Raw genomic sequence first — 56446 nt, forward strand, 5'->3', positions numbered from 1 at the left:
TGTCCACGGTGTGGGCGGTGTCCGCGATCGCCGGGCCCGGCCTCGGCGGCCTGCTCGCCGCGTACGCCGACTGGCGGTGGATCTTCCTGGTCAACCTGCCCGTCGGCGCCCTCGCCCTGTGGCTGATCGTGCGTCACCTGCACGAGCCGCGGCGCGAACGGCCCTCCCGCGCGCGGGTCGACTGGGCGGGCGCCCTCGCCGTCTTCGCGTGCGGCGGCGTCCTGCTGACCGCGCTCGTACAGGGCGGCGTGGCCTGGCCCTGGCTGTCCCCGCCCTCCGTCGCCCTGTTCGCGGCCGGCCTCGCCCTCGCCGTCGCCGTCGTCCTGATCGAGCGCCGCGCCGCCGAGCCGATCATCCCCGGCTGGGTGTGGCGGCGCCGCACCATCGCCGCGGTCAACCTCGCCCTCGGCGGCCTGGGCCTGCTGATGGTCGCCCCGTCCGTCTTCCTGCCCACCTACGCCCAGTCCGTGCTCGGCCTCGGCCCGGTCGCCGCCGGCTTCGTCCTGTCCGTGTGGACCCTGACCTGGCCGGCCTCGGCCGCCCTCAGCCAGCACGTGTACCGGCGCATCGGCTTCCGCGACACCGCGCTGCTCGGCATCGGCGCGGCGGCCCTGATCCTGCTGGCCTTCCCGCTGCTGCCCTACCCCGGCGCCGCCTGGCAGCCGATCCTGCTGATGATGACGCTCGGCGCCGCGCTCGGCCTGTTCCAGCTGCCCCTCATCGTCGGCGTGCAGTCCACCGTCGGCTGGGCCGAGCGCGGCACCACCACCGCCTCCGTCCTGTTCTGCCGCCAGACCGGTCAGACCCTCGGCGCCTCCCTCTTCGGCGCGGTCGCCAACGGCGTGCTCGCCTCCCGCCTCGGCGGCGCGGGCGACCTCGACTCCGTCACGCGCGCGTGGGACGCGGGCCGGGCACCCGAGGCGGTACGGCACGCCGTCGCCGACGCGGTCCACGCCGTGTACGTCGGCGCGGCCTGCGCGGCGGCGCTGGCGTTCGTGGTGCTGCTCCTTCTCGCGCCGCGCCGCTTCCCCGTCCTCACCGACTGACGGTCCGGCACCGCGGGCACGCGCACGGCGGGAACCGGCCCACGATGTCGTACGGGATCTCGTCCCGCGACGGCTGGTACGTCACCCTCGGTCCCCACGTGCGGCCACCGTCCCGTGAGACCCGCAGGGTGATGTACGGGGCGATGAACCCCTCGTCCTGCGCGCCCGCCTGCTGCGTTTCCTCCGCCACGACCTCACCCTTCACTTTCCGTGCCGATTCCCGCACAGCGTGACGTCACCGCGGGTAGCCTCGGAAGGTGACCGAGCGTGACAACGGGGTTCGCACGAGGGGGAGTTGCGCGGCATGGCCATCGAGGACAACCCGAGGTCGCGGGAGCAGTACGGCCAGGAGCTGCGGCGCAGGCGCGAGGCGGCGGGGCTCACTCAGGAGGAACTGAGCCAGCGTGCGGTGATGTCCCGCACGCACATCGCCCACATCGAGGCGGGGCGCAGACGGCCCGACGTGGAGGACGCGCGCCGGCTGGATCAGGTGCTGGGGACGGACGCGTTCTTCGAGCGGTTCCTGCCGGCGCTGGACGGACGCAAGGTCGCCGAGCACTTCGCGGAGGCGGCTGAGCTCGAGCAACAGGCCGTCGTCATCAAGGAGTACGCGAGCACGCTGGTCCCCGGCTTCCTGCAGACGCCGCGGTACGCACGCGAAGTGCTCGGCTCGGGCTATCCCCCGAAGAGCGACGAGGAACGTGACAGGCTGCTTGTCACACGGCTCGAACGCGCCCGCATCCTGGACGACTTCGACTCACCCAAGGTGACGCTCCTCCTGGGGGAGGCGGTGCTCCGCCAGGTCATCGGCGGCCCGGAGATCATGTGCGAGCAGCTTCTGCACATCGCGGAGTTGGGCGACAGCCGCCGCATCCGGGTGCACGTCCTTCCGTTCCGGGCGGGGACGCACGCCCTGCTGGAGGGGCCGGTGAAGATCATGCGGTTCGACGAACTGCCGCCCGTCGCGTACGTCGAGGGCCTGAAGTCGGGGCGGGTGTGGGAGCTTCCGGCCGTGGTCGGCCAGCTCGACGACGTCTACGATCATGCGCTGGGCGACGCGTTGTCGCACCGGAAGTCCCTGGCCCTGCTCCGGTCGGTCGCGGAGGATTACGAGCATGACGCACAGCGAGCACAGGATTCCTGACGCCTCCGCGCTGACCGGCTGGCGCAGCTCCAGCTACAGCGGGGAGAGCGGCGGCAACTGCCTCGAAGTCACCGCCGCCGCCCTCCCCTCCGTCCCCGTGCGGGACAGCAAGAACCCGGTCGGGCCGGCGCTGCTGTTCTCCGCGCCGGCCTGGTCCGCGTTCGTCGGGTACGTCGGTCAGGCGCCGAGGTAGACCCCGGGGGCCTGCTTCGCCGCGCCGATGACATGGTTGGTGAAGGAGCCGTCGCCGTTCAGCACGACGATGGTGTCGCCGTCCTGCACGGCCGTGGCGGGGCCCCCGGAGACGTACCGCACCGTGCCCGCGTGGCCGTTGCGCACCAGCTGGACGCCCCACTGGCCGTTCTTCTTGGACAGCTTGGCGAGGACGCCGTTGGGCAGCTTGTAGGTGCCGGTCTTCAGCTGCCGGTTGACGTTGCCGATCCAGCTGTACGCCTGCCCGGTCGGGGTGAGGGCGAAGTAGAGGCCGTTGTGCTGGCCGCCGGCGATGACGCCCTTGGCGTGCAGGACGCCCAGGGAGACCTGGCGGTGGACGTTCTCGGCGCGGTAGTCGCGGACACCGATGCGGTAGATCCGCAGGAAGGTGCCGTCGGGGGCCTTCACCGTGCGCACCAGCGTGCCGACCTCGCCCTTCTCCGGCATCCGGTGCTTCTCGACGCCGCTCTTGGTCGCGATCTCCAGCATGGGCTGCGCGGTGTTGACGCCGGTGAGGCGGTAGGTGCGGCCGCCCAGGACCGCGCTGGTGTGGCGGCGGTCGAGCTTGGCGAGGACCCGGCCGGCCCAGCCGTCGGTCTGCTGCCACTTGGTGGAGACCGCGCGCAGCCAGACCTCGGGGCCGCCGTCGGAGGGGACGTTGCGCAGGACGGCGAGGGTGCCCGGGGCGGCGTACAGCTTGTAGCCGTCGTAGCGGGCGTCGCCGGTCGTGGCGGCGGTGCGCGCGGCTGAGGCGGGGACGGCGTGGGAGCCGGTGACCGCGACGGCGGTGGTGGCGGGAACGGCGACCGCGCCCAGGAGGGCCACGGTGGCGACGGCGGTGCGGAAGGCGGTGCGCATGACGACTCCTGAACTGGATGGCTGGGCCACCAAGTTACGGATCACCCGGCCCCGGACGCGTCTGCTCCGTGTCACAGTCTCGTGACAGGGCGTACACGCAAGCGCATACCGACCACTCAGTTTGGCCAAAAGGCAGCGCTCCGCACTACGCGCGGGTAGCGTGCGTCCCCCGCTCGACCCCACCCCCCTTGCGGTCCGACCGCTTCGGACCCGAGCCACGCAAGGAGCACCGGGATGTCCGTCCCCCGTCCCCACCGTCCCCTGGGGCACCACAGCGACCTGCGGGTGCTGCGCAGCGCCTATCGCTGGCAGCGCCGCACGGCCACGCTGACCGCCCTCGGCTACTTCACGCTGTTCCTGCTGCTGTCGGCGTTCGCGCCGGCGTTCATGACGCGCCCCCTCGCCGGCGGGCTGCCCGCCGGGCTGCTGCTGGCCCTGGTCCAGCTGCCCGTGACCTGGCTGGCGGTGGCGGTGTACGAGCACACCGCGCGCCGCCACGTCGATCCGATCGCGGACCGCATCCGCCGCCAGGCCGAGGTCGACGCCAAGCGGGAGGCCGTGCGATGACGGAGTTCAGCGGCAACGCCCAGACGATGGCCCTGATGGCGTTCACGGCCGTCGCCACGCTCACGCTGCTGCTGTGCGTGATGACCGGCCCCGACCGCGACGACCTCGACGAGTTCTACACCGGCTACGGCTCGCTCTCCCCGCTGCGCAACGGCCTGGCGATCGCCGGTGACTACATCTCCGCGGCGACCGTCCTCGGCACCGGCGGGGTCATCGCCCTGTGCGGCTACGACGGCATCGTGCTGGCCCTCAGCACGGCCCTGTCGCTGATGCTGCTGATGTTCCTGCTGGCCGAACCGCTGCGCAACGCGGGCCGGTTCACGATGGGCGACGCGCTCGCGCGGCGGATGCCCGGCCGGGCGGTGCGGGTGACGGCGAGCCTGGTGACGCTGGCCGCGCTGCTGCCGCTGATGCTGGTCCAGCTCGCCGGCACCGGCCAGCTGCTGGCGTTCATCCTCGGCTTCTCCGGCGACTCCCTGAAGACGGGAGTCATCGTCGGACTGGGCACGCTGATGATCAGCTACGCGGCGATCGGCGGGATGAAGGGCACCGCCCTGATCCAGATCCTGAAGATCGTGATGCTGCTCGGCTCCGGCGCCGTGGTCGCCGTACTGATGCTGGACCGCTTCGACTGGGACCTGGGCGCGCTGTTCGACACGGCGGCGGCCAAGAGCGGGGTGGGGCCGGCCTTCCTGCAGTCCGGGCTGCAGTTCGCGGGCGCGGCGAGCCCCCGCATCGACATGATCTCCGCGCAGCTCACGGTCGTGCTCGGCGGGGCGTGCCTGCCGCACATCACCATGCGCATGTACACCGCCTCCAGCGCCCGGCAGGTGCGCCGCTCGATGTCCTGGGCGGTGTCCTGCGTGGTCCTGTTCGTACTGGTCATGACGATCGTCGGGGTCGGCGCGACGGCGCTGCTGGGCCGGGCGGCGATCGCCGGGGCCGACCCGCGCGGGAATACGGCCTACCTGCTGGGCTCACGGGCGGTGTTCGGCGCCGATGTGTCGAACGCGGAGACGCTGCTGTTCACGACGGTCACCACGGCGATCTTCCTGACGGTGCTCGCCTCGGTCGCCGGCATGATCCTCGCCTGCGCCAACTCCCTCGCGCACGACGTGTTCGCCACGCGCGTGCGGGAGATGTCGCCGCACCGGGAGATGCTGCTGGCCCGGCTGTCCGCGCTCGGTGTGGGCGTGCTGGCGATCGTGCTGGCCGCCGAGGTCCAGCACCGCAGCCTGCAGCCGCTGGTCACGCTGTCCTTCTGCATCGGCGCGTCCGCGCTCGCCCCGGCCCTCGTCTACAGCCTGTTCTGGCGCCGGTACACGCGCGCGGGGCTGCTGGCCACGCTGATCGGCGGCACGGTCTCCGTCCTGCTGCTGATGCCCGGCACCAACCTGGTCTCCGGCTCGCCCGTCGCCGCCTTTCCCGAGGCCGACTTCAACTGGTTCCCGTTCACCACGACCGGCCTGGTCACCATCCCCCTCGGCTTCGCCCTCGGCTGGGCCGGCACCCTGCTCTCCGGCCGCCGCACGGCGGAGGAGCAGCGCCACCAGTACGAGGCGGTCGAGGGCTGGATCCTGGCCGGCGCGGTACGCCGGGACGGGTGAGCGCCGTCCCTCCCCGGGGGCCGTCCCCCGGGAGGGACGGCCCCGCTCACCGGCGCCCGGCGGACGGCCCGCCCCGCGCTGCGGGCGAGCCTCAGGCGTGCGCCCCGGCCGGCGACTGCACCCGGTGGTCCGTCAGGTGGCCCGCCAGATGGTCGGCCAGGTGCGGCAGCCAGTCCGGGCGGGCGTTGCCCAGCAGGTGGTCGCCGTGCGGCACGTTCAGGTACGTGGCGTGCGGGGCCGACCGGGCCAGCGGTTCGCCGTTCACCACGCCGGGGATGACGTCCTGCCCGCCGTCCACGACCAGCAGCGGCGCCGCGATGCGCGGGGCCAGGGCCGTCAGGTCCACCTCGGCGGCGAAGGCGCGGGCGGCGTCCGCCCCGCCGCAGCGCCGGACCAGGATGTCACGCACCGGACCGGGCAGGTCCGCCCAGTCGAGGCGGAAGGGGCCGCTGACCGTGGCGGCCGCCGCCACGCGCGCGTCCAGCGCCGCGGCCCGGGCCGCGAAGTATCCGCCCAGGCTCAGCCCGACGACACCGAAGCGGTCCAGGCCGAGCGCGTCGGCCACCCGGCCGACGACCTGCTCGTAGCGCGCGGTGAGCGTACTGCCGGACGCTAGCGCCCCCTGGCCGGGGCCGTCCATCGCGAACACGGCCAGGTCCCTGGCCAGCAGCGCCGAGGTCACGTCGAGGAACTCCTCCTTCGCGGAGTCCAGGCCCGGGACGACGATCACCGTGGCGGGCGCGTCGGCGGGGCCGCGCAGCCAGCCGGTGAAGCCCTCGCCGGTCACCCGCCGCGCCCCCGGCTCCAGCAGTCCGAGCGCCCGGCCCAGCGCCCGGTCCGCCTCGGCCGCCGCGCGGTGCGCTCCCGGCCCGTGCGCGAGGGTGGCGACGTGGAACCACCGGGCCGCCGCCAACAGGTACTCACCCGCCGAACGGGAGGACCCGGCGCTCTCCGCGCGCTCCAGGTGGCCCCGCGCCGCGCTTGCGCAGGCCGTCTCCCAGTCGGCGACGGAGCCGAGGCCCTCGGTGAGGCGCTGGTACTCGTGGGGGTCGACGCCCACGCCCAGCGCCCGGCTCCTCTGCGCGGCGGCGAACTCGGCGGCGTCCATGGCGTTCCTTTCGTCGTCGGCCGCGGTCGCGGCGCTCCGGTCCTCCTGGGTGGTCACCGGGTGCCTCCCGTGGTGAGGACGGCCTTGCCGCGGATGCGGCGTTCTCTCAGGTCGACCAGCGTGTCGGCGGTGCGCGCCCAGTCCTCGGTCCGGCCGATCTCCGGGTGCAGCCGCCCCCGGTCCACGAGCCGCACCAGGGCGTCCAGGTCACGGCCGTAGGCCGCACCGGCGTAGTGGAAGTGACGGATCGTCACCCGTTCCGGTCCGCCGAGCAGGTGGAAGAAGTCCAGGGTCGCCGGGGTGCGGCTCGCCTGCCCGAACCAGACGACCGTGCCGCCCGGACGCGTCAGGGACACGGCGGCCGGCAGGTTCGGCCCGCCCGTGGACTCCAGCACGAGGTCGAAGGGGCCCTCGGCGGCCGTGACGTCGTGCACCACCCTCGCGCCCAGCGCCGCCAGCCGCTCCCCGCGCCACGGGGTCGCCGTCACCGCGGTCACCTCCGCCCCGCCGCCGACGGCGAGTTCGGTGACGTAGTGACCGACGCCGCCGGAGGCGCCGGTCAGCAGGACGCGCAGCCCGGCCGGCGAACCGGCCGTCCGCAGCAGGCGCAGGGCGGTGATCCCGGCGAGCGGCAGCGCCGCGGCCCGGACGCTGTCGACGCCGTCGGGGAGCACCGCCAGGGAATGCGTGGGCACGGCGGCGTACTCGGCCCAGCCGCCGTGCGGCGGGTGCCCGACCACGCGGGTGCCGACGCCGGGTCCGGAGCCGTCGGCCGCCGGCTGGACCACCAGACCGGCGACGTCCTTGCCGGGCAGCCACCCCGGCTCGGGCCGTTCGAGGAGGAACGTCTCACCCCGGTTCGGCGCGAACGCCTCCACCTTGACCAGGGCCTCACCGGGCCCGGGAACGGGCTGGGGAACCTCGGCGAACGCGACCGGACGCGCCATGTCCCCCGTGGGAATCAGTTGTCGCATGCCGCCATGCAATCCCCGGGCCCGCCCCGCGCTCCAACAACGATCACGCACGACCGACAACCGATGGTTGTCGCCTAGGGTGAACGTCGTGGATCTTGACGTGGCCCAGTTGCGCGCCTTCGTGCGTGCCGCCGAGGAACTGCACTTCGGGCGGGCGGCCGCCGCGCTGTCCCTCTCCCAGCAGGCCCTGTCCAAGCGAATCGCCCGGCTGGAGTCCCTGCTCGGCACCCGGCTGCTGCGGCGCGGCGGCGGCACCGTCGGCCTCACCGAGGCGGGGCGGCGCTTCCTGCAGCCGGCCCGTCAGGCCGTCGCCGCGGCCGACGCCGCCGTCGCGGCCGTCACCGGCACCGGCCGGCCGCTGCGCGTGGACGTCTGGGGGCACCTGTACGCGCCCATGCGGACCCTCGCCGAAGTCGCCCACGAGGCCGGCGAGCTGACCCTCGGCCACGGCCGCGACCTGCCGTCGGTGACCCAGGCCCTGCTGCGCGGCGACATCGACGCCGCCTTCGGCCGGGTCCACCCGCCGCTGCACCCCGGACTGGCCCACCGTCTGGTCCGCCTCGAACCGGTGGACGCCGTCCTCGCCGCCGGCCATCCGCTCGCGGCCCGGCCGGCGTTGCGCCCGCACGAGTTGCGCGGCAGCGTGCTGTGGGCACCCGGCGCGCTGGACCGGCTCGACTTCCTCCACCAGTTCGCCGAACGGTTCCGCATCCCCGACCGGGCCGCCGGCGTCAACCTGGGCCTGAGCCACTTCCTGCGGGAGGTCGCCGACGACCCGCGCCGCTTCACGCTGCTGCCCGCCGACGTGCCCCTGCCCGAGGTTCCCGGGCTGCGCACGGTCCCGCTGGTCGAGCCCACACCGCTGTACGCCTGGTCCCTGCTGTGGCGCACCGGAGACCGCCACCCGGGGCTGGACCGCCTGACCGCCGCGTGCGCGGCCCGCGCCGGGCGCAGCCGCTGGCTGGAGTACACCCCGACCCGCGACTGGCTCCCGGAACCCCCCGCACCCGCCGGCCCGGACGGCCACCAGGTGGCGGGGGCCGAGTGAGCGGACCCGCGCCGGACCCGAACTAGGCGGGCTCGCCCGTGGCGGGCGGGGCCGGCGGGGTGGGCGGGGTCGCCGGTGCCGCGTCCGCGGAGGGCGTGGAGGTGCGGTACCAGCCCTCGGCGGCCTTGCGGCGCTGCATCGACGTCAGTTGGAGGGCGAAGTACACGGCGGCGGCCGCGGCGGCGAGGTTCAACAGGTCGGCGATCATGTACTGGGTGATCGCGCCCTTGATCTCCCCCAGCCCCTCGGCGGAGCGGTAGCGCGCGTCGGAGACCCGGCCGAAGACGGTGCTGACCGCGAACAGCGTCCACCACAGGGTCACCGGCCAGGTCCGCGCCCGGTACGGCCCGTCCTCCGGCAGCTGGGTCGCCGCGCTCCACATGTCCGAGGCCACCTGGTACGGCAGCCACAGGTTGCCCAGCGGAATCAGCCAGGCGGCGATCGCCCAGCCGGACCCGTGGCGGAAGCGGTCCGGGCCGAGCGGCTCGGTCGCCCGCCGCATCCGGAAGAACCAGACGACGAAGGCGACCGCGCACAGCAGGTAGGCGCCGAACTGCACCTGCCCGGCCGTGTCGTACAGGTCGGCCGCGTCCGTCAGCTCCCGCTGCGCGGCGAAGAGGAACCCGTCGTCGCCGTCGATCGCCGAGCGCAGCCGCACGCCCGCGAACAGGCTGAACAGATCGCCCAGCGCGGCGACACCCAGTCCCGCGAGCGCGACGGTCAGCGGGCCGCGCGGGAACGGGCGCGCCCCGTCGGGCAGGAGCGGGTACGGCTGGTGAGCGGTGGTCATGATGGTGCAGGCCCCCCGGGCGAGATGTCGGGACACCGGCCGGGCCCGGCGCCGGCGCGACGGCCGGGCACGGTCGCCGGCACGACGGCCGGGCAGCGGTGCCGACGCGACGGCCGCGCAACGGCACGGCCGGGGAACGATACCCGCATCCATGCGCCTGGTGCATGACAATTACGCAGGTGGGGCGGCCTGCCCACCCTCCCCGCGCCGGCCTACTCCACGAGACGGCCCGTCAGCGCGGTGAGGCTGTTGCGCATGCGGTCCATGTGGGCGCACACCTCGTCCCAGCGCTCGCCGTGCTCCCGCAGGATCTGCTCCGTCTCACCGGCGACCTGCTCCTCGTACAGCCGGGCCCCGGCGAGCAGTTCGGCCGCGGCGACCCGCGCCTGGTCCTGCCGGCGGCGGCCGGACTGCTCGGCGTCGGCGTACGCCTGCCGCGCCTCCTCCAGCGCCGCCTCGGCGCGCGCCACCAGGTCGGCGTGCTGGGCGTCCAGGGCCTCCGCCCGCTCGACGGCCTCCCGGTCGGCCCGCGCCAGACGCGCGGCGTGCTCCTTCTCCTGCGCGGCGAGCATCCCGGCGGTGCGGTGGCGCACCTCGCGCAGTCCGCCCAGCGCCTGCACCCGGGCGTCCTTGATGGCGCGGCGGGCGGCGACCCGGATCTCGTCGGCCTCGGCGCGGGCCGCGAGCAGGTGCTCACGGGCCCGCTCGTCGGCCTCCTCACGCACAGCCTCCGCTTCCTCCCGCGCCGCCCGGCACACCTCCTCGGCCTCCGCCTCGGCCCGCGCGACCTCTTCCCGCGCCGCGCGCCGGGCCCGCTCCCGCACGGCCTCCGCCTCCTGGACGGCGAGGTCGTACAGGGCCCGGGCGCCCTCCCCGAGCGCGTCGTAGGTCTGCGGCTGCAGCCGGGCGACCGTCTCCCGCAGCCGCTGCGCCTCGCCGTCCATCTCCTTGGCCAGCACGGTGAGCCGCGCCGCCCGCTCCCACGCCGCGTCCCGGTCCTCGGCGACCACCGCGACGTAGGCGTCGACCTGTTCGGGCCGGTACCCGCGCCCTCTGACGGTCACGAAGCCGTACGGCGACGACGATGTGCTGCTCATCCGATACCCCTCTCCCGTCGCTCTCCCGCCGAACGGTCGCGAAAAATGATGATGTGGCGCACATCTTGAGGTATCACGCAGAAATGTTCATAACGCGACACTCCGGACATACGTCACGGCCGCGGGAGGAAAGAGAGCGGAAAGTGAAACGGGCCGGCCCCGATCTCCCGATCGGAACCGGCCCGTTCAGCCGGGGGGGCAGCGGGCGATGACGCCCCGTCAGCCCTGCGTGGTGTGTGGGTTTCGAACGGTCAGAGCAGGCCGTCCCACATCTGCTCCAGCAGCACCGACCACCAGCTCTCCGGCGACCCCAGCGCCGCCGGGTCCAGCGCCGCGAGCTGCGCCTGGAAGTCCACGGTCCAGCGGCCGGCCTGCTCCTGGTTCAGCCCGAACCGCAGCCGCCACATCCGCCCGAGCAGCGCCAGACAGCGCTGGAACTCCGGCAGCCCGGTGTTCACGAACTGCGGCGGCACCGGCGCCCCGCCCGGCCCGGCCTCCACGGGCACGGCCACAATGTGCGCGGTGCCGTACTGCACGCACAGCGCCTTGCCGAAGTCGGTGCCCATCACCAGGTACGAGCCCGCGTCCGGCGTCGGCTGCACCCCGCGCTCGGCCGCCAGCTCCGCCAGCGTCGGCACCGGCCGCCCCGGCTGGGCCTGCGCCCAGAAGAACGGGCCCATGTCCACCGGCAGACCGGCCACCACCAGGGTGTGCGCCACGATCGGCGGCACCCCCTGCCGCGACACCGCCTGCTGCTCGAACCGGAAAATGCCCGGCCCGAACGCCCCCGCCAGCTCCTGCGCGACGCCCTCCGGCGGGAGAGGCGGCACCGGCTGCACCGGCGGCAGCGGCGCCCGCACCGGCGCCGGGCGCGCCGGACCGTCGGCGACCTGATGCAACTCGCCCTGGTGGGCGAGCAGTTGCTGCATGCCCTGCTGCCGGCTCGCGTGATCCGTGCCGTACGGCGCGATCGACGTGATCCGCGCCTGCGGCCACTGCTCCCGGATCATCCGCGCGCAGTACGCGCCCGGCAGCTCGCACGACTCCAGCTCCGTGTGCAGCTCCAGCACCTGGTCCGGCGGCACGTTCATGGCGCGCAGCTCGTGGAAGATCTGCCACTCCGGGTGCGGGGTGCCCGGCGCCGAACGCCGGATCAGCTGCTGCTCCGACCCGTCCTGCGCCCGGTAGCGCAACACGGCCTGATAGCCCGGGCCGACGGTCGGCTGCCCGGGGGCCGCCTGCGGGAAGCCGGCCCCCGGGGGCATACCGGGCACGGGCGCGCCGGCGGGCGGCGGCATGGCACCGGGGGGCATGCCACCGGGCGGTACCGCACCCGGGGGTACGGCACCGGGGGGCACCGCGCCGGGCGGGGCGGGCGGGGCCATGCCGGGGACGCCCGGGACGGGCGGCGGCGGAGGCGGGGGCGCACCGGGGCCACCGACCGGGGGCGCGGCCAGCATGGTCTCCGCGTGATGCACGGCACCGCGCGCGCCCCCCGCCGAGGGGTGCGCGCCGGGGGTGCCGGGCGGGGTGGGGGCTCCGGGAGCGCCGGGAGCACCGGGACTGCCCGGAACGCCGGGGGCGCCCGGAGGCTTCGGAGCACCCGGGGCTCCCGGGGCTCCCGGGTCGGCGAACATCGTCGCCGCGTGGTGGACACCGCCGGGCGGCGTGCCGCCGGGGGCGCCGGGGGCGGCAGGAGGCTGCGGCGCACCGGGTCCGCCGGGCGTACCGGGGGCGGCGGGAGGCCGCGGCGCGCCGGGGGCTCCGGGGGCGCCCGGAGGCTTCGGGGCACCCGGGGCTCCCGGGTCGGCGAACATCGTCGCCGCATGGTGGACCCCACCGGGCGGCGTCCCGCCGGGCGCGCCGGGGGCGGGCGGGGCCGGCTGCGCGCCCTCGGGGCCGTCGGGGCCGAGGGCGGACACCAGCTGCGTCGGGACGTACCCGCCCTGCGCCGCGGGCGCGGACGGCGGAGGCGTACCCGGAGTGCCGGGAGCACCCGGCGGAGGCGGCGGAGTCGCACCGCGCCCACGCCGCGGAGGCGGCGCGGCCTTGCTGGTCGCCGCGTCGGCGATGTCCCCGGCGTGCGAGGCCCCCGGCCGCTCGGGCGCACCCTGGGTGCCGGACGGCGGGGTGGCGGGAGCGGCGGGAGCCCCAGGCGTACCGGGTGCCTGCGGGGCGCCCGGAACACCGGGCCCCTGCGGATACCCGTACGACGAGGCACCGGGCGGCGGAGGCGGCGTACCCGGACCCCCCGGGCCCTGCGGGTAGCCGTACGACGAAGCACCCGGCGGCGGAGGCGGCGGCGTACCGGGACCTCCCGGGCCCTGCGGGTAGCCGTACGACGGCGGCGGCGGGGTGGCCGGGCCGCCCTGCGCCGCCGTGCCCGGTTCGGTGATCGCCGGGGCGATCGCCGTGCGCGGGAGCTGGCTGCCGCCCGACATCAGTGCCGTCTTGGCGTCCGGCAGCGACACCGGCGGCACGTCCCCGGCCTCGCTCAGCGGCGGCGCGAACACCGTCTGCGGCAACGGCACCGAACGGTCCTCACCGGCGTCCGCGTTGGTGTCCGTACCGGCCCACGGCGTCGCCCCCACGGGCGCACCCGGCACCTGGACCGGCCCCGGTGCACCCGGCGCACCCGGCGCCCCGGCGGCCGACGGCGCGCCCGGCGCGTCGGCCGACTCCCGCGCACCCGGCACCGGCACCCCGCCCTGCGTCTGGGGCAGCGGACCGGCACCCCCGCCCGCACCACCGGACGTACCGGAGGCGCCGGACGCGGCGGCCGCGCCGGACGCACCGGCCCTGTCCGTCACGGCCGCCGCGGAATCGGCGGCCCCGCCGGGCGTGTCCGCCCCGGCCGACCCCGCCGAACCCACCGAACCCGCCGAACCCGCCGGCTCCTCCGTCCGCTCCGGCCCGTCCGCACCGTCCCGGCGGCGGTCCGGGATGCCCAGCTTGTCCGCCGCCTCCTGCAACCACTCCGGCGGTGTCAGCAGGAACGACGTCTGGTTCAGATCCACCCGCGCCGCGGGCGCCGGCGCCGGCTCCGCGGCCTCCGCACGCCCGTACTCCTCCTCGTAGCGGCGGATCACCTCACCCACCGGCAGCGCCGGCCACAACGTGGCCTCCCCGCTGTCCCGGGCGATCACCAGCCGCTGCCCGCCCCCGTCCGAACGCGGGCCCTCCGACCGGTCCTCCCCCCACACCACGAAACCGAGCTCGAACTCCCGCACCCGCACCTCACGGTGCTGGTACGCGGGCACGTCCCCGTTGATCCACTCCTCCGCGCGCTCCTGCGCCTGCGCGAACGTCACCATCGCGAAATCACTCCCCCGCGGAAGAAACCGGAACGGCACGCGCGAACCCGCCGTCCACCATCAGATTCGCCACGGTCTCCAACTCCGGCGGAGACCCCGCGAGTCGCGACAGGAACGCGTCGAAGTCCTCCCCGCACGGCAGCAGCAACCGCTCCACCCGCTCCGCAGGCGTCCACGAGGGATCCACGTCCCGCGCGTCGTCGTACGCGCAGAACCACACCGAACCGATCCGCTCGCCCTTCACCTTCACGGCCAGCAGACCGCCCTGGACGAAACCCACGCCCAGATAGTCCTTCGTCAGATGGTCCCGCAGGCACTTGTTCACATACACCAGGTCGTTGACCGCCGCCTCGTCCCGCACCGTGAAGAACGGCTGGTCCACCAGCAGCCCCAACTCCGCGTCCAGCGCCGTCCCCACCGGCGCGCAACCGCCCGCCGCCTTCAGGAACGAGCGGTACGCGCCCGGCAGCCGGTACCCGAGGTCCTCCTCGACCCCCTGCACCTGCTGCTCCGTCACCGCCACACCCGACTTCGGCAGCCCGAAGTGCGCCGGCCGCGTCTCCTGCAACGGCCGCGTGCCCCGCTTGTCCTGGTCCACGACCGCCGTCGCGATCCCGCCGTGATGCCGCAGCAGCGCCTTCACCTCGACCGGCACCAGCTCCAGCCGCCGCGACCCCACCACGTGGTGCCACGTCCAGCCGTGCGGCGTCGCCACACTCGGCACCGTGTCCCACAACTCGTGCCCGCTCGCCGCCAGCGCCGCGTTCGCCGACACGTAGTCCGTCAGCCGCAACTCGTCGACACCGAACCCCTCCGGCGGCTCCGCGATCTCCGCGGCCGCCCGCGCGTAGGGCGAGAAGTCGGGGTAGCCCCGCTCGTCCACCCGCACCCCTCTGGGATGACGGGCGGCCCGAACCGGATCCGGGAAGTGCACGACCTGCCCGGCATAAGCCGCGTTCGGCGGCGTGGCCTGTCCCCCAGCCTGGCGGCTGGGCGGTGCCCCCAGCCCGAGCCGACCTGTCGTCATGGCGGTTGCCCCCTGCGGCACTCTGGACGACCCGCGGGACCGCCCTCGGCGCCCCACGGCCCGTATCCGACTGTCTCAACGGTCCTGGGCACGCTGACCGCGCCCATCGCGGTGCCGACAGCCTATGCGGTACGCCGACCCCGGTCACCGGCACCGGCCCCGCACCCCCGGCCACCCCCACGCTCCCCGTGACCTGCCGTCACGCACCTGTCACCGCACCGTCACAGCCCCACCCCGCGCGGGCGTGTCACCCGGCCCCAGCTTCCGCACCCACCACACCATTTGGCACTCTGAGTCCTTCGGGGGATGCTCGGGAGGGTATGACGATCATGAACGCCACGCAGACGGGACCGCACACCGGCGCCGCCGCCTCCGGCGACCCCCGCATCGGCTGGAGCAGCACCGACGCCCCCCAGCCCCCCACCCTGCGCCACCGCCGCGACGGCATACTCCCCACCGTCGCCGCCGCCCTCTCCGTGCGCGGCGCCACCCTCACCGGCACCGCCGCCCGCAGCGACCAGCCGCCCGCGCTGCACCCCCTCGTCCAGGACTTCCTCGACACGCTCACCAGCGGCCAGCGCGACCGCTTCACCGGACGCTGCGCCGAAACCATCCTCATCTCGCGGCACCTCACCACCGCCGACGCCGCCCGCAGCAAACGCGCCGCCCGCAGACCCATGACCAACGGCGAAGCCCGCAAAGCCCTCAAACACGCCAAACTCACCGCCCGGCGCATCCGCGAGGACGGCGACCCCCTGCACGGCACCTTCGCCGCGCCCTGCCGCGCCTGCACCGCCCTCAGCGCCCACTTCGGCGTCCGCATCGTCGACCCCACCACCACCGACGACTGACCCCGCACCCTCAGACACGATCGACGAACCAGGGCAGATGCACACCGACCGCGCCTCCAGCACCCGCTTCCCCGTCCCCGTCGACGCCGCCCTGCGCGACGCCGGCTGGCAACCCGGACGCTGGGACATCAAGCAAGCCGAGATCTGGGCCGACACCCTGCGCGAGCACACCTCACCCGCCGGCCACCGCCACACCGTCTTCCCCGCCGCCGTCGAAGCCTGGGCCGAATTCGGCGGCCTCACCCTCACCCCCACCGGCCCCGGCCGCCAGATCGCCCCCGCCGCCCTCCACCTCGACCCCCTGCACGGCCTCCACCTCGCCCGCACCCTCGGCGACCTCGGCCGCGCCCTCGACACCGAGGTCAGCCCCCTCGGCGCAGAAACCGACACCCACGCCCTCATCGCCATCGACACCGAAGGCCGCGTCTACGCCCTCGACCACACCGGCGACTGGTACCTCGGCCCCGACATCGACCAGGCCCTCACCGCCCTCGTCACCGGCACCCAGCCCACCCGCCTCACCACGGCCTGACCGCCCTGCGGCCGCCGGGCACCGCCCTACCGGGTCGGAAGCACCGCCGACACCCGGAAACCCCCCGCGTCCGTCGGCCCCGACACGAACACACCCCCGAGCGCCAGCACCCGCTCCTTCATCCCCACCAGCCCGTTGCCCCCCGACGGCAACCGCGCCGACGACGCCGAGCCCCCCTCCGGCGGCGGCTCGTTCTCCACCTGCATCGCGATCTCCGACCCCCGGTACGCCAGCCGCACATACGTCTTCGCGCCCGCCGCGTGCTTGTGGACGTTCGTCAACGCCTCCTGCACCACCCGGTACGCCGTCGCCTCCACCTCCGCACCACACGCCCGCGCCTCCCCGTCGACGGACAGATCCACGACCATCCCCGCCGCCGCCGACTGCCCCACCAGCTCCTCGATCTCCGCCAGACACGGGCCCTCGGCCACCGCGTCCTCGCCGGCCGCCCGTGAAGCGGCCGCCGCGGCCGCCACCCCCACCGCCGCCAACGGCACCGACGCCGGCCGCGGACCAGCCCCCTCCGAGCTGCGCAGCACCCCCAGCATCTCCCGCAACTCCGTCAACGCCTGCCGCCCCATGTCCCCCACCAGCGCGGCGTTCTTCACCGCCTTCTCCGGATCCTTCCGCGCCACCGCCTGCAACGCCGCCGCATGCACCACCATCAGGCTCACCCGATGAGCCACCACGTCATGCATCTCCCGCGCGATCCGCGTCCGCTCCTCGTTGCGGGCCCACTCCGCGCGCTCCTCCGCACGCTCCGCCAGCAACTGAAGCTCCCGCTCCAGCGAATCCGCGCGCTCCCGCAAGCTCTCCATCAGCCGCCGCCGCGCCCCCACGTACAGCCCCAGCAGCACCGGCGGAGCGGTCATCCCCAGCGCCATCGAGATCGACGCGAACGGAACGAACCAGTCCCCCACGTCCCCGCTGTCCGCGGCCTGCCGCAACCGCACGAACGTCACGATCAGCATCGCCACCAGCGACATCCCCGCGAGCGAGGCGATCACCCGGCGCGGCAGCTCCGAGGCCGCGAGCGTGTACAGACCGACCACGCCCATCAGGAACCCCATCTGGGCGGGCGTGACGGCGACCGACACCAGCACCACGGCGATCGGCCACCGCCGCCGCACCAGCAGCACGGCGCCGGCCAGGAACCCGAACACCACCCCCACCGAGACCGGAATCCCCGCGTCCCGCGCGAACGGAATCCCCTCCACCGCACACTCGACGGCGGACACCGCCGCCAGCCCCCAGTCCAGCACCGCGGAACGCCACCGCGCCCACCACCACGGCCCGGTCCCGGCCGCAGCGTGCGCTTCCCCCGTCGTGGTCATGCCCCCAGCCTACGATCGCCCGCCGGCCCTTTTCCGGCGAGTTTCCACTACAGGCAGAGATCCCTCGAACAGGCGAACGCGCTCCCGTTTCCCTACCGAACCCATCATTCCGCCCGGACGGTATGGACATGGCACATACCCATGGCAAGTACGCCGACTTCGAGGGCCTCCGGGAACAGGCGATGGCTCTGCGCCGCGCCGGCCTCAGCCGGCGCCACATTCGTGACCGGCTTCGCGTCGACAACAACGACATCCTCAACCGGCTCCTGGAAGGCGAGCCCCCACCGGAGTGGACCAAGCGCCCGAACGCCAAGGACGACCTCAGGGTGAAGGCTCGCGAGTTACGCCTCCAGGGCTGGACGTACGATCAGATCCAAGTCGAGCTGGGCTGCTCGAAGAGCTCGATCTCGCTGTGGGTGCGGGATCTACCCAAGCCGGAGCGTCGCGACCCGACGGAACAGGCGAGGCTGGCCGCACGAAAGCGCTGGGAGCACGAGCTGGCAGTGCGGGACGAACAACGGCAGCGAGCCAAGGCAGCCGCCGCACAAGAAATCGGCGCCATGACAAGCCGCGAGCTGTTCATGACCGGAGTCGCCCTGTACTGGGCGGAAGGCGCCAAGGACAAGCCATACGCCCGGCGAGAGAACGTCCAGTTCGTAAACAGCGATCCCGGTGTGATCCAGATCTTCATGGCCTGGCTCGACCTACTGGGCGTGGAGCCGGAGCGCCTGCGCTACAGGGTCATGATCCATGCCACGGGGGATGTCGAGGGCGCCAAGCAATACTGGGCCGATCTTGTCGGCGTGGACGCATCCGCGTTCCAGCGGACAACCATCAAGAAACACAACCCCAGGACAATCCGCAAGAACGTGGGGGAGAACTACCGGGGCTGTCTCGTGATCAGCGTCCGGCAGTGCGCTGACCTGTACCGCCGGATCGAAGGGTGGTGGAACGGCATGGTCAGTGCCGTCTCAGGGATCACGGCGTCCCCTCACTCGGGTAAGGTCTGATGCAGCCATCCGCCATGGGGTAACTGGTAGCCCGCGGGCCTTTGAAGCCCTGTAGTGCTGGTTCGAATCCAGCTGGCGGAGCTGCTCGGTTCGGGTCCTGACCCACGTGGTCAGGACCCGCACTCATTTCTCTCACGTGCCGCCCCGGTATCCTGCGGATGTCCACCCCCACCCCGTCACCAGCCGAAGGGCACCCCCGTGAGCGTCATCCGCCCGGCAGCCGTCGTCGTACTCGCAGCGGGTGAGGGCACCCGTATGAAGTCGGCCACACCCAAGGTGCTGCACGAGATCTGCGGCCGCAGCCTCGTCGGCCATGTGCTGGCCTCCGCGCGTGAGTTGGACCCCGAGAACCTGGTCGTCGTGGTCGGGCACGCGCGCGAGAAGGTCACCGCGCACCTGAACGCGATCGACCCCGGCGTCCGCACCGCCGTGCAGGAGCAGCAGAACGGGACCGGGCACGCCGTGCGCAGGGCGCTGGAGGAGCTGGGTGGCGGCGTCGACGGGACCGTCGTGGTGGTGTGCGGGGACACCCCGCTGCTGACCGGTGAGACGCTGACGCGGCTGGCGGCGACGCATGCCGCCGACGGCAACGCGGTGACCGTGCTGACGGCGGAAGTGCCGGACGCGACGGGGTACGGCCGGATCGTGCGGGACGACTCCGGTGCGGTGACCGCGATCGTGGAGCACAAGGACGCCTCCGAGACGCAGCGGGAGATCCGGGAGATCAATTCCGGGGTGTTCGCGTTCGACGGCGCGCTGCTGGCGGACGCGCTGAAGCAGGTGCGGACGGACAACTCGCAGGGCGAGGAGTACCTGACCGACGTGCTGGGGATCCTGCGGGAGGCCGGGCACCGGGTCGGTGCGTCGGTGGCCGCGGATCACCGGGAGATCGCGGGGATCAACAACCGGGTGCAGTTGTCGCAGGCCCGGCGGATCCTGAACGAGCGGCTGCTGACGGCCGCCATGCTCTCCGGGGTCACCGTGATCGACCCGGCGACCACCTGGGTGGATGTGACGGTCACCTTCGAGCAGGACGTCGTGGTGCATCCGGGGACGCAGCTGACCGGTGCCACTCGCTTGGCGGAGGGTGCCGAGGTGGGTCCGAACAGCCGGCTGCACGACACGCAGGTGGGGGCCGGGGCCCGGGTGGACAACACGGTGTCGGACGGGGCCGTGGTGGGCCCGGAGGCGTCCGTGGGGCCGTTCGCCTATCTGCGGCCGGGTACGCGGCTGGGGGCCAAGGGCAAGATCGGGACCTACGTCGAGACGAAGAACGCCGAGATCGGTGAGGGGACGAAGGTTCCGCACCTGAGCTACGTCGGTGACGCGACGATCGGTGAGTACACCAACATCGGTGCGGCGAGCGTGTTCGTGAACTACGACGGTGAGAAGAAGCACCACACGACCGTCGGGTCGCACTGCCGTACCGGTTCGGACAACATGTTTGTGGCGCCTGTCACGGTCGGGGACGGTGCCTACACGGCTGCCGGCTCTGTGATCACCAAGGATGTGCCGCCCGGTTCGCTGGCCGTGGCCCGTGGTCAGCAGCGGAATATCGAGGGTTGGGTGGCGCGCAAGCGTCCTGGGAGCGCGGCGGCGAAGGCGGCCGAGGCGGCGTCCCGGGATTCGGGCAACGAGGACTGACCGGAAACAGGTGCGTCGAAGACGGCGTACCGTGATAAGTGCACACACCCGCACCCCACCAGCTGAGACGGCCTGTCGCCGCGCGCCGGCGGCGAGGTCTCTCGACACCGAGCTGAGAACACCTCTGAGGAGATCAGTGCTGTGACCGGGATCAAGACGACCGGCGAGAAGAAGATGATGTTCTTCTCCGGCCGCGCCCACCCCGAGCTTGCCGAGGAGGTCGCCCAGCAGCTGGGTGTCGGGGTCGTCCCGACGAAGGCCTTCGACTTCGCCAATGGTGAGATCTACGTCCGTTACCAGGAGTCCGCTCGTGGTGCGGACTGCTTCCTGATCCAGAGCCACACGGCTCCGATCAACAAGTGGATCATGGAGCAGCTGATCATGATCGACGCGCTGAAGCGTGCGTCGGCCCGCTCCATCACGGTCATCGTGCCGTTCTACGGTTACGCGCGGCAGGACAAGAAGCACCGTGGTCGTGAACCGATCTCGGCGCGTCTGATCGCGGACCTGATGAAGACGGCGGGTGCGGACCGCATCCTGACCGTCGATCTGCACACGGACCAGATCCAGGGCTTCTTCGACGGCCCGGTGGACCACCTGTTCGCGCTGCCGCTGCTGGCGGACTACGTGGGCGCGAAGGTGGACCGGGAGAAGCTGACGGTGGTCTCGCCGGACGCCGGCCGGGTGCGGGTGGCGGACCGGTGGTGCGACCGTCTGGGCGCTCCGCTGGCGATCGTGCACAAGCGGCGTGACAAGGACGTGGCGAACCAGGTGACCGTCCACGAGGTCGTGGGTGAGGTCAAGGGCCGGGTCTGTGTCCTGGTGGACGACATGATCGACACCGGTGGCACGATCTGTGCGGCGGCGGACGCGCTGTTCGCGCACGGTGCGGAGGACGTCATCGTGACGGCGACGCACGGTGTGCTGTCGGGTCCGGCGGCGGACCGGCTGAAGAACTCGCGGGTGAGCGAGTTCGTGTTCACGAACACGCTGCCGACGCCGGGTGAGCTGAACCGCGAGCTGGACAAGATCACGGTGCTGTCGATCGCTCCGACGATCGCGTCGGCGGTGCGTGAGGTGTTCGAGGACGGTTCGGTGACGAGCCTGTTCGACGAGCAGTAAGGGTTCTGCAGCCGGTGGGCTGCTGATCGTTTTGGGAACGGCCTCCCTTGCCGAGTAGACTGCTGCAGTTGCTCGGCGAGGGAGGCCGTACCCGTGTGGTGCGGCGGTCCGTAATCGACGCGCTCTTCGTAGCAGGCCGTTCGTTGGCCGGGTAACCCCGTCCGTTTTCCGCTTCCTACGAGGAGTGATCCACATGTCCGAGGTGAAGCTCGCCGCCGCCACGCGCACCGAGTTCGGCAAGGGTGCCGCGCGTCGTGTCCGCCGCGACAACAAGGTTCCCGGTGTTCTGTACGGTCACGGCATCGAGCCGCTGCACCTGACGCTGCCGGGCCACGACCTGCTGCTGGCGCTGCGTACGCCGAACGTCCTGATCGCCCTGGACATCGACGGTCAGCGCACCGAGCTGGCGATCCCGAAGGCCGTGCAGCGCGACCCGCTGAAGGGCTTCCTGGAGCACGTCGACCTGCTGCTGGTCAAGCGCGGCGAGAAGGTCACGGTCGAGATCCCGGTCCAGACCGAGGGCGAGCTGGCCCCGGGTGGCAACCTGCTCGAGCACGTGCTGAACGCCCTGCCGGTCGAGGCCGAGGCCACGCACATCCCCGAGGCCGTCACGGTGTCCGTGGAGGGCCTGGAGGCCGGTGCCTCCATCCACGCCAAGGACATCACGCTGCCGAGCGGCGTGACCCTGGCCGTCGAGGAGGACGCGGTCGTCCTGCAGGTCCTGGCCGCGCAGGCCGAGGAGGCCGCCGAGGGCGAGGAGACCGAGGGCGAAGAGGCCGCCGAGGCCTGATCCTCGCCGCCGTCGTCAACTGACCAGCCGCCGCTTCCCTCGCCGGGAGCGGCGGCTGGCGCGTATCAAGGAGACATGGACGTGACCACCCCTGCCAGTGCCCCCTGGCTGATCGTCGGGCTCGGCAACCCGGGCCCCGAGTACGCCATGAACCGGCACAACGTCGGCTTCATGGTGGCGGACCTGCTGGCCGAGCGGATCGGGGGGAAGTTCAAGCGGGCCGGCAAGGCGCAGGCGCAGGTCGTGGAGGGGCGGATCGGTCCGCCCGGTCCGGCGAACCGGCGGGTGGTGCTGGTGAAGCCGATGTCGTACATGAACCTGTCGGGCGGTCCGGTGAACGCGCTGCGGGAGTTCTACAAGGTGCCGTTGGCGAACGTGGTCGCGGTGCACGACGAGCTGGACATCGACTACGGGACGCTGCGGCTGAAGCTGGGCGGCGGGGACAACGGCCACAACGGGCTGAAGTCGATCACGAAGGCGCTGGGGCGCGAGTACCACCGGGTGCGGTGCGGGATCGGGCGGCCGCCGGGGCGTATGCAGGTGGCGGACTTCGTGCTGAAGGACTTCTCCTCAACGGAGCGCAAGGAGCTGGACTGGTTCGTGGACCGGGCGGCGGACTCCGTGGAGTGTCTGGTGACGGAGGGCCTGGAGCGGGCGCAGAGCGCGTACAACTCCTGACTTGTCGCTTACGTGAGTTGACCGGGTGCGCGGGGATGGCGAATGATCCCGGCCATGCCTGCTGCCACTGCCACGAGGTCCCGTCAGGCGTCCGCCGCCGCGCTGCGGTTCGGGCGGCTGGCCGTGATGGGTGCGGTGACGGCGCTGATCCTGGTGGCGGGGGTGTGGGCGTCGTGGGGGACGGCCCAGCACGTGATGCTCACCAAGGGGCGTGAGCGGGGGACGGTCGTGGTGACGCGGTGCGCGGAGGACGTGTGCACGGGGCCGTTCACGCCGGGGTCGGCGGGATCGGTGGCGCGGCGCAGCGTGGTGATCGAGGACGCTCTGGCGGTGCGGGTGGGCCGTACCTACGCGGTGGTGGTGAAGCCGGGCAGCGACGAGGTGGTCCGGTCGGGGCCGGCGGGGGTGCTGTTCGCGTGGGTGCCGCTGGGCGGTGCGCTGCTGCTGGCGTCGGTGGTGGTGGCCGGGGGGCTGCGGCTGACGCGGGCGGCGTGGGTGCTGGCGGGCTCCGGGTTCGCGCTGCTGACGGCGGCGTTCGTGTCGGTGTGACGAGTCGCCCGGCGGCGGGGTTCGTATCGGTGACGAGTCGCCCGGGCGGCGAGGTTCGTGCCGGTGCGACGGGTCCGCGGCGGGGTTCTTGCCGGTAGGACGGCCGGGTCGGCGGCTGGTTCGTGACGGTGTGACGGGTTTCGGCGTTCTCCACTTCGTGGAGGGTGTGAGTGTTGCCGCTTCGTGATTGACCTGGTCATCCGCGGGGCCGGAAGCTGAGCCGCCCCCTCCACATCTTCCCTTCCGCTTCTTGAAGATGGACTGCCCCATGCGAACCCCCCCTCGCGTCGGCGCCGTGTGCGCCCTCGCAGCCGCCGCCTTCCTCGCGGCCCCCTCCGCTCACGCGACCGCGCCCGGCGACAACGGCACGGTGAAGATCCACGACGCCTCGACCGGCGAGGAGCTGCGCCGCAACGAGCCGCACGTGTGCACGTTCTACCTGGACGCCTTCGGTTTCGACGGCGGTCAGCAGGTGTCCTGGCACATCGAGTCCTGGGCGCCCACGGCCGGCGTGAAGGGCGAGACGGTGAAGTCCGGCGCGATCACCCTGGACGGCGCGGGTCACGGCCGTACGGAGGATCTGTCGCTGCCGGACGGGCACTACAAGCTGTTCTGGAACTTCGCCGGTGAGCACAGCAAGGCGGCGAAGCACAAGGTGTTCTGGACGGACTGCGAGAAGTCCGAGGGCGGCGGGGCGCCGTCGGCGTCCGCGTCGGCGTCGGTCTCGGCTTCCGCTTCGGCGTCCGCGTCCGCTTCGGCCGCTCCGTCGGCGTCCGCGTCGGCGTCGGCCTCCGCCGGTGAGGGCGGTGCCGTGCCGTCGGCGTCGGCGTCGCCGTCGGCGCAGGGCGGTGCGGCCGGCGGCGACCTGGCCGAGACCGGGAGCAGTGCCCCGGTGGGCCTGCTGTCGGGTGTGGCGGCGGCGCTGGTCGCGGGCGGCGGGTTCCTGGTGCTGCGGCGCCGCAAGGCGGCCCGTGGCTGACGGCCGCTGACACAGGACGGACGGTGCCCCCGAGCAACGAGGCTCGGGGGCACCGTCGTAGGCCCGGAAACGGGGTGGGTCAGCCGGTGTTGCGCAGGCCGGCCGCGACTCCGTTGACGGTGAGCAGCAGGGCGCGGGAGAGCAGCGGGTCGGGCTGCTCGCCGGACGCGACGGCGTCGCGCTGCCGCTTGAGCAGGGCGACCTGGAGGTAGCTGATCGGGTCGAGGTAGGCGTCGCGGATGGCGAAGGTCTGCTTCAGCACGGGCTGGGCGTCGAGGAGTTCACGCTCGCCGGTGACCTTCAGGACCTCGGCGACGGTGAGGTCGTGTTCGGCCTTGATGGTGTCGAAGATGTGCCGGAGGTTCTCCGGGACGAGGGTGTCGACGTAGTGCTGGGCGATGCGCAGGTCGGTCTTCGCGAGCGTCATCTCGACGTTGGAGATGAAGTTGCGGAAGAAGTGCCACTGCTCGTGCATCTCGTCCAGGACGGTGTCGAGGCCGGCCTCGCGCAGGGCCTTGAGGCCCGAGCCGACGCCGAACCAGCCGGGGACGATCTGCCGGGACTGGGTCCAGCCGAACACCCAGGGGATGGCGCGCAGGCCGTCGAGCGAGACGCCGGAGCCGGGGCGGCGCGAGGGGCGGGAGCCCAGGTGCAGGTCGGCGAGCTGGTCCACGGGCGTCGACGCGAGGAAGTACGTCGGCAGGTCGGGGTCCTCGACCAGGCGGCGGTAGGCGGCGTGGGCGGCGTCGGAGACGACGTCCATGGCGGCGTCCCAGCGGGCGAGGGCCTCGGTGGACTGGCGGGGCGCGGTGTGCAGAGCGGAGGCCTGCAGGGTGGCGGCGACCGTCAGTTCGAGGTTCTCGCGGGCCAGCGACGGGATGAGGTACTTGTCGGAGATGACCTCGCCCTGCTCGGTGACCTTGATCTCGCCTTCCAGGGTGCCCCAGGGCTGGGCGAGGATCGCGTCGTGGGAGGGGCCGCCGCCGCGGCCGACGGTGCCGCCGCGGCCGTGGAAGAGGCGCAGCCGTACGCCGTAGCGGTGGGCGACGTCGCGCAGGCGGCGCTGGGCGCGGTGGATCTCCCACTGGCTGGTGGTGATGCCGCCGAACTTGGAGGAGTCGGAGTAGCCGAGCATGACCTCCTGGACGTCGCCGCGCAGGGAGACCAGGCGCCGGTAGGAGGGGTCGGAGAGCATCTCCTCCAGGATGGTGTCGGCGGCGCGCAGTTCGTCGGTGGTCTCCAGCAGCGGCACGATGCCGATCTTCGCCCAGCCGGCGTGCAGGTCGAGCAGGCCGGCCTCGCGGGCGAGGACGGTGGCGGCGAAGACGTCGTCGGCGCCCTGGCACATGGAGATGATGTAGGACTCGATGACCTCGGGTCCGAAGACCTCCAGGGCGCGCTTGATCGTCTGGAAGACGCCGAGGGTCTTCTCGGCGGCCGCGTCGACGGGCGCGGGGGTGGGGGCGAGCGGCCGGCGGGAGCGCAGTTCCTTGGCGAGGAGCTTGGTGCGGTAGTCGCGCGGCATGTCGGCGTAGCGCCAGGACTCCTCGCCGAGGCGGTCGAAGAGCTGACCGAGGGCGTGGTGATGGGCGTCGGCGTGTTCGCGGACGTCCATGGTGGCGAGCTGGAGGCCGAAGGCGGCGAGGGTGCGGATGGTGCGGGCGAGGCGGCCGTCGGCGAACAGGCCGCCGCGGTGCTCGCGCAGGGAGTTCTGGATGAGGCGCAGGTCGGCGAGGAGTTCGCTGGTGCCGAGGTAGTCGCGGCCGGCCTCGTGGGGGGTGCCGGTGGCCAGGCGCTGCTTGGTGTTCTCCAGCTTCTGGCGGATGCAGGTGGCCTTGAGCCGGTAGGGCTCCTCGGCGTTGAGGCGCTTGTAGCGGGGGCTGATCTCGGGGAGGTGGTCGAGGTCGGCCTTGAGGGAGTCGAGGAGTTCCTCGGTGGCGCCGGTGTAGCGGATGGAGTTGGACAGCAGGCCGCGCAGCTCGTCGATCATGTCGAGGGCGTCGTTGATGCCGTGCTCGTGCTGGAGGATCAGCACGTCCCAGGTGACCTGGGGGGTCACGTTGGGGTTGCCGTCGCGGTCGCCGCCGATCCAGGTGCCGAAGGTGACGGGGCGGGTGTCGTCGGGGAGCTTGACGCCGACGCGCTCCAGTTCGGCGGTGAGGTCCTCCAGGACGTCGCCGACGGCGCCGGCGTGGAGTTCGTCGAGGTAGTAGATGGCGTTGCGGGCCTCGTCGGCGGGCTCGGGACGCACCACGCGCAGTTCGTCGGTCTGCCAGACGAGGTCGATGTTCTCGGCCAGCCGGGTGTCGTGGCGGCGGCGGTCGGAGTCGAGGACCGGCTCGTCCAGGAGGGCGGCGATGCGGCGCAGCTTGTTGAGGACGGAGCGGCGGGCGGCCTCGGTGGGGTGGGCCGTGAACACGGGGCGGACGTTGAGGTGCTCGACGGTCTCGCGCAGGTGTTCGGGGTCGGCGTCCTTGAGCCGGTCGGCCGTGCGGGAGAGCAGGCCTCCCTCGGCGGCGCGCTTGGCGCGCAGTTCGCGGCCTCGGTGGACCTGTTCGGTGACGTTGGCCAGGTGGAAGTAGGTGGAGAAGGCGCGGACCAGCTTGGCCGCGGTCTCCAGTTCCGTGCCGCGCAGCAGTTCGGCGGCGGCTTCGCCGTCCTCGCGGGTGAGGCGGCGGACCTTTTCCACCAGTTCCAGCAGTTCGGGGCCTTCCTGGCGGACGAGCGTCTCACCGAGGAGATCGCCCAGCCGGCGGATGTCGGCGCGCAGCTCACTGCTCGTGGTTGTGGTCTGGTCGTCGGCACTGCTCACAGGTGCGGCTCCTTGCAGTGTTGAAGCTCGTCTGGGAGGGAACCCGGACGGGCGTCTCGCGCGGCGGGGACCGCTTACGGGCCGGACGTCCGGGAAAAACTTCAGAGCGGACCGCGCTGTCCGACCGACACCAGGATAGGTGGCGGCCGGATGGTGCAGGCCGTGGGGCTCTTGCCGCCGGGCGACACGCTGCCATACTTACGATGCCGTAGGTTACGGAACCGTAGGAAGTGAGCCGTTCCCGCAGCTCGGCATCGCCCAGACCCTCGACCCCCAGGGGACGCGTATGACCACTAGCTCCTCCGATGTGATCGCAGACGCTCGTAAGGCGCCCGACGACACGCCCGTAACGCCCGCCACGCTCGGCGGCGAGCAGAAGCGTTCGATCGAGCAGATCGCGCTGCTGCTGTTCATCACGGTTCCGTTCCTCGCGCTGGTGGCGGCCGTGCCGCTGGCCTGGGGCTGGGGCCTCAGCTGGCTGGACCTCGGTCTGCTGGTCTTCTTCTACTACCTGGGCTGCCACGGCATCACGATCGGTTTCCACCGTCACTTCACGCACGGTTCGTTCAAGGCCAAGCGCCCGTTGAAGATCGCGCTCGCGATCGCCGGGTCGATGGCCGTGGAGGGCCCGCTGGTGCGCTGGGTGGCGGATCACCGCAGGCACCACAAGTTCTCCGACGCGGAGGGTGACCCGCACTCGCCGTGGCGGTACGGCGAGACGCTGCCCGCGCTGATGAAGGGCCTGTGGTGGGCGCACATCGGCTGGATGTTCGACGAGGAGCAGACGCCGCAGGACAAGTACGCACCGGACCTGATCAAGGACCCGGCGATGCGGGCGATCTCCCGGACGTTCGTGCTGTGGACGGCCGTGTCGCTGCTGCTGCCGCCGCTGATCGGCGGGCTCGCCACGATGTCCTGGTGGGGCGCGTTCACCGCGTTCTTCTGGGGTTCACTCGTCCGGGTGGCTCTGCTGCACCATGTGACCTGGTCGATCAACTCGATCTGCCACGCGGTCGGCAAGCGCCCCTTCAAGTCGCGGGACCGTTCGGGCAACGTGTGGTGGCTGGCGATCCTGTCCTGCGGCGAGTCCTGGCACAACCTGCACCACGCCGACCCGACCGCGGCGCGGCACGGGGTGATGCGCGGCCAGATCGACTCCTCGGCGCGGATCATCCGCTGGTTCGAGCTGCTGGGCTGGGCGTACGACGTGCGCTGGCCGTCACGCTCCCGTATCGATTCGCGCCGCAACGGCGGTGAGGACGGCTCCCGGCGGCGGAAGGTGACAGCCGAGGCGGCATGATTGACGCCGTGGCGACCGACTCCAGCAGTACCAGCAGCGACAAGCCGCGGCGCCCGCGCCGCACCCGGATGACCGGCGCCGAGCGCCGCCAGCAGCTGCTGGAGATCGGTCGGACCCTGTTCGCCGCGAAGGGCTTCGAGGGCACGTCGGTGGAGGAGATCGCGGCCAAGGCCGGGGTGTCCAAGCCGGTGGTGTACGAGCACTTCGGCGGCAAGGAGGGTCTGTACGCGGTCGTCGTGGACCGGGAGATGCGGCAGTTGCTGGACATGGTGACCGGTTCGCTGACCGCGGGGCATCCGCGGGAGCTGCTGGAGCAGGCGGCGTTCGCCCTGCTGGACTACATCGAGGAGTCCACGGACGGGTTCCGCATCCTGGTGCGCGACTCGCCCATTCCGCAGTCGACGGGGTCCTTCGCCTCGCTGATCTCCGACATCGCCACGCAGGTGGAGGACATCCTCGGCAAGGAGTTCAAGTCCCGCGGCTTCGACCCGAAGCTGGCGCCGCTGTACGCGCAGGCGCTGGTGGGCATGGTGGCGCTGACCGGGCAGTGGTGGCTGGACGTGCGCCGCCCGAAGAAGGCGGAGGTCGCCGCCCATCTGGTGAACCTGGCCTGGCACGGCCTGGACGGGCTGGAGCCCAAGCCCCGGCTGATAGGTCACCGCAAGAACTGACGTCGTCCGACGGACCCCGGCGCGCGCTCACGCCGGCCGGCGGTCACCGTAGGGACCCCCTGAACCGCGCGAAGGCCCCCCGGATGATCCGGGGGGCCTTCGCACACGTGCGCTGCCCGAAGACGTCAGCGCTCCAAGACGTCAGCGCTGGAAGACGTCAGTGCTTGAAGACGTCCTTGGTCTTCTCCTTGGCCTGGCGGGCGTCGCCCTTCATCTGGTCGGCCTCGCCCTCGGCGGTCATGCGCTCGTTGCCGACCGCACGGCCCACCGCTTCCTTGGCCTTGCCCTTGAGCTCTTCCTTCTTGCCCTTGGCCTTCTGCTCGCCTGCCACGGTTGATCACTCCCAGTCATGTCTGCGGGGGGTCTCATCACGTCGGGTGACCCGTCGGGCGCGGATCAAACACACGGTTCGAGGAACTCCAGCCGGTTGCCGACCGGGTCCTCGGCGTAGAAGCGGCGGTGACCTGGGAGGTTGTCGTCCCAGACGACCTGTGCGCCGCCGGCGGTCAGCTGGGCGGCGTAGGCCTCGATGCCCGTGACGCGCAGGCCGGGGTGCGCCTTGCGCGCCGGCCGGAAGTCCTCCTCCACGCCGAGGTGCAGCTGCACGCCGCCGGCCTGGAACCAGCAGCCGCCGCGGGCCGCGAGCACGGGCGGCTTGGGGATCTCGGTCATGCCGAGGACGCCGGTGTAGAAGGCGCGCAGGGCGTCCTCGCTGCCGGGCGGGGCGGCGAGCTGGACGTGGTCGAGCGCGGTGATCATCGTCAGGCCTCCTTGACGGCGACGGCGAACAGGCGGCGGAAGGGCAGGACCGTGCCGTAGTCCTGGCGCGGGTAGGCCTCGCGGAGCAGGTCGCGGTACTCGGCGAGGAAGGCGTCGCGGGCCTGCGGGTCGTCGGCGAGGGCGGTGAGCGCGGGGCGCAGCCCGGTGCCTTTGACCCAGTCGAGGACGGGGTCGTCGCCGGGCAGGACGTGGAAGTACGTCGTCGTCCAGACGTCGGCGGCGCAGCCGAGGCGGGCGAGCTGGTCGAGGTAGACGTCCGGGGTGTGCACGGAGCCGGTCTCGCGCAGCACGCCGGCGAGGCGGCCGCGCCAGCGCTCGGTGGCGGCGAGGTCGCGCATCAGGGCGTGCAGCGGGGCGTCGAGGTTGTCGGGGACCTGGAAGGCGAAGGTGCCGCCGGGGCGCAGGGCGGCGATCCAGTCGGCGAACCGGTCGGCGTGGCCCGGGACCCACTGCAGGGTGGCGTTGGAGACGATCACGTCGTACGGCTCGCCGGGTGTCCAGGTGCGGACGTCGGCGTGGGCGAAGTCGAGGCGGCCTCCCCCGGCGGTCGGGCCCTCGTGGCCGGTGTGGGCGGCGTCGAGCATCGCGGGCGAGTTGTCGTAGCCGGTGATGTGCGCGGTGGGCCAGCGCTCGGCGAGCAGGGCGGTGACGTTGCCGGGGCCGCAGCCGAGGTCGGCGACGCGGGGGCGGCCGGCGGGCGGGGCGGGGATGCGGGCGAGCAGGTCGATGAAGGGGCGCGCGCGGTGCCCGGCGTGGCGCAGGTACTGGTCCGGATCCCAGGTCGGCTTGGTCATGGCTCCACTGTCCCCACCCATTTATCTTGATGTCAAGAGACACGACATCAAGAGACTTAATGTCGACACAACCACTACACTGATCGTCATGGAGGACGAGGTCGATCGGCTGGTCGCAGCGTGGCGCCGGGAACGTCCGGACCTCGACGTGGAACCGCTCGAGGTGCTCAGCCGGGTGAGCAGACTGGCCCGGCACCTGGACCGGGCGCGCCGTCTTGCCTTCGCCGAGCACAGTCTGGAGCCCTGGGAGTTCGACGTGCTGACGGCCCTGCGGCGCGCGGGAGCCCCCTACCAGCTCTCCCCCGGGCAGCTGCTCACCCAGACCCTGGTGACGTCCGGGACCATGACCAACCGCATCGACCGCCTGGCCAAGAAGGGCCTGGTGGAGCGCCTGCCCGACCCCAGCGACCGCCGGGGCGTGCTGGTCCGTCTCACCGACGAGGGCCGCGACCGCGCCGACCAGGCGCTGTCCGGGCTGCTGGACCAGGAGCGGGCGATCCTCGCGGAGCTGTCCCGCGCCCAGCGCGGCGAACTGGCCGGGCTGCTACGCCAGCTGACCGCCCCGTTCGACAACATCCCCGGCTGAGGGCACGGCCAGGTCGGCCGGCCCGACCCCGGCGCGGCGGGCCAGCGCGACCGCCGCGAGCGTGGAGTGCACACCCAGCTTGCCCAGCACGTTCTGCATGTGGGTGCGCACGGTGTGCGGGGAGAGGAACAGCCGCTCGGCGACCGCCTTGCGGCCGAGCCCGGCGACCATGCAGCGCAGCACCTCCCGCTCGCGCGGGGTGAGGGACTCCACCAGCCGCTCGCTCTCCGTGCGGTGCTTGCGCGCGGCCGTCAGCTCGCGCAGGACGCCGGTGAGCAGGGCGGGCGGCAGATGCGTCTCGTCGCGCAGCACGCCGCGGATCACCGTCAGCAGCCGGGACAGGGAGCAGTCCTTGGCGACCCAGCCGCAGGCCCCGGCCTGCAGGGCGAGCGCCGCGCGGCGCGGGTCGTCCTTCTCGGCGAGCACCACGATCCGCACCTGCGGCTGCGCCGAGCGCACTCCGGCGACCAGGGAGATCCCGTCGACGACGCCGTCCTCCCCGCCGTCCGGTACGGGCGGCGCGGGCCGCAGGCCCGGCGGCATCGCGCCCAGGTCGGCGTCCACGAGGACCACGTCGAAGCGGCGGCCCTCGCCGGCCGCCCGGTCCAGGGAGCGCAGCGCGGCCGGGCCGCTGCCGGCCGCGGCCACCTCGACGTCCGGCTCGGCGGCCAGCGCCGCGGCGAGCGACTCGGCGAAGATGCGGTGGTCGTCGACGACCAGGACTCGGATGCGCACCACGGATGACCCCCACTGGTCCTCGCCACGACGACCGGCGCGGGTACGACGCTCCGGCGGAACGCGAACAGGCCCGGCCGCCGCCGTGCCGAACCGCTTCCCCCCGTACGCGAGCGCCGTACCCGACTGTCTCGCCCCCTGATCGGCACCGGCCCCCACCGGTGCTGTTCACAGGGTAGGGCCGCAGCCGGGGACGGCAAGGAGAATTGCAGAACTGACGGCATCACGGCGTCTAGGGTGAGCCGCATGTTTCGTATTGAGGCAGAAGTAGACAAAGAGCGACGCGATCTGCTCCGCTCGCGCCTCCGCGACACGAACACCGCGGCCTCCCCCGTGCTGCGCGCCCTGCGCGGCACCCCGGACGAGCGGGACGTCCCCCTGCACCTGTGGGCCATGGAGGACACCGGCGACCTCGCCGGCGGTCTGGTCGGCCACACCTGGGCCGGCTGGCTGCACGTCGACTACCTGTGGGTGGACCGGACGCACCGGAGCCGGGGGCTCGGCTCCCGGCTGCTCGCCCGCGCCGAGCACCTGGCCCGCACCGAGCGCGCGTGCGCCGCGGCCCGGCTGGAGACCTGGGACTTCCAGGCGCCGGACTTCTACCGCAAGCAGGGCTACGAGGTGGTGTGCGTGATCCCCGACTACCCGCCGGGGATCACGGAGTACACGCTGGTCAAGCGGCTCGGCTGAGCCGCCGGGCGCCGGCCGAGGGGATGGCCTCGAAGACGCGGGGGGCGGTGAAGGCCGCCGCGGCGAAGGCCTCCTCGACCGCCTTGGTGATCGTGTCCACGTCCGCGATGTCGGCGAGGACGATCGCCGAGCCGCCGAAGCCGCCGCCGGTCATCCGGGCGCCGAGGGCGCCGGAGGCCATCGCGGTGTCGACGACCAGGTCCAGTTCGGGGCAGGAGATGCGGAAGTCGTCGCGCAGGGAGGCGTGGCCCTCCACCAGGAGGGGGCCGATGGCGCGGGTGTCACCGGACTCCAGCAGCGACACCACCCGCTCCACCCGGTGGTTCTCGGTGACGATGTGGCGGACCAGGCGGCGGACCTCCTCCTCGTCGCCGAGGCGGGCCAGCGCCTCGTCCAGGCCGTCGAAGGGCACGTCGCGCAGGGCGTCGACGCCGAGCAGGTCCGCGCCCTTCTCGCAGCCGGCGCGGCGCTTGCCGTACTCGCCCTCGCTGTGCGCGTGCTTGACCTGGGTGTCGACGACCAGCAGGCGCATGCCCTCGGCGGCCAGGTCGAAGGGGATCTGCCGCTGGGACAGGTCGCGGGTGTCCAGGAAGAGGGCGTGCCCGGCCTCGCAGCAGGCCGACGCCGTCTGGTCCATGATGCCGACCGGGGCGCCGACGTAGACGTTCTCGGCGCGCTGGCACAGACGGGCCAGCTGCCAGCCGCGCAGCCCGAGGCCGAACAGGTCGTTCAGGGCGAGCGCGACGACGACCTCCAGGGCCGCCGAGGAGGACAGGCCCGCGCCCGCCGGGACCGTGGAGGCGAGGTGCACGTCCGCGCCGGTCACCGGGTGGCCGGCCTCTCGCAGCACCCAGACGACACCGGCCGGGTAGGCCGTCCACGCCGTGTCGGACTGCGGAGCCAGCTCGTCCACGCGCAGCTCGGCGACGCCGCCCTCCAGGTCGGCCGAGTGCAGCCGCAGCAGGCCGTCGTCGCGGCGGGAGACCGCCGCGACCGCGGTGTGCGGCAGGGCGAACGGCATGACGAAGCCGTCGTTGTAGTCGGTGTGCTCGCCGATGAGGTTGACGCGGCCCGGTGCCGCCCACACCCCTTCCGGATCGGCTCCGTACAGCTGCTTGAACCGCTCGGCCACTTCGCCGGCGACGGCCTCGCTCATCCCTGACCCTGACCTTTCGTACCTTCTGCTCGAAAGTGCGTTACTTTGCGCGGCGCTGCGCGAACTCCCACGCGTCCGCGACGATGCCGGCGAGGTCCGCGCGGCGCGGCTGCCAGCCGAGGCGCTCGCGGGCGGTGTCCGCGGAGGCGACCAGGACGGCCGGGTCGCCGCCCCGGCGCGGGGCGACCACCTCGGGGATCGGGTGGCCGGTGACCTTGCGGACGGTCTCGATGACCTCGCGGACGGAGAAGCCGTTGCCGTTGCCGAGGTTGCAGATCAGGTGCTCGCCGGGCTGTGCGGCCGTCAGCGCCAGCAGGTGGGCCTCGGCGAGGTCCGCGACGTGGATGTAGTCGCGCACGCAGGTCCCGTCCGGCGTCGGGTAGTCGTCGCCGTAGACGGAGATCGCGTCGCGGCGGCCCTGGGCGACCTGGAGGACCAGCGGGATGAGGTGCGACTCGGGGTCGTGGCGCTCGCCGTACGCGCCGTAGGCGCCGGCGACGTTGAAGTAGCGCAGGGAGACCGCGCCCAGGCCGTGCGCCTGCGCCTCGCTGGTGATCATGAAGTCGACGGCGAGCTTGGTGGCGCCGTAGGGGTTGGTGGGCTTGGTCGGGGCGGTCTCCACGATCGGGACCTGCTCCGGCTCGCCGTAGGTGGCGGCGGTGGAGGAGAAGACGAGCTTCTTCACGCCCGCCGCGCGCATCGCGCCGAGCAGGGCCATGGTGCCGCCGACGTTGTTGTCCCAGTACTTCTCCGGCTTCACCACCGACTCGCCGACCTGCGAGAACGCGGCGAAGTGCAGGACGCCGTCGAAGGAGGAGTCCAGCCACTTGGCGGCGTCGCGGATGTCGCCCTCGAGGAACGCGGCGCCCGCGGGGACGCCCTCCCGGAACCCCGTGGAGAGGTTGTCGAGGACGACGACCTCGTGGCCGGCCTCCAGCAGATGCTGGGCCACCACACTGCCGACGTACCCCGCACCGCCCGTCACCAGGTACTTACCGCTCATGAACTCGCTACCTCTCGCAGTCGCTCGGCCGCGCGCTCCGGAGGCACGTCGTTGATGAACACGCTCATGCCGGATTCGGAGCCCGCGAGGTACTTCAGCTTGCCGGACGTACGGCGAATGGTGAAAAGCTCCAGGTGGAGCGCGAAGTCGTCACGGGTGACGCCGTCGAACTCCGCCAGCCGGCCGAACGGCGCCTGGTGCCAGGCGGCGATGTACGGCGTCGGGGGCTCTCCACTGCCGAAGATCCGGTCGAAGCGCCTCAAGAGTTCCAGATAGACCTCGGGGAACTCTGTGCGGGCCCCCTCGTCCAGCGCCAGCAGATCGGGCACGCGCCGCTTCGGGTACAGGTGCACCTCGTACGGCCAGTGCGCCGCGTACGGCACGAACGCGACCCAGTGCTCCCCCTCCAGGACGACCCGATCGCCGGACAGCTCGCGCTCCAGGACGGCGTCGAAGAGGTTCTCCCCGCCGCTCGCCTCCTTGTGCGCGGCCACCTGGCGCAGCATCAGCGCGGTGCGCGGGGTGGTGAAGGGGTAGGCGTAGATCTGCCCGTGCGGGTGGCCGAGGGTCACACCGATCTCGGCGCCGCGGTTCTCGAAACAGAAGACCTGCTCGACGGAGGGCAGATGGGACAGCTCCGAGGTGCGGTCGGTCCAGGCGTCCAGGACCAGTCGTGCCTGATCGGCCGTCAGGTCGGCGAAGGAGGCCTGGTGGTCGGAGGTGAAGCAGACGACCTCGCAGCGGCCGGAGTCGCCGGCGAGGGAGGGGAAGCGGTTCTCGAAGACGACGACGTCGTAGGAGGAGTCCGGGATCTCGCTGAGCCGCCCGCCCTGCGACGGGCACAGCGGGCACTCGTCGGCCGGCGGGTGGTAGGTGCGGCCCTGGCGGTGCGAGGCGATCGCGACGGCGTCGCCGAGCAGCTCGTCGTGGCGGATCTCGGAGGTCGTCACGGTCCGCTCCAGCGGACGCCGGTCGACCGCGTCCCGCACCGTGTCGTCGCGCAGGTCGTAGTAGATCAGCTCACGACCGTCGGCCAGCCGGGTCGAGGTCTTCTTCACGCCGGACTCCCTCTGTCCGCACCCAAGCGCCTGCTAGGGGACCGAAGTACTGCTCTGACTCAACACAATCAAACATAACACGCCACAACTCACCAGCCTGAGGCACATCACAATCCAACAAAGGTCATCAACAGAAGTGTTCATTTTCTGAACGCGGAGGCGTAGGTTCCGCTGAGGATCAGTTCGCGCAACGAAGCGAGTGCTTATGCAGACCCCCACCTATCTGGCCGCGGAGCTACGGCTCCCCACGAACTGGCTCGACTACACGATCCTCGCGATCTACTTCGTGGTCGTGCTCGGCATCGGCTTCGCCGCCCGCCGGTCGGTGAAGACGAGCCTGGACTTCTTCCTGTCCGGACGGTCCCTGCCCGCATGGGTGACGGGACTCGCCTTCATCGCGGCCAACCTCGGCGCCACCGAGATCCTCGGCATGGCGGCCAACAGCGCGCAGTACGGCGTGTACACCACCCACTGGTACTGGATCGGCGCCATCCCCGCCATGGTCTTCCTCGGCCTGGTGATGATGCCCTTCTACTACGGCAGCAAGGTCCGCTCGGTCCCCGAGTTCCTGCTGCTGCGGTTCGACAAGTGGGCACATCTGCTGAGTTCGATCCTGTTCGCCCTGGCCGCCATCCTGATCGCCGGTGTGAACCTCTACGCCCTGGCGATCGTCGTCGAGGCGCTGCTCGGCTGGCCGCAGTGGGTCGCCATCGTCGTCGCCGGCTTCTTCGTCCTCGCCTACATCACCCTCGGCGGCCTGTCCTCGGCGATCTACAACGAGGTGCTGCAGTTCTTCGTGATCCTCGCCGCCCTCATCCCGATCACCGTGCTCGGCCTGAAGAAGGTCGGCGGCTGGGACGGCCTGTCCGACTCCCTCACCAAGAGCCACGGCGGTGACTTCCTCACCTCCTGGGGCGGCACCGGCATCGGCCACGCCAACCCGCTGGGCGCGAACTGGCTGACCATCGTGCTGGGCCTCGGCTTCGTCCTCTCCTTCGGCTACTGGACGACCAACTTCGCCGAGGTGCAGCGCGCCCTGTCCGCGAAGAACCTCTCCGCCGCCCAGCGCACGCCGCTGATCGCCGCGTTCCCGAAGATCTTCATCGTCTTCCTGGTGATGATCCCGGGCCTGGTCGCCGCGGTCCTGGTGCCGAAGATCGGCACCTCCGGCTCCGACCTGCAGTACAACGACGCCATCCCGTACCTGATGGAGCAGCTGCTGCCCAACGGCGTCCTCGGCATCGCCGTCACCGGTCTGCTCGCCGCGTTCATGGCCGGCATGGCGGCCAACGTGTCGTCCTTCAACACCGTGTTCACCACCGACATCTGGGCCAAGTACGTGGTGAAGGACCGCGAGGACTCCTACTACGTGCGCTTCGGCCGGCTGATCACCGCGATCGGTGTGCTCGCGTCCATCGGCACGGCGTTCCTGGCCTCGTCGTTCTCCAACATCATGGCCTACCTGCAGACCCTGTTCTCCTTCTTCAACGTGCCGATGTTCGTCGTCTTCATCATCGGCATGTTCTGGAAGCGGGCCTCGGTCAAGTCCGGCTTCTGGGGCCTGCTCGCCGGCACGACGGTCGCCATGCTGAACTACTTCTGGATCTACAAGCAGGGCGTCATCGACATCCCCTCCGACCAGGGCGCCAACTTCGTCTCCGCGATCGCCGGCTTCGTCGCGGGCGCGGTGGTCATGGTCGGGGTGTCCCTGTTCACCAAGCCCAAGCCGGCCGAGGAACTGCAGGGGCTGGTCTACGGCACCCGGTCGCCCGGCATGGCCGAGCCGCCCGCGGCCGGGGACGACGCGTGGTACCGCCGGCCGGCGCTGCTCGGCTGGGGCGCGATCGTACTGGCCGCCGCCTGCTACATCCCGTTCTCGTTCTGAGCCCGCGGAGGAGTGAGAGAGCATGACTGACAATTCCGGGCGTCCCGAGCGCCACGAGTACTCCGAGCGGGACGTGCAGCGCGAAGTCACCGAGCTGGAGGGCAAGTCGGCGACCGCGGCGCGGCTGTTCGACATCCGGCGCATCATCGGCGGGCTGTTCGTGGTCTACGGCGTGATCGTCACGATCACGGGGCTGACGGACTCCGACGCGACGATCGCGAAGGCGCAGGGCGTGAACATCAACCTGTGGACGGGCGTGGGGATGCTGCTCCTGGGCCTGTTCTTCCTGGCCTGGCTGAAGCTCCGTCCCACGGCACCGCCGGTACCGACGAAGGACGAGTCGGAGTGACTCCGTAGGGGGCGCGGGTGGATTGCCGGCTGCGGGCCCGTCGTGGCCGATCGCGCAGTTCCCCGCGCCCCCAGGGCGTTGCAGTCCCGCTCGCTCCAGCCGCGGGCAGTCGTGCAGCCCACCCCACGGCGTTCACTCACCGGGGTCGAGACGCCCCGCCGGGTCCAGCAGTCCGGTCCGCGCGGCCAGCGCCGCCGCTTCCAGTCGCGACCCCACCCCCAGCTTCATCAGCACCCGCTGCACATGCGTCCGGGCCGTGGACGGCGCGATCCCCATCCCCGCCGCGATCACCCGCGTGTCCTCCCCGTCGGCAACCCGTACCAGCACCTCCAGCTCCCGCTGCGTCAGCAGCGACCGCAGCCGCTGCCCCTCGTCGTCCGGCTGCGCCGCCGGATGCAGCAGCTCCCCGAACGCCTGCTGCAGCAGCGCCGGCGCCACCGCCGCCTCCCCGGTCCGCGCCTTCATGATCGCCCGCTCGACGCCCTCGATGCGCTCGTCGTGCCGTACGTAGCCGCACGCCCCGGCCGCGAACGCGGCCGCGATCCCGCGCGGGCTCGGCACCGGGCCCAGCACCACCACCGCCACCTGCGGCCGCTCCCGCCGGATCCGCGCCACCGGGTCGAACACCCCGGGCTCGGCCGGCGCGGCCGTCCCCAGCAGGCACACCTCCGGCGCGCGCGAGATCACCAGCTCCGCCGCCCCCGCGGCGGGGGCCGCCGCGGCGAGCACCCGGTGCCCCCGCAACTTCAGCGCCGAGGCCAGCGCCTCGGCGTGCAGTCGGTGGTCGTCGACCACCATCAGCCGCGCTCCCAAGAGAACCCCCCAGTTCCCCCCGTTCCATGCCCCCGGAAGCTACACGCTTGTTCGACGTCGCGCTCCCCCAACGGGGCGAGAAGTGCCCCGGATCGCCGAAATTCCTCACTTTGGGGAACGGATGAGCGGTACGCGAACGGCCCCGCCCCCTGAGCAGGGACGGGGCCGCACCGCGCGGGTCACCCGGGGGTCACTGCGGACCGAAGGCGATCGCCAGGTAGTTCCGGTCGCCCGCGGTGGGCTTGCGGGCGAAGACGTCGGCCATGTAGAGCCGGCCGTTCGCGAAGATCAGCTCCGCGTGGTCCGGCAGCATGCTGGTCTCCACGTCGCGCACCGACTCCGTGGCCGGGTTCTCCAGCAGGGTCGTCGCCTTGAAGGTGGTGCCGTCGATGCTGACGACCTGCCCGCCCTTGTCGTACGGCGGCCGCTTGTAGGCGATGACGTTGGAGCCGTCCATGCGCAGTGGCGTGTACGTGTAGCCGTCGCCGGCGTCCGCGCGCTGACCGGTCTGCTTGCCGGTGGTCAGGTCGAAGGCGACGATCTCGTTGGTGCGGCCGTGGTCGCCGGTGCCGTCGTGCTCCTCGGTGGAGACGTACAGCTTGCCGTTGCCGACGACGAGCCCGTGGCAGTTCTCGACCTCGTCGAGGGTGTCGCAGGTCTCCGCGTAGCCGTCGCCGGACAGGGAGATGCGCGCCTTGAGCTGCCCGGTGGCGTTGTCGATGGAGAAGATGTCGGACACGCCGCTGCCGTTGCCGGTGTCACCGACGTCGGCGCCGACGACGAGCGGGTTCGTGGAGACGACGGCCGCGTCGTCGATGCCCGCGGACATCTTGTAGTCGGAGAACACCTTCCCGGACTTCGGGTCGATGGTCTGGATGTGGATCGTCGGGTTGTCGTACGACCCGCACTTGCGCACCGCGACCAGCTTCTCGCCGCCGCCGTACCCGGCGTCCTCGCAGGTGTCGGCGGCCTTCGGGGCCCACAGCGACTTGCCGGTGACGGCGTCCCAGGCGGCGCCGCCGTCCAGGCCGCCCGCGGCGACGGTGCCGCCGCTGAGGGTGACGTTGTCGAAGGTGGCGAGCTCGTCGCTGTTCTTCGCCGTCTGCGTCCACAGCTTGCGGCCGGTCGTCAGGTCGAGGGCGGCGACCTGGCTGCAGCCGTGCGACGGCTTGTCCTTGGTCGGCATCGCCGGTTCGAAGACGATGGCCGCCTTGCCGTCGGCGGAGGCGTGCTTGCTGGCCGTGCACACCGGGCCCGGCAGCGGGATCGACCACAGCTTGCTGCCCTTGACCGGGTCGTAGCCGACGATCTCGGCGACGCCCGCCTTGGCGTACACCTTGTCGGTGAGCCAGGAGCCGTTCACGCTGACGCTGTCGTCGTCGGCGACCGCCGGCATGGGCACCTGGAACAGCACGCGCGAGGCCGGGTTGTCCGGCACCTTCTCGCTGCCGCCACCGCCGCCGGCCGAGCCGCCGCTGCCGCCGCCGGTGGGGCCGGCGGAGCTGGCGGTGTCGTCCTTGCCCTTGGAGTTCGAGTACCAGACACCGCTGCCGATGATCAGCGCGCACGCCACGACGGCCGCGACGATGATCGCGATCTGCGGGTTGACCTTGCGCCCGCCGCCCGGCGATGCCTGCGGCTGCATGGGGGTGGTGGCGGGCTGCGGGTAGCCGTACCCGGGCTGCTGACCGTACGGCGGCTGCGGCTGACCCGGGTAGCCGTACCCGGGCGGCGCCGGCGGCTGCTGCGGGGGCTGCCCGGCCTGCGGGTAGCCGTACCCCGGCTGCGGCTGCGACGGCTGCTGCCCGGGCATCGGCGGCGGAGGCGTCTGCGGCGCGCCCTGCGGGGGCTGCGGCGTCTGGGGAGCGGCCTGCGGCGGCTGCTGCGGTTGCGGCGCGGCCTGCGGCGGCTGCTGCGGGTAGCCGTACCCCGGGGCGGGCTGCGGGGACTTGTTCAGGTTCGGCGCCGCGCCCGGAGCCGGCGGGCCGGCCGGGGCCGCGGGCGGGGTCTGCGGGGCCGCCGGCGGCTGGGCGGGCTGCGGCGTGCCGTAGCCGCCCGGCTGCTGCGGAGGCTGCGGGGGCTGGTTCGGGGGCGGGGGCGGCTGGGTCATGGCGTGGGTACCTCGGGTCGGACGACGGCGTCGTCGGCGGGGCGGACGGACGGGCGGAGAAGCGCAGGGGGGCGGGCGGGGCCCGGCGACGGGCCCCGCACCCGGCTCACTTGCCGAAGGCGAGCATCAGCTTCTCCTTCGTGTCGGCGTCGCCGCCCAGTCGCGTGGTCGCGATGTAGAAGCGTCCGTCGACCCAGTCGTAGATCTTGGAGAAGAAGCCGTTCTCGATCTCCGCGGTGGCCGCGGGCAGCTGCAGCAGCTTGGCCGGCTGGTGCGCGGTGCCGGCCGTCGGCACGGCCACCACCTGGCCGCCCGCATCGTAGGACGGCTGCACGTAGGCGACGAGCTGGTTGCCGTCGACCCGCATCGGCAGCATCGACTCGTCCGCCGGGGACTTCACCCGCCACTTCTCCTTGCCGTTGGCGAGGCTGACGGCGACGACCTCGTTGGCGCCGGTGGTGGCGTCGGTGGGCAGGTAGAGCGTGTCGCCGCCGACGGCGGTGCCGGCACAGCCGCGCAGGTCGCGCTGGAAGATGCTCCAGCCGCACTGGAAGTCGAACTTCTCGTTGACGTTGACGTGGGTGCGCAGCTTGCCGTCGGCCTGCAGGACCACCATGTCCCAGACCTTCTTGTCCTCATTGGTGAGGTAGACGACCAGCGGGTCCATGGAGAAGACCTTCTTGACCTCCCAGCCCTTCTCCAGCGGCTGGGTCCACAGCACCGCCCCCGTCTTGGGGTTGAGGCCCTGGAGCTCCTCGTGCTCGTTGGAGGTCATCGCGCCGCAACTGGCCACCTGGATCAGCTTGTTCGCGCTGCCGGCGAAGGCGGAGGGGAAGCAGGCGGAGCCGTAGCGCTTCTTGTCGTACAGCTTGTGGCCGGTGTGCACGTCGAGGGCCACGCCGGACTGGGAGCGCCCGACCATCAGCGTGTCACCGGCGATCGTCAGCTCGACGTTGAGGGCGCTGTCGAACAGGGCGCCGTCGTCGATCGCGCCGGTCCAGCCCTTCTGGCCGGTGGCGAGGTCGATCTCCTGGAGCTGGTTGCACTTGGCGCGTTCGCTGGTGCCGTCCATGTACGCGATGACGATCTTGTTGTCGGCCGTCTTCTCCCGGGTGGCCGCGCAGATCTTCGACGCGAAGGTGAGGGGGGTCCAGGCGGGCTTGCCGTCGCTGATGTTGTAGCCGAAGACCTGCTTGTAGGCGGCCTTGACGGCGACCTTGTCGGTGATCCACAGGCCGGGCGCGTCCGCGCCGCCCTTGGGCGCGTCGGGGGCCGACTGGTACCACAGCACCTTCGCCTCGCCGGGCTGGCGGCCGGCGTTGAGGTCCTCGGGGTCGTCGCCGCCGCGGTCGCCGGTGGGGCTCTCGGAGCCGGTCGGCTTCGGGTCGTCGCTCTGCTGGGAGACCGGCTTCTTCTGCGGGTCGTCGTCCCCTCCGCTGACCGCCCACACGGTGCCGCCGATGACGAGCAGCGCGGCGACGGCGGCGCCGATGACGGCGAGCGGCTTGCCCTTGAAGGGGCCGCGGCCGCCGGGCGGGGTGCCCGGGGCGCCGGGCGCGCCGGGGTACGGCGGCTGGGGCGGGTAGCCGTAGCCGGGCTGCGGCTGGCCGTAGGGGCCGGGTTGCTGCGGCGGGCCGTACGGCCCGGGCTGCTGGCCGTAGGGGCCGGGCGCGGGCGGTGTGCCCGGGGCGCCGGGGGCCCCGTAGGGACCGCTCGGCTGGCCGTAGGGGCCGGGCTGCTGCGGGTAGCCGTACCCCGGCTGCGGCGGGCCGGCGGGTGGGGTCTGCGGCGGGGGCGGGGTCTGCGGGGCGCCGGCCGGCGGCCCCTGCGGGGGCGGCGGACTCTGCGGGGCCCCGAACCCGCCGCCGGGCTGCGGCGGCTGGTCCTGCGGCGGTCCGAACCCGCCTTGCTGCGGCGGCTGATTGGGCGGCTGAGTCATCAGCGTCTCCCCCTACCTCACTGATTTTCACCCACGCCCTGAGGTACGCGATGGACCCAGAGTCGTTCGACAGACAGTTCTCAGACGGCCCTTTCTATCACCCGCCGCCGACAGTCCACCGAGCTGCGCCGGGGCCTGTTCCCAACGGAGAACCGGCCCGTGATGCCCTCGTTACGCGCCTTCACGCCCCCTTCACGCGACATGCGCGCGGAACGCATGCGGCCCCTGACCGGGCGCCGGAACGGGCGGGCGCGCGAACGTCAGGGGCCCCGAACGGTCAGGGGCCCCGAACGACCGGCGGGTGAACGGTCAGGCGTCCTCGGCCAGTTCCAGCCAGCGCAGTTCCAGCTCCTCGCGCTGCCCCGCCAGCTCCCGCAGTTCCGCGTCGAGTTCGGCCACCTTCGCGAAGTCCGTGGCGTTCTCGGCGATCTGCGCGTGCAGCTTGGCCTCCCGCTCGGAGACCTTGTCCAGCTGCCGCTCGATCTTCTGCAGTTCCTTCTTGGCGGCGCGCTGGTCGGCGGCGCTCTTCTCGGTGCCGGCCGGCTTGGGCGCGGCGGCGGCGGTCTGCGCGGCGACCGCCTCCTCCATGCGCCGGCGCCGCTCCAGGTACTCGTCGATGCCGCGCGGCAGCATCCGCAGCGTGCCGTCGCCGAGCAGCGCGAACACCCGGTCCGTGGTGCGCTCGACGAAGAACCGGTCGTGGGAGATGACGATCATCGAGCCGGGCCAGCCGTCGAGCAGGTCCTCCAGCTGGGTGAGGGTCTCGATGTCGAGGTCGTTGGTGGGCTCGTCGAGGAAGAGGACGTTCGGCTCGTCCATCAGCAGCCGCAGCAGCTGCAGCCGGCGCCGCTCACCGCCGGAGAGGTCACCGACGGGCGTCCACTGCTTCTCCTTGTTGAAGCCGAACGTCTCGCACAGCTGACCGGCGGTCATCTCGCGGCCCTTGCCGAGGTCGACGCGCTCGCGGACCTCCTGCACGGCCTCCAGCACCCGCGTGGTCGGGTTCAGCTCGGCGACCTCCTGGGAGAGGTAGGCGAGCTTGACGGTCTTGCCGACGGCGATCCGGCCGCCCGCGGGCTGTGCCTCGCCCTCGGTGCGGGCAGCGGCGGCCATGGCCCGCAGCAGCGAGGTCTTCCCGGCGCCGTTGACGCCGACGAGACCGATGCGGTCACCCGGGCCGAGCTGCCACGTCACGTGCTTCAGCAGCACCTTCGGCCCGGCCTGCACGGTGACGTCCTCGAGATCGAACACGGTCTTGCCGAGCCGCGAGGAGGCGAACTTCATCAGCTCGGAGCTGTCCCGGGGCGGCGGCACGTCCGCGATCAGCTCGTTGGCGGCCTCGACGCGGAAGCGCGGCTTGGACGTCCGCGCGGGGGCGCCGCGCCGCAGCCAGGCCAGCTCCTTGCGGATCAGGTTCTGCCGCTTGGCCTCCTCGGTGGCCGCGATCCGCTCGCGCTCGGCCCGCGCGAAGACGTAGTCGGAGTAGCCGCCCTCGTACTCGTACACGTCACCGCGCTGCACGTCCCACATGCGGGTGCAGACCTGGTCGAGGAACCACCGGTCGTGGGTGACGCACACCAGCGCCGAGCGCCGGTTGCGCAGGTGCTCGGCGAGCCAGGCGATGCCCTCCACGTCGAGGTGGTTGGTGGGCTCGTCCAGGACGATCAGGTCCTGCTCCTCGATGAGCAGCTTGGCCAGCGCGATACGGCGCCGCTCCCCACCGGAGAGCGGCCCGATGACGGTGTCGAGGCCCTTGGGGAAGCCCGGCAGGTCCAGCCCGCCGAACAGCCCGGTCAGCACGTCCCTGACCTTCGAGTTGCCCGCCCACTCGTGATCGGCCATGTCGCCGATGACCTCGTGCCGGACGGTCGCCTCCGGGTCGAGGGAGTCGTGCTGGGTGAGCACGCCGAGGCGCAGCCCGCCGGAGTGCGTGACCCGGCCGGTGTCGGTCTCCTCCAGCTTGGCGAGCATCCGGATCAGGGTGGTCTTGCCGTCGCCGTTGCGGCCGACGACCCCGATCCGGTCCCCCTCGGACACGCCGAGCGACACACCGTCCAGCAGCGCACGGGTGCCGTACACCTTGCTGACGTTCTCGACATTGACCAGGTTGACGGCCATTTCACTCCTGCCCGGGGGATCGATCAGCCTTCAAGGGTAGGCCCTGCGGGGACGGCGGCGTCGCGCACGGGTGCGCTCACGCTGCGTGACGACGTCGCGAACCGTCGTCGGCCTTCGCGCCCCCGGGAACGTCCGCGAGCGGGCGGCGGGTCAGATCGCCGTCGCCCCGGGCGCCGCGCCCGACGCCACCCGCACGCTCCGGCAGGTGCCGGACGCCCGCAGCGCCTCCGCCACCTCGTCCGCGGAGGCGGCGTCACGTACCAGGAACGCGGTGGTCGGCCCGGAGCCCGACACCAGGGCGGTGAGGGCTCCCGCCGACCGGCCCGCCGCCAGCGTGGCCGTCAGGTCCGGGTAGAGGGACAGGGCGGCCGGCTGGAGGTCGTTGGTGGCCGCTGCCGCCAGGGCGTCCGGGTCGCCCTTGGCGAGGGCGTCCAGGACATCGTTGGAGGCCGTCGGCTCGGGGATGTCACGGCCCGCCGTCAGGCGGTCGAACTCGCGGAACACCGCCGGTGTCGACAGGCCGCGCTCGGCCATCGCGAAGACCCAGTGGGAGGTGCCGCCGACCTCCAGCGGCGTCAGCCGCTCGCCCCGGCCGACGCCCAGCGCCGCCCCGCCGACCAGGCTGAACGGCACGTCGCTGCCCAGCTCGGCGCAGATGTCCAGCAGCTCCTCGCGGGTGGCGCCGGTGTTCCACAGCGTCTCGCAGGCCAGCAGGGCGCCCGCGCCGTCCGCGCTGCCGCCCGCCATGCCCCCGGCGACCGGGATGTCCTTGGCGATGTGGAGGTGCACGGCCGGCTCGATCCCCGCACGCCGGGCGAGGGCGATCGCCGCGCGGGCGGCGAGGTTCGTCTCGTCCAGCGGCACCTGGCCGGCGTCCGGGCCTTCGCAGGTGACCCGCAGCTCCTCGGCCGGGGTCACCGTGACCTCGTCGTACAGGCCGACCGCGAGAAAGACGTTGGCCAGGTCGTGGAAGCCGTCCGGGCGGGCCGCGCCGACGGCGAGCTGGACGTTGACCTTGGCGGGGACGCGGACCGTCACGCTCACTCGGCGCCCCCCTTGTGCTCGGCGATCCTCGCGAACTCCTCCACGGTCAGCGCCTCCCCGCGCGCCTGCGGGGACACGCCCGCCGCGACCAGCGCCGCCTCGGCGGCCGCCGCCGATCCGGCCCATCCGGCGAGCGCCGCGCGCAGTGTCTTGCGGCGCTGCGCGAAGGCCGCGTCGACCACGGCGAACACCTCCGCCTTGGACGCCGTCGTCTTGATCGGCTCGGTGCGCCGCACCAGGGAGACCAGGCCGCTGTCGACGTTCGGCGCGGGCCAGAAGACGTTCCGCCCGATGGCGCCGGCCCGCTTCACCTCGGCGTACCAGTTCGCCTTCACGGACGGCACGCCGTACACCTTCGAGCCGGGGCCCGCGGCGAGCCGGTCGGCGACCTCGGCCTGGACCATGACGAGGGTGCGCTCGATGCTCGGGAAGGTGTCGAGCATGTGCAGCAGCACGGGGACGGCCACGTTGTACGGCAGGTTCGCGACGAGCGCGGTAGGCGGCGGGCCGGGCAGCTCGGTGACGTGCATGGCGTCGGAGTGCACCAGCGCGAACCGCTCGGCGCGCTCGGGCATGCGCGCGGCGATCGTCGCCGGCAGCGCGGCCGCGAGGACGTCGTCGATCTCGACGGCGGTGACCCGGTCGGCGACCTCCAGCAGCGCGAGGGTGAGGGAGCCGAGCCCCGGGCCGACCTCGACGACGACGTCGTCGGGGCGGACCTCGGCGGTGCGGACGATCCGGCGGACGGTGTTGGCGTCGATGACGAAGTTCTGTCCGCGCTGCTTGGTGGGACGCACGCCGAGCGCTGCCGCAAGCTCACGAACATCGGCGGGCCCGAGCAGCGCGTCGGGGCTGGGGCTACTCACGGGACAAGGGTACGGGTCCCGCCACCCCGCCCCGACACCCCACGTCAGCGGCCCCCCGTACCGGGGCCCCACGGCGAGGGCAGCGCTCCGGCGGCCCGCGATGCGGCGGGCCGTGAAGCCTTCCGGGTGCGGCCCTGGGTGGGCCCGGAGGCGGGCCGGGGCGTGGGTCAGCCGTGGAGGCGGGGGCCGCAGTGGGGCCAGGGGCTGGTGCCCCGGCGCAGGTAGAGCTTCTTCGCGCGGTACGTCTGTTCCGCGGCCGGGGCGTCCTGGGGGCGGCCGGTGCCGCCGAGGGCGTGCCAGGTGTGGGTGTCGAACTGGTACAGCCCGCCGTACGTCCCCGACGGGTCCACCGCGTCCGGCCGGCCGCCCGACTCGCAGACCGCGAGCGACTGCCAGTTCAGCCGGTCGGTGCCGCGCACGGACGTCGGCAACGGTTTCGTGCCCACCCGCACGATCTGCGTGCGCGGCTCGCGCACCACCTCGCTGCGCTCCCGCCGCGGTCTGAGCCGGACGCCGTTGACGGTCCGCAGGGTGTACGTCACCCGGCGCAGGCCGGGGCGGCCGGGCTGGTCGACGACCTCCGTCCCGCGGAAGAGGGACGGGTCCGCGGTGCGCCGCTCCAGGAACGGGATGGCCTCCTCCCGCACCTCCCGGCTGCCCCGGATCCGCAGCACGGTGACGGTCTGCCCGTCCCGCGGGAAGCTGCCCGGCGCCACCGAGGTGGTGTCCTGCCCGCGCAGCGTGAACCCGGCCTCCTCGACGGCCTCCCGCACGGTCGCGGCGTTGGTGCGGACGGTGCGGGCCTGACCGTCCGCCATCACGGTCACGGCGCGTTCGGTGCGCACGTCGAGGGCGAGCCCGGCGCGGCCGATGCGCTGGGAGCGCGAGGCGGACAGGTACGCGCCCTCCGCGCGCACCCCGAGCTGTGCGAGCGCCGCCTCCACGGTGCGGGCCGTCGTCCACACCTCGCGGGGCCGGCCGTCCAGGGTGAGCCGGACGGGGCGCGCGTAGCGGACGGCGACCTCGTCCCCGTCCTCCAGCGGCGCGTCGCGGCCCGGGGCGACGACGTCGTGGGCGCCCACGTCGACGCCCTCCTGCTCCAGCAGCTCCGTCACGTCGTCGGCGAAGGTGTGCAGGGTGCGGGTGCGCCCGCCGTCGACGGTCAGCTCGACCGCCTTGTCCTTGGCGACGAAGGCGGTGGTGCCGCCGGCGAGGAACGCGACGACCAGTGCCTGCGGCAGCAGCCGGCGCACGGGGCTGTCCGCGCGCTCGGCGGCCCGGGCCCGGCGCCGGCGCACGGCCCGCCGGTTCGCCACGCCCCCGGTGCCGGTGCCCGTGCCGATGCCGGTGCCTGCGGCCAAGGGGGCCGCGACGGCCGGGGCGGGGACGGCCGCGGCGGCGCCGCCCGGCTCCGGCCCCGCGACGGCGCCGTACACCTCGCCGTACACCTCCCCGTACCCGAGCGTCTCCGCCGTGTACGGGTCGAAGCCCTCCGGCCATCCCGGCCGCGGTGCCGTGTCCTGCCACGGCGGTGCGGCCTCCGGCTCCCGCCACCCGGGCTCCGGTTCCGGCGGTGGCTGATACGGCGAGTACTGCGGGTACGCGTACGGGGAGTTGTTCACGCCGCCACTCCAGGGTCCGAAGGGGTCCGGATCGGGCCCAGAACCTAGCGGAGCGGCGGTCACTCTCCAAAGCGGCGCGGCTACCGAGGGTGGCGAACAGATGCTCAGTAGCCGAAGGCGCGGGCCGTGTTCTCCCCCAGCGCCGCCGCGAGCGTGTCCTCGTCGATCCCGCGGACGGCGGCCATCGCGCGCACGGTGACGGGCACCAGGTAGGGCGCGTTGGGCCGCCCCCGGTAGGGCACCGGCGTCAGGAAGGGCGCGTCCGTCTCGACGAGGAGCAGCTCCAGCGGGGCGAACTTGACGGCGTCGCGCAGGTTCTGGGCGTTCTTGAAGGTGACGTTCCCGGCGAAGGACATGAAGTAGCCGGCGCTCGCGCAGATCTCCGCCATCTCGGCGTCCCCGGAGTAGCAGTGGAACACCGTCCGCTCGGGGGCGCCCTCCTCCTTCAGCACGCGCAGCACGTCGGCGTGGGCGTCGCGGTCGTGGATGACGAGGGTCTTGCCGTGGCGCTTGGCGATCTCGATGTGGGCGCGGAAGGAGCGCTCCTGGGCGTCCTTGCCCTCCGGGCCGGTGCGGAAGTAGTCGAGGCCGGTCTCGCCGACGCCCTTGACCTGCGGGAGGGCGGCGAGCCGGTCGATCTCGGCGAGCGCCTCGTCGAGGGCCGCGTCCCCGCCGGCCCGGCGCGCGCCCTGCCGGGACCAGCCCTCGGGGTCGCCGTGGACGATGCGCGGGGCCTCGTTCGGGTGAAGGGCGACGGTGGCGTGGACGGCGTCGTGGCGGGCCGCCGTCTCGGCCGCCCAGCGCGAGCCGTTCAGGTCGCAGCCGACCTGGACGACCGTGGTGACGCCCACCGACGCGGCCTTCGCCAGCGCCTCCTCCACCGTGCCGGACTGCATGTCGAGGTGGGTGTGGGAGTCGGCGACGGGAACCCTCAGGGGCTCCGGGAGGGGCGGCGCGGCGTTCTTGTCGCGGGGGTCGGCCGGGTCGGGGGCGTTGGCAGGCATGCCCCGATCCTACGAAAGGGGCATGCCGCGCGGCCGTGCCGCTCAGCCGTCCTTGCGGTGGAGGTGGAGGGCGTGCAGGAGGTCGGAGAGGTGCCAGTGGCGGCGCTCGGCGGAGACGACGGGGGCGGCCGGGGCGGACGCCTGCGGGCGGCGCGGCGTCTGGGGGACCTGCGGCACCTCCAGGGGGCCGGCCGGCGGCACCCGGTGCTGGTCGTGCGAGACGCCCCGTATGGAGGCGACGCTCCCGGGCCGCATGATGCGGATCACGTGGCTGTCGCAGTTCTGGCACCGGGGCCGCTGCAGCGGTGAGGGAACGACGCGGCCGTCGGCGACGTACCGCACGAACTCCTGACCGTCGGCGTCCTTGTGGTGCTCTATCTCGTACGCCTGCTCCCAGCCGAGGCCGCAGCTCATGCAGGCGAAGGAATACGACTCGTGGACGACGGCCGTGGCGCCGCCGCGCAGGCCCGTCGGGCCGGTGAACTCACTCATGCCAGCTCCTGTTGTCCGCTGGATGGGGGCGATGGCTCCCTTCATCAAGTGGACGCTTCCCTGGCCTGAAACGCACGGGCCCTGTCGAGTGTTGGACCCGATTTGGAGCTTCCTTGCCGAAAGTGACCCGTTCGGTCCGTTTCGGCTTTGCCATCGGCGACGGGCGTTTACCCGGCCATGGGGCGCACGCTCAGCCGAGATGCGCCCTGCTCAGAGGGGGTGTAAGCGGGTGTACGCCCCCGCGCACCGGTCGCGCGCGGGGCTCGTCGAGACGTGCCCGCCCGCCTCAGCCGGCGGCGTTCTTCGCCGCCACCACCGCGTCGAACACGTGTCGCTTGGGCAGCCCGGCCTCCGCCGCCACCGCCGCGATGGCCTCCTTGCGGCGCTCCCCGGCCTCCTCGCGCACGCGCACCCGGCGCACCAGCTCCTCCGCGCTCACCTCCTGCGCGCCCCGCTCGGGCGCCCCCTCCACGACCACCGTGATCTCACCGCGCACGCCCTCGGCCGCCCACGCCGCCAGCTCGCCGAGCGGACCGCGCTTGACCTCCTCGTACGTCTTGGTCAGCTCCCGGCACACCGCCGCGCGCCGCTCGGCGCCGAACACCTCGGCCATCGCGGCGAGGGTGTCGTCGAGCCGGTGCGGGGCCTCGAAGTAGACGAGCGTGCGCCGCTCCCCGGCGACCTCCCGCAGCCGCGACAGCCGCTCGCCCGCCTTGCGGGGCAGGAAGCCCTCGAAGCAGAAGCGGTCCACCGGCAGCCCGGACAGCGCGAGCGCGGTCAGCACGGCGGACGGCCCGGGCACGGCGGTGACCTTGACGTCCCGCTCGACGGCCGCCGCGACCAGCCGGTAGCCGGGGTCGGACACCGACGGCATGCCCGCGTCGGTGACGAGCAGCACCCGTGCGCCGCCCACCAGCTCCTCCACCAGCTCCGGCGTGCGGGCGGACTCGTTGCCCTCGAAGTACGACACCACGCGGCCCTTGGGCGTCACGCCGAGCGCCTGGGTCAGCCGGCGCAGCCGCCGGGTGTCCTCGGCGGCGACGACGTCCGCCCCGGCCAGTTCCTCGGCGAGCCGCGGCGGCGCGTCCGCGATGTCGCCGATGGGGGTGCCCGCCAAAACAAGGGTTCCAGTCACGCCCCCATCCTCCCAGGACGCGCCGCGAGGAGGGGCATCCCGGCCATGCACGGGACTCACACAGCGCCGTTCCCTACGATGGCGCGGTGACCAGTACCGCGTCCTCCACGGACACCCGGCAGGGAACGGCTCCGCACGACGAGGGGCCGTCCTGGCAGCAGCGGCTGCGCCGTTTCGGCTATGCGGGCGGCCCCGCCGCCGACGTACGGGACCGGCTCGTGCCGCCGTACGCCGCGCCGAGCCCGCGGCTGTGGCACCTGCTGGGCGTGCCGCCGGTGATGGCCGACCGGCTCGCCCGCTGGTCCGGGTGGGGTGGCCCGCTGCTGGTGACGCTGCTGGCGGGCGTGATCCGGTTCTGGAACCTGGGCAGCCCGAAGGCGGTGATATTCGACGAGACGTACTACGCCAAGGACGCCTGGGCGCTCGTCCACCGCGGCTTCGAGGTCAACTGGGACAAGAACGCCAACGACCTGATCCTGTCCGCGAACGGCCATGTCCACATCCCCACGGACGCGGCGTACGTGGTGCACCCGCCGGTGGGCAAGTACGTCATCGGCCTGGGCGAGCTGCTGTTCGGCTTCGACCCGTTCGGCTGGCGGTTCATGACGGCGCTGCTCGGCACGCTCAGCGTGCTGATGCTGTGCCGGATCGGCCGCCGGCTCTTCCGCTCCACCTTCCTCGGCTGTCTCGCGGGCGCGCTGATGGCGGTGGACGGGCTGCACTTCGTGATGAGCCGCACCTCGCTGCTGGACGGGGTGCTGATGTTCTTCGTGCTGGCCGCGTTCGGTTGTCTGGTGGTCGACCGGGACAAGGCGCGCGAGCGGCTCGCGGCGGCGCTGCCCGCGGACGCCGACGGCCGGGTGCGCCCGCACGCGCACACCGCGGACACCGCGCGCCTGGGCCTGCGGCCGTGGCGCTGGCTGGCGGGCCTGATGCTGGGCCTGGCGATCGGCACCAAGTGGAACGGCCTGTACGTGCTGGTGGCGTTCTGCGTGATGGCGGTGGCGTGGGACGTCGGCTCGCGCAAGGTGGCGGGCGCCCGGCACCCGTACACGGCGGTGCTCAAGCACGACGTGGGGCTCGCGTTCGTCGCGACCGTGCCGGTGGCGCTGGTCACCTACCTCGCGTCCTGGACCGGCTGGATCCTGTCCCCGGCGGACGGCCGCGGCGGCTACTACCGCAACTGGGCCGCCACCGACGGCAAGGGCGGCAGCTGGACCTGGCTGTTCCCGGACTGGTGGCGCAGCCTGTGGCACTACGAGCACGAGGTGTACGAGTTCCACCTGAACCTGCACTCGCCGCACACCTACCAGTCCAACCCCTGGAGCTGGATCGTCCTGGGCCGCCCGGTGTCGTACTTCTACGAGTCCCCGGCGCCCGGCAAGGACGGCTGCCCGGTGGGCGCGGGCGAGAAGTGCGCGCGCGAGGTGCTGGCCATCGGCACCCCGCTGCTGTGGTGGCTGGCCTGCTTCGCGATCGTCTACGTGCTGTGGCGCTGGTTCTTCCGCCGCGACTGGCGCGCGGGCGCGATCGCCTGCGGCATCGCGGCCGGCTATCTGCCGTGGTTCCTGTACCAGGAGCGCACGATCTTCCTCTTCTACGCCGTGGTCTTCGTGCCGTTCCTGTGCCTGGCGGTGGCGATGATGCTGGGCGCGATCGTCGGCTCACCGGGCGCGAGCGACACCCGCCGGGTGGCCGGCGCGACGAGCGCGGGCGTCCTGGTCCTGCTGATCGCCTGGAACTTCATCTACTTCTGGCCCCTGTTCACGGGCACGGCGATCCCCATCGACCAGTGGCGCTCCCGGATGTGGCTGGATACGTGGGTATGACACGGATTGACTGAGCGCTTCGCGTCTCTCTTCGGCCAACTTCCGGACACAGCGGCCCCATCGGCCTCGCCGTGCGCCTACAGTGCGAGACGACACAGTCTTTGAACGCGTTCAACAACGTGGTCGAAGGCCTCAGGGGAGGACACGGGGAGGGACGCGTCATGCGTACGGGGGTCAAGGCCGGCATCGTCACGGTGGTGCTCGGCACCATGGTGGGCGGCGCGGGCTACGGGGCGTACAACATCCTCTCGGCGCTCGACGGCGACGGCGGGAGCGCGTCGAGCGGCACGGCGGCGACCCGGACCGGGCCGCCCGGCGCCGGCGAGGTGGAGGAGACCACGCGGAAGTTCTTCGCCGCGTGGGCCGAGGGACAGCCCGCCGAGGCGGCGTCGTACACGAACAACGCGGTGAAGGCCGAGCCGCTGCTGGCCTCCTTCGGCCGGGAGGCCCATCTCACCGACGTCAAGATCACACCGGGCCGGGCGAGCGGCACGACCGTGCCGTTCACGGTGAAGGCAACGGTGTCATACGGGGGCAGCAGCAAACCGCTGAGCTACGGCAGCCGGCTCACCGTCGTGCGCGGGCTGACCACCGGGCGGGCGCTGGTGGACTGGCAGCCCTCCGTGGTGCACCCGCAGCTGACCGGCATGGACGACACCCTGGTCACCGGTGAGGCGTCGGCCCCGCCGGTGGAGGCCGTGGACCGCGACGGCGTGGTCCTGACGAAGGAGAAGTACCCCTCGCTCGGGCCGATCCTGGACGAGCTGCGGGCCAAGTACGGCGAGCAGGCGGGCGGCCGGCCGGGCATCGAGCTGAGCATCCACCACGCCGACGCGAGCACCCCGGACACCAGTCTGCTCACCCTGTCCCAGGGCAAGGCCGGCAAGCTGCGCACCACGCTGAGCGCGCCGGTGCAGGCCGCTGCCGAGAAGGCCGTCAAGAACTACGCCGAGTCCTCCGTGGTCGCCGTCAAGGCGAGCACCGGCGAGGTGCTGGCGGTCGCCAACCACCGCGCCGACGCCTTCAACGCCGCCTTCCTGGGCAAGGTCGCGCCGGGCTCCACGATGAAGATCATCAGCGCGGCCACGCTCATCGACAACGGCCTGACCACGGCGAACGGGCCCGCGCCCTGCCCGCCCGACGCGCTGTGGGAGGGCCAGACCTTCCACAACCTCACCGGCATGGCGCCGAACGAGAAGGCGACGCTGTCGGAGAGCTTCGCCCGCTCCTGCAACACCGCCTTCATCAAGTTCACCGACGACCTGAAGACCGACTCGCTGAACCGGGAGGCCACCGAGCGCTTCGGCCTCGGGCAGGACAACTGGCAGACCGGCATCCCGTCCTTCGACGGCTCGGTCCCGGCCGTGGAGGGGCCCGACAAGGCGGCGGGCCTGATCGGGCAGGGCCAGGTGCAGATGAACCCGCTGAACATGGCCTCCGTCACGGCGACCGCGATGACCGGCGCCTTCCACCAGCCGGTGATCGTGCCGCAGAGCCTGGACGACCGCGAGCTGGCCCAGGCCCGCGGGCTGTCGCCGGACACCGTGCGCCAGCTGCGCGCGATGATGAACCGCACCGCGACCAGCGGCACCGCGGCCCGCGCGATGGCCGGGCTGAGCGGCCGGATCGGCGCCAAGACCGGCTCGGCGGAGGTCGACGGGCAGGCGAAGTCCGACAGCTGGTTCACCGGCTACCGGGGCGACGTCGCCGCCGCGGCCATGACCCAGGAGGGCGGGCACGGCGGCGACGCGGCCGGGCCGATTGTCGCAAGCGTGCTACGAGTGGGCGGCTGACGTCGCCCACCGAGGACGGGACTCTAGGCTGGTCGCCGTCGTTGGGGTGTGTGAGGGCAACGAGGGCAGTGGGGCGAGGTCCTGACGTCAGGACAGGGGCGGTCCCGGTCACAAGCGCGGAGGAACACGGAGCAGTGGGCAAGAGACGACGCGTCGCCGAGCGACACAGGAGCAGGCCCGCCGTGGTCGGCGGGATGATCGCCGTGGTCGTCGGCGGGGCCGGTATCGGCGCCTACGCGCTGTACGGCGGCGGCGCGGCGGCCGAGGACAACACGGCGACGCAGGCCGCGGCCCACAAGAAGACGGTCAAGACCGGCCCGCTGTCCGCGGCCGAGGTCACCACCACCGCCCGCTCCTTTCTGACGTCCTGGCAGCAGGGCCGCATCCCGCAGGCGGCCGCCGCCACCGACGACGCCGGCGCCGCCACCGCCCTGCTGACCGGCTTCACCAAGGACGCCCACGTGCAGGGCGTCACCCTCACCCCCGGCGTCCCGCAGGGCGACAAGGTGCCGTTCACCGTGAAGGGCACGGTGAGCTACCAGGGCGTGAGCAAGCCGATCGGCTACGCCGGCGCGCTCACCGTGGTGCGCAGCACCGAGGACGGCAAGCCCTACGTCGACTGGCACGCGAACGTCGTCCACCCCGACCTCGCCGACGGCGACACGCTGGTCACCGGCGAGTCGGGCACGCCGCCGGTGAAGGCGCTGGACCGCGCGGGCGGCGAGATCACCGAGGCGAAGTACCCGTCCCTGGGCTCGGTGCTGGACGGACTGCGCGAGAAGTACGGCAAGAAGGCCGGCGGCAAGGCGGGCATCGAGCTGCGCGTGGTGCGCGGCAAGGAGTCCAAGGCGAACAAGCTCTCCGACAAGACGCTGCTGGAGCTGAGCAAGGGCACGCCGGGCACGGTCAAGACGACGCTGAGCCCGCGGCTGCAGGCGGCGGCCGAGCAGCAGGTGGCCAAGCGGGCCCGGGCGTCCGTGGTCGTGCTGCGGCCCTCGACCGGTGAGATCCTCGCCGTCGCCAACAGCGGCCACGGCTTCAACACCGCGTTGCAGGGCTCGCTCGCACCCGGCTCCACGATGAAGATCATCACGTCGTCGCTGCTGATCGACAAGGGCCTGGCGTCGGCGGAGAAGCAGCACCCGTGCCCGAAGTACTTCACCTACGGCGGCTGGAAGTTCCAGAACGACGACGAGTTCGAGATCAGAGGCGGGACGTTCAAGGCGAGCTTCGCCCGCTCCTGCAACACCGCCTTCATCAGCCAGGCCCCGAAGCTGGACAACTCCGACCTGACCCGGCAGGCCCAGCAGGTGTTCGGCCTGTCGATGAACAACTGGGCGATCGGAGTGCCGTCCTTCGACGGCTCGGTGCCGGTGCAGTCGGCGGCACAGAAGGCGGCCTCGCTGATCGGGCAGGGCGGGGTGCGGATGAACCCGCTGAACATGGCGTCGGTCGCCGCGACCGTGCAGTCCGGCTCCTTTCACCAGCCCTACCTGGTCTCCCCGGAGGTGGACGGCCGCAGCCTGGCCCACGCCACGCGCTCGCTGTCCCCGGGCACGCTGGCCCAGTTGCGCGAGCTG

At 72.6% G+C, this 56446-nt stretch carries 50 protein-coding genes and 1 tRNA gene (2 of these 51 only partly in view); 25 read left to right on the forward strand and 26 right to left on the reverse strand.

What is annotated here, in order from left to right:
• The 3 genes from ACF1AL_RS28295 to ACF1AL_RS28305 form a co-directional block, all read left to right on the forward strand.
• A protein-coding gene (locus ACF1AL_RS28295) for an MFS transporter (RefSeq protein WP_391821155.1) crosses the window boundary here: on the forward strand, positions 1-1046 show its 3' portion. The gene continues 433 nt to the left of window position 1, outside the view; 1046 of the gene's 1479 nt are visible here — the last part of the coding sequence; its start codon lies beyond the left edge, outside the window; it ends in the stop codon at positions 1044-1046.
• Positions 1047-1350: 304 nt separating this feature from the next.
• On the forward strand, positions 1351-2190 hold the full coding sequence (locus ACF1AL_RS28300) for a Scr1 family TA system antitoxin-like transcriptional regulator (protein WP_391660801.1): 840 nt from the start codon (positions 1351-1353) through the stop codon (positions 2188-2190).
• The gene (locus ACF1AL_RS28305) at positions 2162-2383 is read left to right on the forward strand and encodes a DUF397 domain-containing protein (protein WP_391827996.1); all 222 of its coding nucleotides are present in this window, start codon (positions 2162-2164) and stop codon (positions 2381-2383) included. Before ACF1AL_RS28300 ends, ACF1AL_RS28305 begins: the two co-directional genes overlap by 29 nt.
• Here the strand turns inward: ACF1AL_RS28305 and ACF1AL_RS28310 are convergent.
• Entirely contained in the window at positions 2368-3261 is an 894-nt protein-coding gene (locus ACF1AL_RS28310; RefSeq protein WP_391827998.1) for a hypothetical protein, read from the reverse strand. The genes ACF1AL_RS28305 and ACF1AL_RS28310 overlap by 16 nt on opposite strands.
• Positions 3262-3495: 234 nt before the next feature.
• Between ACF1AL_RS28310 and ACF1AL_RS28315 the strand changes: the two genes are divergently transcribed.
• Together ACF1AL_RS28315 and ACF1AL_RS28320 are read left to right on the forward strand one after the other, a co-directional pair.
• On the forward strand, positions 3496-3828 hold the full coding sequence (locus ACF1AL_RS28315; protein ID WP_386417122.1) for a DUF485 domain-containing protein: 333 nt from the start codon (positions 3496-3498) through the stop codon (positions 3826-3828).
• The gene (locus ACF1AL_RS28320) at positions 3825-5435 is read left to right on the forward strand and encodes a cation acetate symporter (RefSeq protein ID WP_391704744.1); all 1611 of its coding nucleotides are present in this window, start codon (positions 3825-3827) and stop codon (positions 5433-5435) included. Before ACF1AL_RS28315 ends, ACF1AL_RS28320 begins: the two co-directional genes overlap by 4 nt.
• A gap of 91 nt (positions 5436-5526) precedes the next feature.
• Here ACF1AL_RS28320 and ACF1AL_RS28325 read toward each other — a convergent pair whose 3' ends face one another.
• The gene (locus tag ACF1AL_RS28325) at positions 5527-6543 is read right to left on the reverse strand and encodes an alpha/beta hydrolase family protein (protein ID WP_391828138.1); all 1017 of its coding nucleotides are present in this window, start codon (positions 6541-6543) and stop codon (positions 5527-5529) included.
• 53 nt (positions 6544-6596) lie between these two features.
• On the reverse strand, positions 6597-7517 hold the full coding sequence (locus ACF1AL_RS28330; RefSeq protein ID WP_391704747.1) for a zinc-binding dehydrogenase: 921 nt from the start codon (positions 7515-7517) through the stop codon (positions 6597-6599).
• A gap of 88 nt (positions 7518-7605) precedes the next feature.
• Between ACF1AL_RS28330 and ACF1AL_RS28335 the strand changes: the two genes are divergently transcribed.
• Positions 7606-8565 (forward strand): LysR family transcriptional regulator, encoded by a 960-nt coding sequence (locus tag ACF1AL_RS28335; protein WP_391828000.1) that lies wholly within the window; start codon positions 7606-7608, stop codon positions 8563-8565.
• 22 nt (positions 8566-8587) lie between these two features.
• Here the strand turns inward: ACF1AL_RS28335 and ACF1AL_RS28340 are convergent, their stop codons facing one another.
• From ACF1AL_RS28340 to ACF1AL_RS28355, 4 genes are all read right to left on the reverse strand, one after another.
• Complete coding sequence (locus tag ACF1AL_RS28340) at positions 8588-9355, reverse strand: DUF4328 domain-containing protein (RefSeq protein WP_391828002.1); 768 nt, start codon at positions 9353-9355, stop codon at positions 8588-8590.
• Between the two features lie 212 nt (positions 9356-9567).
• Positions 9568-10452, reverse strand: a complete 885-nt coding sequence (locus ACF1AL_RS28345) for a cellulose-binding protein (protein ID WP_391828004.1) — start codon at positions 10450-10452, stop codon at positions 9568-9570.
• Between the two features lie 251 nt (positions 10453-10703).
• The gene (locus ACF1AL_RS28350; RefSeq protein WP_391828006.1) at positions 10704-13766 is read right to left on the reverse strand and encodes an SUKH-4 family immunity protein; all 3063 of its coding nucleotides are present in this window, start codon (positions 13764-13766) and stop codon (positions 10704-10706) included.
• Positions 13767-13773: 7 nt separating this feature from the next.
• The gene (locus ACF1AL_RS28355) at positions 13774-14793 is read right to left on the reverse strand and encodes an SMI1/KNR4 family protein (RefSeq protein WP_366835662.1); all 1020 of its coding nucleotides are present in this window, start codon (positions 14791-14793) and stop codon (positions 13774-13776) included.
• 320 nt (positions 14794-15113) lie between these two features.
• Between ACF1AL_RS28355 and ACF1AL_RS28360 the strand changes: the two genes are divergently transcribed.
• Positions 15114-15644 carry a YwqJ-related putative deaminase gene (locus tag ACF1AL_RS28360; protein ID WP_391660790.1) on the forward strand — a complete coding sequence of 177 codons (531 nt, stop codon included), beginning with the start codon at positions 15114-15116 and terminating at the stop codon, positions 15642-15644.
• 37 nt (positions 15645-15681) lie between these two features.
• Positions 15682-16176, forward strand: coding sequence for an SUKH-3 domain-containing protein (locus ACF1AL_RS28365; protein ID WP_366835660.1), 495 nt, complete (start codon positions 15682-15684; stop codon positions 16174-16176).
• A 26-nt stretch (positions 16177-16202) separates the two neighbouring features.
• On the opposite strand, the gene ACF1AL_RS28370 is transcribed toward ACF1AL_RS28365, so the two are convergent.
• Positions 16203-17510 (reverse strand): histidine kinase, encoded by a 1308-nt coding sequence (locus ACF1AL_RS28370; protein WP_366835659.1) that lies wholly within the window; start codon positions 17508-17510, stop codon positions 16203-16205.
• A 128-nt stretch (positions 17511-17638) separates the two neighbouring features.
• Here ACF1AL_RS28370 and ACF1AL_RS28375 point away from each other — a divergent pair, with 128 nt between their 5' ends.
• The 8 genes from ACF1AL_RS28375 (at position 17639) to ACF1AL_RS28410 (ending at position 24282) form a co-directional block, all read left to right on the forward strand.
• The gene (locus ACF1AL_RS28375; RefSeq protein ID WP_391704762.1) at positions 17639-18520 is read left to right on the forward strand and encodes a hypothetical protein; all 882 of its coding nucleotides are present in this window, start codon (positions 17639-17641) and stop codon (positions 18518-18520) included.
• Between the two features lie 8 nt (positions 18521-18528).
• Positions 18529-18601, forward strand: a tRNA-Gln gene (locus tag ACF1AL_RS28380).
• A gap of 117 nt (positions 18602-18718) precedes the next feature.
• Complete coding sequence (glmU, locus tag ACF1AL_RS28385; RefSeq protein WP_391660788.1) at positions 18719-20164, forward strand: bifunctional UDP-N-acetylglucosamine diphosphorylase/glucosamine-1-phosphate N-acetyltransferase GlmU; 1446 nt, start codon at positions 18719-18721, stop codon at positions 20162-20164.
• 141 nt (positions 20165-20305) lie between these two features.
• Positions 20306-21286: a ribose-phosphate diphosphokinase gene (locus tag ACF1AL_RS28390; RefSeq protein WP_103779257.1), complete on the forward strand. Its 981-nt coding sequence runs from the start codon at positions 20306-20308 to the stop codon at positions 21284-21286.
• A gap of 193 nt (positions 21287-21479) precedes the next feature.
• A complete protein-coding gene (locus ACF1AL_RS28395; protein ID WP_391704765.1) occupies positions 21480-22076 on the forward strand; it encodes a 50S ribosomal protein L25/general stress protein Ctc in 597 nt (198 codons plus the stop codon).
• A gap of 75 nt (positions 22077-22151) precedes the next feature.
• Positions 22152-22754 (forward strand): aminoacyl-tRNA hydrolase, encoded by a 603-nt coding sequence (pth, locus tag ACF1AL_RS28400; protein WP_384211784.1) that lies wholly within the window; start codon positions 22152-22154, stop codon positions 22752-22754.
• Positions 22755-22796: 42 nt separating this feature from the next.
• The gene (locus ACF1AL_RS28405) at positions 22797-23303 is read left to right on the forward strand and encodes a hypothetical protein (protein WP_391821162.1); all 507 of its coding nucleotides are present in this window, start codon (positions 22797-22799) and stop codon (positions 23301-23303) included.
• 268 nt (positions 23304-23571) lie between these two features.
• Entirely contained in the window at positions 23572-24282 is a 711-nt protein-coding gene (locus ACF1AL_RS28410) for an LPXTG cell wall anchor domain-containing protein (RefSeq protein ID WP_366835654.1), read from the forward strand.
• Positions 24283-24361: 79 nt separating this feature from the next.
• Here the strand turns inward: ACF1AL_RS28410 and ppc are convergent, their stop codons facing one another.
• Positions 24362-27094, reverse strand: coding sequence for a phosphoenolpyruvate carboxylase (gene ppc, locus ACF1AL_RS28415; RefSeq protein WP_391660786.1), 2733 nt, complete (start codon positions 27092-27094; stop codon positions 24362-24364).
• A gap of 286 nt (positions 27095-27380) precedes the next feature.
• Between ppc and ACF1AL_RS28420 the strand changes: the two genes are divergently transcribed.
• On the forward strand, positions 27381-28394 hold the full coding sequence (locus ACF1AL_RS28420; protein WP_366835652.1) for an acyl-CoA desaturase: 1014 nt from the start codon (positions 27381-27383) through the stop codon (positions 28392-28394).
• Complete coding sequence (locus ACF1AL_RS28425; protein WP_391828008.1) at positions 28391-29065, forward strand: TetR/AcrR family transcriptional regulator; 675 nt, start codon at positions 28391-28393, stop codon at positions 29063-29065. The genes ACF1AL_RS28420 and ACF1AL_RS28425 overlap by 4 nt, the downstream gene beginning before the upstream one ends.
• Positions 29066-29222: 157 nt before the next feature.
• On the opposite strand, the gene ACF1AL_RS28430 is transcribed toward ACF1AL_RS28425, so the two are convergent.
• From ACF1AL_RS28430 to ACF1AL_RS28440, 3 genes are all read right to left on the reverse strand, one after another.
• Positions 29223-29396: a CsbD family protein gene (locus ACF1AL_RS28430; protein WP_366835650.1), complete on the reverse strand. Its 174-nt coding sequence runs from the start codon at positions 29394-29396 to the stop codon at positions 29223-29225.
• Between the two features lie 65 nt (positions 29397-29461).
• The gene (locus tag ACF1AL_RS28435; protein WP_391704777.1) at positions 29462-29824 is read right to left on the reverse strand and encodes a VOC family protein; all 363 of its coding nucleotides are present in this window, start codon (positions 29822-29824) and stop codon (positions 29462-29464) included.
• Between the two features lie 2 nt (positions 29825-29826).
• Positions 29827-30639: a trans-aconitate 2-methyltransferase gene (locus ACF1AL_RS28440; RefSeq protein WP_366835648.1), complete on the reverse strand. Its 813-nt coding sequence runs from the start codon at positions 30637-30639 to the stop codon at positions 29827-29829.
• A gap of 88 nt (positions 30640-30727) precedes the next feature.
• Here ACF1AL_RS28440 and tamR point away from each other — a divergent pair, with 88 nt between their 5' ends.
• A complete protein-coding gene (gene tamR / locus ACF1AL_RS28445) occupies positions 30728-31225 on the forward strand; it encodes a MarR family transcriptional regulator TamR (RefSeq protein ID WP_366835647.1) in 498 nt (165 codons plus the stop codon).
• Here tamR and ACF1AL_RS28450 read toward each other — a convergent pair.
• Positions 31184-31963: a LuxR C-terminal-related transcriptional regulator gene (locus tag ACF1AL_RS28450; protein ID WP_384211768.1), complete on the reverse strand. Its 780-nt coding sequence runs from the start codon at positions 31961-31963 to the stop codon at positions 31184-31186. The two genes, tamR and ACF1AL_RS28450, sit on opposite strands and share 42 nt — an antisense overlap.
• Positions 31964-32206: 243 nt before the next feature.
• On the opposite strand from ACF1AL_RS28450, the gene ACF1AL_RS28455 reads away from it, so the two are divergent.
• Positions 32207-32650, forward strand: coding sequence for a GNAT family N-acetyltransferase (locus ACF1AL_RS28455; protein ID WP_391660783.1), 444 nt, complete (start codon positions 32207-32209; stop codon positions 32648-32650).
• On the opposite strand, the gene galK is transcribed toward ACF1AL_RS28455, so the two are convergent.
• The 3 genes from galK to galT are packed head-to-tail and all read right to left on the reverse strand — an operon-like array spanning position 32634 to position 35867.
• Positions 32634-33806, reverse strand: a complete 1173-nt coding sequence (gene galK, locus ACF1AL_RS28460) for a galactokinase (protein ID WP_391828010.1) — start codon at positions 33804-33806, stop codon at positions 32634-32636. The genes ACF1AL_RS28455 and galK overlap by 17 nt on opposite strands.
• 40 nt (positions 33807-33846) lie before the next feature.
• On the reverse strand, positions 33847-34809 hold the full coding sequence (galE, locus tag ACF1AL_RS28465) for a UDP-glucose 4-epimerase GalE (RefSeq protein WP_391828012.1): 963 nt from the start codon (positions 34807-34809) through the stop codon (positions 33847-33849).
• On the reverse strand, positions 34806-35867 hold the full coding sequence (gene galT / locus ACF1AL_RS28470) for a galactose-1-phosphate uridylyltransferase (protein ID WP_391704780.1): 1062 nt from the start codon (positions 35865-35867) through the stop codon (positions 34806-34808). Before galT ends, galE begins: the two co-directional genes overlap by 4 nt.
• Before the next feature lie 205 nt (positions 35868-36072).
• On the opposite strand from galT, the gene ACF1AL_RS28475 reads away from it, so the two are divergent.
• Positions 36073-37752 (forward strand): sodium:solute symporter family protein, encoded by a 1680-nt coding sequence (locus tag ACF1AL_RS28475; RefSeq protein WP_366835641.1) that lies wholly within the window; start codon positions 36073-36075, stop codon positions 37750-37752.
• Positions 37753-37774: 22 nt separating this feature from the next.
• Positions 37775-38101: a hypothetical protein gene (locus ACF1AL_RS28480; RefSeq protein ID WP_366835640.1), complete on the forward strand. Its 327-nt coding sequence runs from the start codon at positions 37775-37777 to the stop codon at positions 38099-38101.
• Positions 38102-38233: 132 nt separating this feature from the next.
• Here the strand turns inward: ACF1AL_RS28480 and ACF1AL_RS28485 are convergent, their stop codons facing one another.
• The 10 genes from ACF1AL_RS28485 to rsmI form a co-directional block, all read right to left on the reverse strand.
• A complete protein-coding gene (locus ACF1AL_RS28485) occupies positions 38234-38914 on the reverse strand; it encodes a LuxR C-terminal-related transcriptional regulator (RefSeq protein WP_384211753.1) in 681 nt (226 codons plus the stop codon).
• A 190-nt stretch (positions 38915-39104) separates the two neighbouring features.
• Complete coding sequence (locus ACF1AL_RS28490) at positions 39105-41024, reverse strand: PQQ-binding-like beta-propeller repeat protein (protein WP_391828014.1); 1920 nt, start codon at positions 41022-41024, stop codon at positions 39105-39107.
• Between the two features lie 106 nt (positions 41025-41130).
• Positions 41131-42963 (reverse strand): PQQ-binding-like beta-propeller repeat protein, encoded by a 1833-nt coding sequence (locus ACF1AL_RS28495; protein WP_391780639.1) that lies wholly within the window; start codon positions 42961-42963, stop codon positions 41131-41133.
• A 309-nt stretch (positions 42964-43272) separates the two neighbouring features.
• Positions 43273-45081: an ABC-F family ATP-binding cassette domain-containing protein gene (locus ACF1AL_RS28500; protein ID WP_391828016.1), complete on the reverse strand. Its 1809-nt coding sequence runs from the start codon at positions 45079-45081 to the stop codon at positions 43273-43275.
• Between the two features lie 150 nt (positions 45082-45231).
• Positions 45232-46125, reverse strand: a complete 894-nt coding sequence (locus ACF1AL_RS28505; protein WP_391828018.1) for a 4-(cytidine 5'-diphospho)-2-C-methyl-D-erythritol kinase — start codon at positions 46123-46125, stop codon at positions 45232-45234.
• Positions 46122-46991, reverse strand: a complete 870-nt coding sequence (gene rsmA / locus ACF1AL_RS28510) for a 16S rRNA (adenine(1518)-N(6)/adenine(1519)-N(6))-dimethyltransferase RsmA (protein ID WP_366835634.1) — start codon at positions 46989-46991, stop codon at positions 46122-46124. The genes ACF1AL_RS28505 and rsmA overlap by 4 nt, the downstream gene beginning before the upstream one ends.
• A 167-nt stretch (positions 46992-47158) precedes the next feature.
• Complete coding sequence (locus ACF1AL_RS28515) at positions 47159-48613, reverse strand: ubiquitin-like domain-containing protein (RefSeq protein ID WP_391828020.1); 1455 nt, start codon at positions 48611-48613, stop codon at positions 47159-47161.
• 104 nt (positions 48614-48717) lie between these two features.
• The gene (locus tag ACF1AL_RS28520) at positions 48718-49617 is read right to left on the reverse strand and encodes a TatD family hydrolase (RefSeq protein ID WP_391828022.1); all 900 of its coding nucleotides are present in this window, start codon (positions 49615-49617) and stop codon (positions 48718-48720) included.
• Positions 49618-49659: 42 nt separating this feature from the next.
• Positions 49660-50109, reverse strand: a complete 450-nt coding sequence (locus ACF1AL_RS28525; RefSeq protein ID WP_384211738.1) for a hypothetical protein — start codon at positions 50107-50109, stop codon at positions 49660-49662.
• A 286-nt stretch (positions 50110-50395) separates the two neighbouring features.
• On the reverse strand, positions 50396-51244 hold the full coding sequence (rsmI, locus tag ACF1AL_RS28530; protein WP_366835630.1) for a 16S rRNA (cytidine(1402)-2'-O)-methyltransferase: 849 nt from the start codon (positions 51242-51244) through the stop codon (positions 50396-50398).
• 86 nt (positions 51245-51330) lie between these two features.
• Between rsmI and ACF1AL_RS28535 the strand changes: the two genes are divergently transcribed.
• The 3 genes from ACF1AL_RS28535 to ACF1AL_RS28545 all read left to right on the forward strand — a co-directional run.
• Positions 51331-53073: a dolichyl-phosphate-mannose--protein mannosyltransferase gene (locus tag ACF1AL_RS28535; protein WP_391828024.1), complete on the forward strand. Its 1743-nt coding sequence runs from the start codon at positions 51331-51333 to the stop codon at positions 53071-53073.
• 161 nt (positions 53074-53234) lie between these two features.
• The gene (locus ACF1AL_RS28540; RefSeq protein WP_391707240.1) at positions 53235-54866 is read left to right on the forward strand and encodes a penicillin-binding transpeptidase domain-containing protein; all 1632 of its coding nucleotides are present in this window, start codon (positions 53235-53237) and stop codon (positions 54864-54866) included.
• A gap of 134 nt (positions 54867-55000) precedes the next feature.
• A protein-coding gene (locus tag ACF1AL_RS28545) for a penicillin-binding transpeptidase domain-containing protein (RefSeq protein WP_391821170.1) crosses the window boundary here: on the forward strand, positions 55001-56446 show its 5' portion. 225 nt of this gene lie beyond the right edge of the window; the window shows 1446 of its 1671 coding nt (coding positions 1-1446); the start codon lies at positions 55001-55003; its stop codon lies off the right edge, out of view.

It is taken from the genome of Streptomyces sp. NPDC014801 (assembly GCF_043082085.1).
Classification (GTDB): Bacteria; Actinomycetota; Actinomycetes; order Streptomycetales; family Streptomycetaceae; genus Streptomyces.

Bases quoted from the DNA above. Each gene is read 5' to 3' on its own strand.
- ACF1AL_RS28325 (WP_391828138.1), bottom strand. From the start codon at position 6,543: ATGGACGCCGCCGAGTTCGCCGCCGCGCAGAGGAGCCGGGCGCTGGGC.
- ACF1AL_RS28375 (WP_391704762.1), top strand. From the start codon at position 17,639: ATGGCACATACCCATGGCAAGTACGCCGACTTCGAGGGCCTCCGGGAA.
- ACF1AL_RS28305 (WP_391827996.1), top strand. From the start codon at position 2,162: ATGACGCACAGCGAGCACAGGATTCCTGACGCCTCCGCGCTGACCGGC.
- ACF1AL_RS28310 (WP_391827998.1), bottom strand. From the start codon at position 3,261: ATGCGCACCGCCTTCCGCACCGCCGTCGCCACCGTGGCCCTCCTGGGC.
- ACF1AL_RS28525 (WP_384211738.1), bottom strand. From the start codon at position 50,109: ATGAGTGAGTTCACCGGCCCGACGGGCCTGCGCGGCGGCGCCACGGCC.
- ACF1AL_RS28330 (WP_391704747.1), bottom strand. From the start codon at position 7,517: ATGCGACAACTGATTCCCACGGGGGACATGGCGCGTCCGGTCGCGTTC.
- ACF1AL_RS28355 (WP_366835662.1), bottom strand. From the start codon at position 14,793: ATGACGACAGGTCGGCTCGGGCTGGGGGCACCGCCCAGCCGCCAGGCT.
- ACF1AL_RS28410 (WP_366835654.1), top strand. From the start codon at position 23,572: ATGCGAACCCCCCCTCGCGTCGGCGCCGTGTGCGCCCTCGCAGCCGCC.
- ACF1AL_RS28435 (WP_391704777.1), bottom strand. From the start codon at position 29,824: ATGATCACCGCGCTCGACCACGTCCAGCTCGCCGCCCCGCCCGGCAGC.
- tamR (WP_366835647.1), top strand. From the start codon at position 30,728: ATGGAGGACGAGGTCGATCGGCTGGTCGCAGCGTGGCGCCGGGAACGT.
- galK (WP_391828010.1), bottom strand. From the start codon at position 33,806: ATGAGCGAGGCCGTCGCCGGCGAAGTGGCCGAGCGGTTCAAGCAGCTG.
- ACF1AL_RS28315 (WP_386417122.1), top strand. From the start codon at position 3,496: ATGTCCGTCCCCCGTCCCCACCGTCCCCTGGGGCACCACAGCGACCTG.
- ACF1AL_RS28350 (WP_391828006.1), bottom strand. From the start codon at position 13,766: ATGGTGACGTTCGCGCAGGCGCAGGAGCGCGCGGAGGAGTGGATCAAC.
- ACF1AL_RS28420 (WP_366835652.1), top strand. From the start codon at position 27,381: ATGACCACTAGCTCCTCCGATGTGATCGCAGACGCTCGTAAGGCGCCC.
- ACF1AL_RS28360 (WP_391660790.1), top strand. From the start codon at position 15,114: ATGACGATCATGAACGCCACGCAGACGGGACCGCACACCGGCGCCGCC.
- ACF1AL_RS28475 (WP_366835641.1), top strand. From the start codon at position 36,073: ATGCAGACCCCCACCTATCTGGCCGCGGAGCTACGGCTCCCCACGAAC.
- ACF1AL_RS28300 (WP_391660801.1), top strand. From the start codon at position 1,351: ATGGCCATCGAGGACAACCCGAGGTCGCGGGAGCAGTACGGCCAGGAG.
- pth (WP_384211784.1), top strand. From the start codon at position 22,152: ATGGACGTGACCACCCCTGCCAGTGCCCCCTGGCTGATCGTCGGGCTC.
- ACF1AL_RS28500 (WP_391828016.1), bottom strand. From the start codon at position 45,081: ATGGCCGTCAACCTGGTCAATGTCGAGAACGTCAGCAAGGTGTACGGC.
- ACF1AL_RS28440 (WP_366835648.1), bottom strand. From the start codon at position 30,639: ATGACCAAGCCGACCTGGGATCCGGACCAGTACCTGCGCCACGCCGGG.
- ACF1AL_RS28495 (WP_391780639.1), bottom strand. From the start codon at position 42,963: ATGACTCAGCCGCCCAATCAGCCGCCGCAGCAAGGCGGGTTCGGACCG.
- galE (WP_391828012.1), bottom strand. From the start codon at position 34,809: ATGAGCGGTAAGTACCTGGTGACGGGCGGTGCGGGGTACGTCGGCAGT.
- ACF1AL_RS28370 (WP_366835659.1), bottom strand. From the start codon at position 17,510: ATGACCACGACGGGGGAAGCGCACGCTGCGGCCGGGACCGGGCCGTGG.
- ACF1AL_RS28365 (WP_366835660.1), top strand. From the start codon at position 15,682: ATGCACACCGACCGCGCCTCCAGCACCCGCTTCCCCGTCCCCGTCGAC.
- ACF1AL_RS28455 (WP_391660783.1), top strand. From the start codon at position 32,207: ATGTTTCGTATTGAGGCAGAAGTAGACAAAGAGCGACGCGATCTGCTC.
- ACF1AL_RS28540 (WP_391707240.1), top strand. From the start codon at position 53,235: ATGCGTACGGGGGTCAAGGCCGGCATCGTCACGGTGGTGCTCGGCACC.
- ACF1AL_RS28425 (WP_391828008.1), top strand. From the start codon at position 28,391: ATGATTGACGCCGTGGCGACCGACTCCAGCAGTACCAGCAGCGACAAG.
- ACF1AL_RS28405 (WP_391821162.1), top strand. From the start codon at position 22,797: ATGATCCCGGCCATGCCTGCTGCCACTGCCACGAGGTCCCGTCAGGCG.
- ACF1AL_RS28340 (WP_391828002.1), bottom strand. From the start codon at position 9,355: ATGACCACCGCTCACCAGCCGTACCCGCTCCTGCCCGACGGGGCGCGC.
- ACF1AL_RS28345 (WP_391828004.1), bottom strand. From the start codon at position 10,452: ATGAGCAGCACATCGTCGTCGCCGTACGGCTTCGTGACCGTCAGAGGG.
- ACF1AL_RS28490 (WP_391828014.1), bottom strand. From the start codon at position 41,024: ATGACCCAGCCGCCCCCGCCCCCGAACCAGCCCCCGCAGCCTCCGCAG.
- ACF1AL_RS28480 (WP_366835640.1), top strand. From the start codon at position 37,775: ATGACTGACAATTCCGGGCGTCCCGAGCGCCACGAGTACTCCGAGCGG.
- ACF1AL_RS28520 (WP_391828022.1), bottom strand. From the start codon at position 49,617: ATGCCTGCCAACGCCCCCGACCCGGCCGACCCCCGCGACAAGAACGCC.
- ACF1AL_RS28320 (WP_391704744.1), top strand. From the start codon at position 3,825: ATGACGGAGTTCAGCGGCAACGCCCAGACGATGGCCCTGATGGCGTTC.
- ACF1AL_RS28395 (WP_391704765.1), top strand. From the start codon at position 21,480: ATGTCCGAGGTGAAGCTCGCCGCCGCCACGCGCACCGAGTTCGGCAAG.